This window comes from Microbacterium sp. Ru50 (assembly GCF_002920555.1).
Lineage (GTDB): Bacteria > Actinomycetota > Actinomycetes > Actinomycetales > Microbacteriaceae > Microbacterium > Microbacterium arborescens.
On the sequence record NZ_PQSV01000001.1, the window covers coordinates 1 to 57,671 of the forward strand.

Sequence of the window (57,671 nt, forward strand, 5' to 3'; positions counted from 1 at the left end):
GACGATCAATCGTTGTGCAGACTGAAACATCAATAGTGTTTCGGCGGCCATAGCGTGAGGGAAACGCCCGGTTACATTCCGAACCCGGAAGCTAAGCCTCACAGCGCCGATGGTACTGCAGGGGGGACCCTGTGGGAGAGTAGGACACCGCCGGACTTCTTTCGTAAGAGGGCCACCCAATGTTGGGTGGCCCTCTTTCGTGCCCGTGTGACCGCAGAGTTGACTCTCGCGGCTGTGTGGTGTGCAATATATTGCATGTCGCTGGCCCCCGTCTCCCGTCCGGTGTCGCTGCGCGACCACGCGTACACGGCGTTGCGCGACGCGATCGTGAGCGGACGGCTCGAGCCCGGGGCGCGTCTGCGGGACAGCGAGTTGGAGGAGTGGCTCGGCGTGAGCCGCACGCCCATCCGCGAGGCGATCGCCCGCCTTGAACTGGCGGGCCTGGTACGCACACGTCGCGCGAAGGCGACGGAAGTCGCGCCTCTCGACGAGCGCGAGGCTCTGGCCGCGCAACGCATCGCGGCGTCGCTGCACGAGCTGGCCATCCGAGAGGCCGTGCCTCAGCTGACGGCGTCGGGGATCGATGCGATGCGCGCCGCCAACGATCGCTTCGCGCTCGCGCTGCGGGACGCCGACGTCGACTCGGCGGTGGCGGCGGACGACGACTTCCACGGCGTCGCCGTGACGGCGAGTGCGAACCCTCTGCTCGGCACGTTGCTCGAGCAGGTGACCCCGCTTCTGCGACGCCTCGAGCGTGCGCGATTCTCGAGCCTCGCGGGGCGCGACTCCGTGTCTGCTCACGAGCGCATCATCGAGCTCGCTGCCGCCGGCGACGTCGACGGAGCGGCAGCCGCGACGCGCGAGAACTGGCTGACCCTCGAGCGCCTTCTGACCCATCCCGATCCCGCCTGAGCTCCACCCGACTCCAGGAGAACCCATGACCCTCGCCGACTTCCCGCGCCACCCGTTGACCTTCGGTCCGAGCCCCGTTCATCCTCTCGATCGTCTGTCGGCGCATCTCGGGGGGTGCGCGGATCTGGGCCAAGCGGGAGGACGTCTCGAGCGGTCTCGCCTACGGCGGCAACAAGACCCGCAAGCTCGAGTACATCGTTCCCGACGCGCTCGCGCAGGGTGCGGATACGCTCGTGTCGATCGGCGGCGTCCAGTCGAACCACACGCGTCAGGTCGCTGCGGTCGCCGCCCACCTCGGACTCCGTGCTGTCGTCGTTCAGGAGAACTGGGTCGACTGGCCGGATGCCGTCAACGACCGTGTCGGCAACATCCTCCTCTCCCGCCTGATGGGCGCCGACGTGCGTCTCTCGCCCGCAGGGTTCGACATCGGCTTCCGGGACTCGTGGAAGGAGGCCATTGCGGATGTCGAGGCCGCAGGCGGCAAGCCCTACGCGATTCCCGCGGGGGCGAGCGATCACCGCCTCGGTGGCCTCGGGTTCGCCAACTGGGCGCACGAGGTGCGGCAGCAGGAGGAGCAGCTCGGGGTGTTCTTCGACACCATCGTGGTCTGCACGGTGACGGGGTCGACCCACGCGGGAATGGTGGCCGGATTCGCCGACCTCGCGGCCAGCTTCGGCGACCGGCCGCGACGCGTCCTCGGGATCGATGCATCGGCGACAATCGAGAAGACCCGCGCCCAGGTCGAGCGCATCGCGCGCCGCACGGCCGAGTTGATCGGCGTCGGCCGCGAGCTTCGTGATGACGAGATTCAGGTGCTGGAGGGCTGGGCGGGAGACAAATACGGCATTCCTGTCGCTTCCACGGACGAGGCGATCCATCTCACGGGGCGGCTCGAGGGCGTCATCCTCGACCCTGTCTACGAGGGAAAGTCCATGGCGGGTCTGATCGACCTGGTCTCCACCCGCGACATCTCCGCCGATTCGAACGTGCTCTACGCGCACCTGGGCGGCCAGCCGGCGATCAACGCCTACAGCGGCCGCTACCGCTGAGCGGCGTCAGCGGCGCGTCGAGGCCGTCACGGTGAACTTGGGGTCACGAGCGATCTGACGCGTCGGTCCGATGATCCGCTCGAGCTCGGGGCGGTACCGCAGGGCGGAGTTCCACACGCACCAGAGCTCGCCGCCGGGGCGCAGCACCCGAGCGGCGTCTCGGAACAGGCGCGGTGCGACGCGGTCGCTCACGGCGGCCCCGGAGTGGAACGGCGGGTTCAGCGCGATCAGAGACGCGCTCGCGTCCGGTCGGCGAGACAGCAGGTCGTCGCGAGCGACCTCGACGCGGTCGGAGACTTCGTTGGCGCGCATGGTGGCGTTCGCAGAGGCGACAGCCACGGCCGACTGGTCGGAGGCGTAGACCCGAGCGCCAGGATGGCGGCGTGCCCACGTCGCCGCGACGACGCCCGTACCGCACGCGAAATCGATCCACGGGTCCTCTGCGGTGCCGCCCGCGGGGGAGGACGGAAGGTTGGCGAGCAGCAGCCGCGTGCCGATATCGATGCGAGCGCCGGCGAAGGCGCCTCCGAAGGCGCGGATCTCCAGTCCATCGATCCGGGCCGCGCGCGCCTCGGGAGGCGGGACCGCGCCAGGTGTCCGCGCGATGAGCACCCGGGACTTCGCTCGCGCGTGCGTCACATCGACCCGCTCGAAGGCGCCGCGGAGGACGTCGTTCATCGCGGTGGTCATGTGCTTGACACGGCCGCCGGCGTAGACGACGACATCGGGGGATGCCGCTGCCGCGACGGTCGCCGCGATGTCGGCGAGGGCCTCGAGCGAGCGGGGCAGGCGGAGGAGCACGACGCGGGCGCCGGAGACGAGCGCCGCATCGAGCGGAAGTGAGGCGAAGGTCGCCTGCGGCATGAGACGCCTCGCGTTGGCAGCGAGAGCGGCTTCGCCGCTCAGGGGATCCTGGTGGACCCGGATGCCTTCGGCTCCCGCGGCCGCGGCGCCCAGGGTGAGCGCTCCGTAGCCGTCTCCGATGACCGTCAGCTCGCCCGGCCCGAGCGCGGCACGGGCCCCGCCGGATTCGTCGAGGATCAGGCGGTCGGCGGCATCCGCGGCGACCAGGCCGGGTGCCTCGACATCGGGCCAACGGCGGAGATGCGAGAGATCGAGCGCGCCGGACACCCGGGTAAGCCTAGTGCGAGCGAATGCAAGGGTTAGCCGGGCGGCGGCGGAGCGCGCAGACTGAACGCATGAGAACCATGCTTCGCTGGCTGCTCGCCGGCGCCATGATCTTCGCCGGTCTGAGCCACCTGTTCTGGGCGCGCCGTGATTTCCAGGCGCAGGTGCCCGATGCGATCGTCGACAGACTTCCGATCGACCGTGACGGCGTGGTCGTCGCCTCGGGCGCCGTCGAGGCTCTGTTCGGGGTGGGACTTCTCGCCCTGCCGCGCGAGCGCTCACGCATCGGCGCTCTGCTCGCGGCGTTCTTCATCGCGGTCTTTCCCGGCAACGTCGACCAATGGCGGAAGGGACGCAGCGCGTTCGGGCTCGACACCGACCGGCGTCGCTTCGTCCGGCTCTTCTTCCAGCCGGTGCTCGTCGTGTGGGCGTGGTGGTCGACCCGTCAGCCGCGCGACACCGCATAACGGTGTTCCGGCCGGCCGGTCGACCCGTAACGCAGCCGCACCTCGACGACACCTCGACCGGCCATCGTGGCGAGATGACGCTGCGCCGTCGCGCGTGAGATGCCGCACTCGGCCGCGATCTCGCCCGCCGACGCCTCTCGGCTCCCGAGCGTCGTGAGGATCATCTGCTCGGTCGCCGAGCGCGTCGTCGTCGCGGGACCCCCGTGGACGATCGACAGTGCCCGGTCGACGTCGTCCTGCTCGAGCTCGACGGCATCGAGGACGTTGCGGTAGCGGGCGTACCGCTCGAGGCGCTCGCGCAGCGCACGCGCCTCGAAGGGTTTGATCAGGTAGCCGACGGCACCTGCGCGCAGGGCACGGCGCACCGTCTCGGCGTCGGCGGCGGCCGAGAGCACGATGGCATCGACGTCGATGGAGCGCACGAGCTCGACGCCCTCGCCGTCGGGCAGGTAGTTGTCGACGAGAACGAGGTCGGGTCGCTGCTCCGCGATCGCGGACCGGGCAGCGGCGACCGACCGCGCCGGCTCGAGCGCCCGGAAACCGGGCACCGCGTCGACCGCGTCGCGGTGGAGGCCTGCGACGCGGAAGTCGTCGTCGACGACGAGCACGCGCAGCGGGTCAGTCGTGGTCATGAGTCGTCCTCCTCGGATCGGGATGCGGTGGCATCGCGGGTTGCAGCGGTGCGGAGCACCCCGGGCAGGCGTGCGGCGAAGACGGCTCCGGATGCCGCGGGGCCGTGGCCGCCGGGATCGATCAGCCACACGTCTCCGCCCAGACGGCGTGCGAGCTCACGCGACAACGGCAGGCCGATCCCTCGCCCTCGGACACGGTCGTCGCTCGGTCCGCTCGACGGCGCGAACACATCGCGGCCGGCCGGGACGCCCGGCCCCGAATCGGCGACGGTGGTCACGAGAGCATCGCCGTCGCCGAGGAAGGTGACTTCGACCCAGCGGGGCTCGGTTCCGCGCCCGGCCGCCGTCACCGCGTTGTCGATGAGGTTGCCGACGACGGCCGCGGCATCCTCGACACGCGCCAGCTCGCCGAGCACGAGGGTGTCCTCGCCGACCACGATGCTCACGCCGCTCGCGGCCGCGTCGCCCGCCTTCGCTGCTAGCAGGGCCTGCAGGAACAGGTCGTCGACTCGCTCGATGCGTGCGACGGCCGTCGGCACGCTGCCCCGCTCCAGCAGCTCGTCGAGGAAGGCCCGGGCGTCGGCGACCCGCTCGGCGTCGATCAGGCCGGCCGCGACGTGCAGACGATTCGAGAACTCGTGCCGCTGCACCCGGAGAGCGCCGGTGACGGTCTGTACCGAAGAGAGCTGCTCGCCGAGCTCGGCGACATCCGTCCGGTCTCGGACGATGACGACGTCGCCGAGCTCTCGCCCGCCGCGCCGCACCGGATGGACGTCGACGGCGACCACCCGCGGGCCCACCACGACGTCGTGCAGGGGGAGCCCCCTCGCGATCGCCGACACGACGGCCTCCGGCAGGGGCAGCTCGCTGAGCGGCCTGCCCACCGAGCCCTCGATCCCGAGCAGCCGTTCCGCCGCCTCCGACGCGACGCGGACGATGCCGTTCTCATCGAGGGCGAGCACGCCGTCGCCGATGCCGTCGAGCACGGCGCTCTGCTGCTGCACGAGCGCCGTCAGCTCCTCCGGCTGCAGTCCCAGGGTCGTCTTCTCCCAGCGGCGACGCAGGACGGAGCCCGCCGCGACGCCGACGCCGAGCGCGAGCAGCGCGGCGACCCCGATCGCGAGCAGGACCGTCGGCAGGTCATCGAGCACGCTGCCCTCTTCGAAGCCCACGCTCACCTCGCCGACCGGCTCACCACCGCCGGGTGCCAGGACGGGCACCTTCGCTCGAGCCGACCGGCCGAGGGTTCCGACCTCCCAGTCGACGACCTCCTCGCCGGCCAGGACTCGGTCGAACGGGGTCGACACGGTCTCGCCGAGCCGCTGCGGGCTGGGATGCGCGAGCCGGATGCCGTGGTCGTCCGTGATCACGACGAAGAGCGCGTCCGTCCGCTCGGCGACGGCCGAGGCGGTGCGCTGCAGCGGCCCGTCGACGAGATCGGCGGCGGCCGGGGTGCCGGGGTCGGCCGACCACCCGGCGACGGCCGCTCGCACCTCGGGCGCCGCGGCGACCGAGCGAGCGATGTTGAGGGCGTTCTCCTCCGCGGCGGTGCGCACCTGCGTCACCGCGATCACCGCGAACGCGGCCGTGCACACGAGCAGCACGGTGGCGACGACGGCCAGCTGCACGAGGAAGAGCCGCGTGGTGAACCGCATCCGACCTCTCCTCGTCCGCGCGCAGAATGCGCAGAACACACGCTACGCGCTCAAGTCGCCGGAATGCGCCCAAGCGCGCGACTCGGGCGCGACGCGGCCTAGGTTCGACGGATCGCACCGCTGGCCCGTGCGCCCGCCGACGAAGGAGTCGACATGACCCACCCCGCCATCCTCACTGCTGCTGCTGCCGCAGACGAGGGCTACGACCTCGCCTTCATCCCGCCCGAGGGCGTTCTTGTCGCACTCGGGTTCACGATGGTGCTCACCTTCATGGCGCTCATCATGACCCGCCGGCTCACGCCGATGGTCGCCCTCATCCTCGTGCCGACGGCGTTCGGCCTGTTCGCCGGTGCCGGCCTGGGCCTCGGCGACATGATCATCGACGCCATCACGAGCATGGCGCCGACGGCGGCACTGCTCATGTTCGCCATCATGTACTTCGGCATCATGATCGACGTGGGCCTGTTCGACCCGCTCATCCGGGTGATCACGCGCGTGCTGAAGGACGACCCCGCGAAGGTCGTGCTCGGCACCGCCGTGCTCGCAGCGGTCGTCTCGCTCGACGGCGACGGCTCGACGACCTTCATCATCACGACCTCGGCGATGCTGCCGATCTATCTGCGCCTGGGCATGAGCCCGGTCGTGCTCACCTGCGTCGCGGGCCTGATGAACGGCACGATGAACATCGTTCCGTGGGGCGGTCCGACCGTGCGCGCCGCGTCGGCGCTCGGTCTGCAGCCGACCGACGTGTTCGTGCCGATGCTGCCATCGCTCGCGGCCGGCATCGTCGTCTCGCTGACCTTCGCCTGGTTCCTCGGGCTGTCCGAGCGTCGACGGCTCGCCGGCAGCATCGACACGTCCCGTCTCGGCGGGGGAGACGGCGTGCTCGGCGGCCCCAAGCTCTTCCGCGGCGCCGATCCCCGCCCGGGTGCTCTCGCGACGCTGCGCACCGGCAACGTCGTGACCGTGCGCGGGCGCAAGCCCGTGCCGGCGGCGCAGTGGGTCGAGGAGCGCGACACCGCGATGGCCGACACCATGCTCGACCCGAACCGCGCGACGCTGCGCCCGCGCCTGGTGTGGGTGAACCTCGCCCTCACGCTCGTGGTGATGGTGCTGCTCGTCCTCGACCTGTTCCCGCTCGCCTACGTGTTCATGGTCGGCGCGGCACTCGCGCTCGTCATCAACTTCCCGAAGCTCAAGCAGCAGGCCGATGAGATCGTCGCCCACGCGCCGTCGATCGTCGGGGTCGTCTCGATGGTGCTCGCCGCGGGCGTGCTCGTGGGTGTGTTGAACGGCACCGGGATGGTGGCGGCGATGGCCTCGTGGGTCACCGAGGTGATCCCGTCGCAGCTCGGACCGCACCTCGCGGTGATCACGGGCGTCCTGTCGATCCCGTTCACGTTCTTCATGTCGAACGACGCCTTCTACTTCGGCATCCTCCCGATCCTCGCCGAGAGCGCCGCGACCTACGGCATCGAGCCGGTCGAGATGGCGCGCGCATCCATCACGGGGCAGCCGGTCCATCTGCAGAGCCCGCTCGTTCCCGCGATCCTGCTGCTGGTGTCGCTCGCGAACGTCAACCTCGGCGACCACCACAAGATGGTGCTGTGGCGCGCGTCGATCGTCTCGCTCGTCATGCTCGCCGTCGCCGTGCTCGTCGGAGTGGTGCCCTTCGCGGCGTGAGGGCGCTCAGCTCTCCTGCGGGTAGCGCACGCCGATCTGAGCGCGGATGTCGTCGAGGACACCCATGATCGCGACGGTCTCGGCGATCGGCAGGATGTCGCCGTCGGTCCGCCCGGCGGCGATGAGCGCCTCGGCCTCGAGCGCCTGGAACTGCATGCCGCGGCCCTGGATCTCGGACCGGTACTCCTCGAGGACGGCGCCGTCATGCGAGAGGACCCGGAAGTCGGTGGCGGCGTACCAGACGCCCGAGATCTCGATGCGGGCCTCGGTTCCGACGATGTGGGCCGTGTTGGGCCCCGCGCCGCGCGAGGACGACACCGTGGTCGAAATCGCGCCCGAGGGATGCGTCATGACCGTGGCGACCTCGGCATCGGCGCCGGTCTCCATCAGCCGGGCCACCGCGCGGGTCTGCGTCGGCAGTCCCAGCAGGTCGCACACGAACGACACCGGGTAGATGCCGAGGTCGAGCAGCGCCCCGCCGCCGAGCGACAGGTCGTTGAGCCGGTGGGCGGGATCGTCCGAGATCCGCTGCGTGTGGTCGGCGAACACCGTGCGGATCTCTCCCAGGGTCCCGGCGGCCACGATCTCGCGCAGCCGCACCATGTGCGGGAGGTACCGGGTCCACATCGCCTCCATGACGAGGACGCCCGCGTCGGCCGCGAGGTCGCGCAGCGCGACGGCCTCGTCGCGGTTGAGCGTGAACGGCTTCTCGACCAGGACATGCTTGCCGTGCTGGATCGCCAGCGCGGCGGCATCGCGGTGCCCGGGGTGGGGCGTGGCGATGTAGATGATGTCGACCTCGGGATCGGTCGCGAGCTGCTCGTACGAGGCGTGGGCATGAGGGATGCCGTACTCGGCTGCGAAGCGGTCGGCGGAATCCTGCGTCCGCGAACCGACCGCCACGACCTCGCGGCCCGCCGTCTGCAGGTCGCGGGTGAATGCGTGGGCGATCCCGCCGGTCGCCAGGATGCCCCACCGCAGGCCGGCGTGCGAGGCGCCGGACGTCATCTGATTCGTCATACCGCGAGCCTAGCCAGGGGTGCGACCACGCGCGCGGCGTAGGCTCGCAGGGTGGACACCGCCGCCGTCGAACGCTTCCGCGAGCTGCTGCGGATTCCGACCGTCTCGCACACCGACCCGGCTGCGTCCGACGCGGCCCCGTTCGCCCGCTTCCGCGACACGCTCCGCCGGCTCTACCCGCTCCTTCATGCCGAGCTCGAGGGCGAGCTCGTGGGCGAGCACGCCATGCTCTACCGCTGGCGCGGCCACGCGCCCGATGCACCGCTCGTGCTCATGGCGCACTACGACGTCGTCCCCGTCGTGCCCGACGAATGGACGCATCCGCCCTTCGATGCCGTCCTGACCGGCGAGGGGGAGGAGGCGACGATCCACGCGCGTGGAGCGATCGACGACAAGGGGTCGCTCGTCGCGATCCTCGAAGCCGTCGAGGCCCTCGTCGGCGAAGGGTGGCGGCCGGCCCGCGACGTGTACCTCGCGTTCGGTCACGACGAGGAGGTCGCCGGGCTCGGCGCCCCCGCGATCGTCGACCTTCTGCGCGAGCGAGGCGTCCGGCCGGCCCTCGTGCTCGACGAGGGCGGGGCGGTCGTCTCGGGCGCTGTGCCGGGCGTTGACAGTGAGACCGCGATGATCGGCGTCGCCGAGCGCGGGGTGATGACCCTGGGCCTCACGGCCCGAGAAGCGGGAGGCCACGCATCCACGCCGCCGCCTCTTCCCGCCACTGCGAGACTCGCGCGCGCGATCGACCGGCTGCATCGGCATCCCGCTCCGGTGCGGCTCGTGCCGCCCGTTCGGGCGATGTTCCGCACCCTCGCACCGTTCGCCCGTGAGCCCTTCCGCTCCGTCTTCCTGAACCTCGCGGTCACCGGCGGGCTGCTCGCGCGGGTGCTGCCCCGCTTCGGCGCCGAGACGAACGCGCTCGTGCGGACGACCGCCGTCGTGACGGAGCTCAGCGGCGCGGACGGCGAGAACGTCCTCGCGACGACGGCTCGCGCGGCGGTCAACATCCGTCTGCTCACGGGCGATTCCGTCACCGAGGCGACCGAGCGAGCACGCCGAGCGATAGCCGACCCGCTGATCGAGATCGACGTCCGCCACGGCTCGGATCCCTCACCCGTGTCGCCCTGGCGCGGTGAGGGGTGGCGCCGGATCGCGACGGCAGTCGGCTCGGCTCTCGGTACCGATGTCGTCCCGACGCCGTACCTGCAGCTCGGTGCGAGCGACAGCAGATGGTTCATAGCGATCTGCGAGAACGTCTACCGCTTCGCGCCCTTCCGGCTCACCGCATCCGAGCGCGAAGCCCTCCACGCGCACGACGAGCGCATCAGGGTCGACGTGTGGCTGCGGGGGATCGGCTTCTACCGCGACCTGCTGCGTCTCAGCTGATCCGCGTCCGCCGCGGCGGGGTATCGGACACGCCCGTGAGGAACGCCACGATGTCGTCGGCGCTCGCCGAGATCTCGGGACCGCGTCCGAACGTCCAGCCCGCATCGGTCGCGCGGACGGTGTGCCCCGCGATCGCCGCGCGTCGCGCGAACGGCGCTCTCGCCCCGGCCGCGAGCGCGACCGCGCCGGCGATGTCGAAGGGGAGCGGCGGTCGGTCGCCCGGCAAGCCGAGGTAGGCGCGGGTGACCGCGGTCAGTTCGCGGATGCTGCGCCGTCGCCCCTGCGCGATCTCGTCGGCGACCTCACCGAGGGCCGCGCCGCCGCCGATGTCGCGCGACAGCCCCGCCTCGTCGAGGAAGGCGCGTCGGCGGTCGCTGGAGGCGGCGTCGAACACCGGAGCGGCGAGAGCGAGGAGCGCGGCGATCTGAGCGCGCCGGTCGGGCGTTGTCACGTCGTCCGGGGAACGGTGACTCAGGGGCAGGAAGCGCGCCACGTCGGACATGCGGTCAGCATACGGCGACGGCGAGGGTTCGGCCTCGCGAGTCGACGGTGTGACGACGGGGACCGCCGTCACACGCGCGCGGCTCCTCCCGTGTGACTGTCACATTCCCCCGGCGCGTGTTTTCGAAACTTGCCGGTGCATAATGGGCTCGAGCCGATGTGAACGTGCGCATCGGGCCGGAGGAAGCATGAGCGAAGACGCTGCGGGCCGTCGCCCGAGCATTCGCGATGTCGCGCGGCTGGCCGGCGTATCGCACCAGACGGTGTCGCGCGTCCTGAACAACCATCCGAGCATCCGCCCCGAGACCAAGGAGCGCGTGCTCGCCGTGATGGCCGAGCTCGACTACAGCCCCAATCGTGCCGCCCGCGCACTCGTGACGAGCAGGTCGCACACCATCGGCGTGCTGACCTCGTCCGCGACGCAGTACGGCCCCGCATCCTCCATCGCGGCCATCGAGTCGGCTGCGCGCGAGCGCGGTTACTGGGTCTCGACCGCCAACGTCGACGCCCGGGATCCGAGTTCGATCCAGGCGGGGCTCGCCCACCTGGTGGCGCAGGCGGTCGAGGGGCTCGTCGTGATCGCGCCGCAAGTGCGCGTGTTCCGTGCTCTCGCCGCCCAGCCGATCGGCATTCCGTACGTGACCCTGCAGTCGACCGAGGTGGACCCGGGCCACGCGCTGTCGGTCGACCAGATCGCCGGCGCCCGGCTGGCCACGCGCCATCTCATCGAGCTCGGCCACCGGTCGATCTACCACATCGCCGGCCCGCAGGACTGGATCGAGGCCGAGGCGCGGATGCGCGGATTCCTCGAGGAGATGAGCGACTCGGACATCCCGACGACGGCGCCCGTGCTGGGGGACTGGACTGCGGAGTTCGGGTACTACGCCGGTCGTGAGCTGCTGCGCGTCCGGGACTTCACCGCGATCTTCTCGTCGAACGACCAGATGGCGCTCGGGCTTCTGCACGCGATTCGCGATGAGGGGCTGGACTGCCCCCGCGACATCAGCATCATCGGATTCGACGACATTCCCGAGGCGGCGCACTTCTGGCCGCCGCTGTCGACCGTGCGCCAGGACTTCGCCGAGCTGGGGCGTCGCTGCGTGGATCTGCTGCTCGGCCAGGGATCGGGCGAGGTGGACCCGGCCGTGCTCGTGCCCGAGCTGGTCGTGCGGTCCTCGACCGGCGCGCGCCGCTGAGCCGTCGTTATCGATCCGAGACACGCCGGGAGTTGACACCCCCGTTCCGACCGTGGCTATAGTGTCGCAATGTGAACGGTCACATTGATCGTCACACGATCGAGGCCCGCCGACGGTGGCGGGCGAAGGAGCACTCGAGTGGCACGCAACGCAGCGATCAGCAGCGAGTATGTCGACGGCGTCAAGGTCGAAGTCGCGGTGGCGCGGGTTCGGGCCGAGGTGGCGTCGTTGCACGCCGAGCTGGTGCGTTACGGGCTGGTCGTGTGGACCGGCGGCAACGTGTCGGGGCGGGTTCCGGGGGCTGATCTGTTCGTGATCAAGCCGTCGGGGGTGTCGTATGACGAGTTGGCGCCGGAGAACATGATCGTGTGCGATCTGGACGGCAATGTGGTGCCGGGGACGCCGGGCAGTGATCGGTCGCCGTCGAGTGACACGGCCGCTCATGCGTATGTGTATCGGAACATGCCCGAGGTGGGTGGTGTGGTGCACACGCATTCGACGTATGCGGTGGCGTGGGCGGCGCGGGGTGAGGAGATCCCGTGTGTGATCACGGCGATGGCCGATGAGTTCGGGGGTCCGATTCCGGTGGGGCCGTTCGCGATCATCGGTGATGACTCGATCGGTCGGGGGATCGTGCAGACGCTTCGGGGGCATCGTTCTCGGGCGGTGCTGATGCAGAACCATGGGCCGTTCACGATCGGGTCGAGTGCGAAGGATGCGGTCAAGGCTGCGGTGATGGTGGAGGACGTGGCTCGCACGGTCCACATCGCCCGGCAGGCGGGGGAGCTGCTCCCGATCCCGCAGGACGCGATCGATGCGTTGTACGACCGGTATCAGAACGTTTACGGACAGACCACCGACGACCGCCGGTAGCCCCGCACCGGGGCGCGGTCACCATTTCCCGCAAGACAGTGAAGTCACTGGAAAGGACACACAGTGAACAAGAAGTTCCTGTTCGCAGCAGCGACGCTCGCCGTCGGCGCTCTGGCGCTCTCGGCCTGCTCCAACAGCGGCGGCGGCGCCGGCGGCGGTGAGGGCGGCGGCGACGGCGGCCTCATCGGCGTCGCGATGCCCACCAAGAGCTCGGAGCGCTGGATCCAGGACGGCGACGCCGTCAAGAAGGCACTGGAGGACCAGGGCTACCAGGTCGACCTCCAGTACGCCGAGGACGACATCCCCACCCAGGTCTCGCAGATCGAGAACATGATCACCAAGGGCGCCGAGGCGCTCATCGTGGCCTCGATCGACGGCACGACGCTGACCGAGGCGCTGCAGAACGCCGCGGACGCCGACATCCCCGTCATCGCCTACGACCGACTCATCAAGGGCACCGAGAACGTCGACTACTACGCCACGTTCGACAACGCGCTCGTCGGCCGTCAGCAGGCATGGACCGTCCTGAACGGACTCGGTCTGACCGACCTCGAGGGCAACCCGCTCGACGGCGCCCCCGCGGGCCCCTTCAACATCGAGTTGTTCGCCGGCTCGCTCGACGACAACAACGCGTTCTTCTTCTGGGACGGCGCGATGGAGGTCCTCGAGCCCCTCATCGACGACGGCACGCTCGTGGTGAAGTCGGGCCAGACCGACATCGAGCAGGCCGCGACGCTGCGCTGGGACGGCGAGACCGCTCAGAGCCGCATGGAGGACATCCTCACGGCCAACTACTCCGACGGCACGCAGGTCGACGCGGTCCTCTCGCCCTACGACGGCATCTCGCGCGGCATCATCTCCGCGCTCGAGGGCGCGGGATACTCGCTCGGCGCCGAGTGGCCCATCATCTCGGGCCAGGACGCCGAGGTCGACTCGGTCAAGGCGATCCTCGCCGGTGAGCAGTACGCCACCATCTTCAAGGACACCCGCGAGCTCGCCAAGGTCGCTGCCGACATGGCCGCCGCTGCCCTGAAGGGCGAGGAGCCCGAGGTCAACGACACCGAGACGTACGACAACGACGTCAAGGTGGTCCCCTCGTTCCTGCTGGCCCCGGTCCCCGTCGTGAAGGACAACGTCGAGTCCGCTCTCGTCGAGACCGGTTACTGGACCGCCGAAGAGCTCGGTCTCTGAGCCGCGGCATCCGCCCATCCTCGGAACGGCGGCGGGAGCTTCCCTGCTCCCGCCGCCGCACCCGAGAAACCATCCACCCCACAAGGAAGTCGGAGACGTGAGCGAAACCATCCTCGAGATGCGCGGGATCACCAAGACCTTCCCCGGCGTCAAGGCGCTCTCGAATGTCAATCTCGCCGTCCAGCGCGGCGAGATCCATGCGATCTGCGGTGAGAACGGCGCGGGGAAGTCGACCCTCATGAAGGTGCTGTCGGGGGTCTACCCGCACGGCACCTACGACGGCGAGATCGTCTACGCGGGCGACACCGTCGAGTTCAAGAATCTGCGCGACAGCGAGGCGCGCGGCATCGTCATCATCCACCAGGAGCTGGCGCTCAGCCCGTACCTCTCGATCGCCGAGAACATCTTCCTCAACAACGAACGGAAGGGCGTCGGCGGCCTCATCGACTGGAACAAGACCAACTTCGCCGCCGCCGAGCTGCTGCGTCGCGTCGGGCTCAAGGAGAACCCGACGACGAAGGTCAACCAGATCGGTGTCGGCAAGCAGCAGCTGGTCGAGATCGCGAAGGCCCTGTCGAAGGAGGTCAAGCTCCTCATCCTCGACGAGCCGACCGCCGCGCTCAACGACGAGGACTCCGACCACCTGCTCGACCTGATCCTGAGCCTGCGCGAGCAGGGCATCACGTCGATCATCATCAGCCACAAGCTGAACGAGATCAAGAAGGTCGCCGACACCGTCACCGTCATCCGCGACGGCAAGACCATCGAGACGATCTCGAAGAACGACGTCACCGAGGACCGCATCATCAAAGACATGGTGGGCCGCGACCTCGAGCACCGCTACCCCGACCACGAGCCTCAGATCGGCGACGAGCTGCTGCGGGTCGAGAACTGGACCGCGCACCACCCGCAGGACCCGACCCGCGTCGTCGTCGACGACGTGTCGGTGACCGTCCGTGCGGGCGAGATCGTCGGCATCGCCGGGCTCATGGGCGCCGGGCGCACCGAGTTCGCGATGAGCCTGTTCGGTCACAGCTACGGCACCCGCATCTCGGGCAAGGTGTTCATGCGCGGCAAGGAGATCCGCACGCGCACCGTCTCCGAGGCCATCGCCAACGGGCTCGCGTACGCCACCGAGGATCGCAAGACGTACGGCCTGAACCTCATCGAGGACATCAAGCGCAACATCTCGATGGCGTCGCTGAAGAAGCTCGAGAAGGCCGGTCTGGTCGACGACAACGAGGAGTTCTCGGTCGCCAACCAGTACCGCAAGAGCATGAACATCAAGGCGCCGACCGTCCTGGCCAAGACCGGCAAGCTCTCCGGCGGCAACCAGCAGAAGGTCGTGCTGTCGAAGTGGATCTACTCCGATCCCGAGGTGCTCATTCTCGACGAGCCCACCCGCGGCATCGACGTGGGGGCGAAGTACGAGATCTACACGATCATCAACAAGCTCGCCGCAGCGGGGAAGGGGATCATCGTGATCTCGTCCGAGCTGCCCGAGCTGCTCGGCATCTCCGACCGCGTGTACGCCCTCTCCGAGGGGCGCATCACCGGTGAGCTGCCCATCGCCGACGCGACCCCCGAGTCGGTCCTCAAACTCATGACCATGGAGAAGCCCCGCTGAGCGGGGCCGCAGGAGATCCTCGAATGTCTCAGAACCTGAACGCTCCCGAGACCGCCGCCGGCGGCGGGATCAACCCGAACGAGAACCGCTTCACGCGGTGGCTCGGACACATCCTCGCCGACCTCGGCAAGAACGGCATCTTCATCGCGCTGATCGCGGTGGTCGCCCTCTTCGCCATCCTCACCAACGGCATCCTGCTGCGCCCGCAGAACCTGTCGAACCTGGTGGTGCAGAACGGCTACATCCTGGTGCTGGCCATCGGCATGGTGATGATCATCATCGCCGGCCACATCGACCTCTCCGTCGGATCCGTCGCCGCGTTCATCGGTGCCGTCTCCGGTGTGTTCGCGGTCAAGATGGGCATGCCGTGGTGGCTCGCCATCGTCCTGTCGCTCCTGATCGGCGCGCTCGTGGGGGCCTGGCAGGGCTTCTGGGTCGCCTACGTCGGCATACCCGCGTTCATCGTGACATTGGCGGGCATGCTCATCTTCCGAGGTCTCGCACTCGTCGTGCTGGGCAACGCGAACATCGGTTCGTTCCCCACCGAGTACCGAGCGCTCGGCAACGGCTTCCTGGCGGGCATCTTCGGTGAATCCGATCCCGACCTGTTCACTCTGGTCATCGGCGCGCTCGGTATCGTCGCACTGATCGTGCAGCAGTGGCGCACCCGCGCCGGACGCCAGAAGTACTCGCAGGACGTCGAGCCGCTGGTCTGGTTCGTCGCGAAGCTCGCCCTCATCGCCGTCGTCATCGGATGGTTCACGTGGGCGCTCGCCTCATACAAGGGCATCCCCGTCACCCTGATCGTGCTCGCGGTGCTGGTGCTGGTGTACGGCATCGTCATGAACCGCACGGTGTTCGGCCGCCACATCTACGCGATCGGCGGCAACCGTCACGCGGCCGAGCTCTCGGGCATCAAGACGCGCCGCGCGGACTTCTGGCTGTTCGTCAACATGGGCGTGCTCGCCGCTCTCGCCGGACTCATCTTCACCGCGCGACTGAACCTCGCCGGCCCCAAGGCCGGTGACGGCTTCGAACTCGAGGCGATCTCGGCGGCCTTCATCGGCGGCGCGGCGGTGCAGGGTGGCGTCGGCACCATCGGCGGTGCGATCATCGGTGGCCTCATCATCGGTGTGCTCAACAACGGCATGTCGATCATGGGCATCGGCATCGAGTGGCAGCAGGCCGTAAAGGGTCTGGTGCTGCTGCTCGCGGTCGCCTTCGACGTCTACAACAAGCGGCGCTCGGGCAACTGATCCCGGCGCGCACACGAAGCGGCGCCCGCGCCGGCATCCTTCCGAGGATCGCCGGTGCGGGCGCCGCTTCGTGTGCTCCGGAGCCACCGCCGGGCCGTCAGGCGGTCAGGGCACGAGGGTGATCTTGCCCGGCGTGTGGGCCGCGACGAGACGGTGGGCCTCGGCGGCTTCGGCGAGGGGCAGCTCGGGCCCCAGCTCGACGCGGAAGGCGCCGGCGGCGAGCAGCGCCGCCACCACCGGGATCGCCTCGGCCCGCCAGGCCACCTGCTGCTCGGTGAGCGGCTCGGGGCTTCCGCCGGAGAACGCGCGGATGCCGAGCCCCGCGGCATCCGCTCCGCGCACGATCGTCGCGATGCGGGAGCGATCGGCGACGAGCTCGAGCGAGACCTCGAGCGCCTCGTCGGTGCCGGCGCAGTCGAGCGCCACGGTCACGCCCTGCGGCGCGGCCGCCCGGACGCGGTCGGCGAGTCCGTCGCCGTACCCGACGGGCGTCGCGCCGAGCTCGCGGACGCGGTCCGCGCGGGCATCGCTCGCCGTGGCGACGACGGACGCTCCGCGGAGCCGGGCGAACTGGATGGCGGCCTGACCGACCGACCCGCTGCCGCCGTGGATCAGCAGGGTGTCGGCCGGGCCGACGTCGAGGGACCGCAGCGCCTGGTACGCCGTCGCCACCGGGATGCCGAGCGCCGCGCCGACGGCGGGGGAGACGCCGGCGGGGAGAGGCGTGAGCTTGTCGGGCGTGACGACGATGTCGGTCGCGTAGACGCCGCTCGCCCCGAACACCACGACGTCGTCGCCGACGCGGAAACCGTCGACATCGGCGCCGACCTCGGTGACGACGCCGGCGCCGTCGTTGCCGACGCGCCGTGGCTTCGAGATCGCGGCGGAGGGCCGCAGACCCGCCCGGAGCTTGTGATCGATCGGGTTGACCCCGGCCGCGGTCACGCGCACCCGCACCTGACCGGGGCCCGGCGCGGGCGCCTCGATCTCGCTGAGGGTGAGGACCTCGGGTCCGCCGAACTCGGAATACGTCACTGCGTGGGCCATGGGGCCACGCTACCGACTGATCAGCCCGTGCCGGCGAGCGTCTTGGTGATCCGCTGGATCGATACCGGCTCGGCGGTGCCCAGGCGCTGGGCGAACAGGCTCACACGGTACTCCTCGAGCAGCCATCGGGCATGCCGGAGGTTCGCGGGAGCGTCGTCGGCCGGCGGGATCGTCCCGCCCGCCTCGGCGAAGAGCGCCGCGGCGCGCTCGAACTCCGTGAGGCGCTGCCGGTCGCGTCCGGGATTGTCGCTCAGGGTCGACACGCGATCGAGGGCGCCCTGGAGGTAGCGGGGCAGGTGCGCGAGACGGGCGGTTCCCGTCCGCGAGAGGAACCCGGGGAACACCAGCCCGGCGAGCTGCTGCTTCACATCGCCGAGAGCGGCGAGCAGGACCATCGAGTTCTCCTTGCGGATCGCCCGCTCGACGTCGCGCTGAAGGGTGAGGATGCGTGCGCTGAGCGAGACGGTCTGGAACAGCTCGTCGACGACAGCCGCCGAGAAGGCGTCGCGCACCGCCTGGAACTGCGCCGGCGTGCGGACGGATGCCGCGGTGCGGTCGATGACGGCTTCCGCCACGGCGACGCGCGCGTCTTCGATGAGCGCCTTGGCCGACGGGTACGGGGATGCCGCGAGCGCGAGCTTCTCGGGCGCCGTGAGGTGATCGAGGACATAGGTCGCCGGAGACGGGACGGACAGCAGGACGAGCCGCCGGACGCCCGCGCGGGTCAGGCGGCGGGCCCGCTCCGGGGTCGCCTCGATGCGCAGGGCGACGGAGGCTCCCTCGTCGACGAGGGCGGGGTACCCGCGCACGACGCCGCCGGCGACCCTCGTGTCGACGAGCTCGGGAAGGTCGCCGAAAGTCCAGTCGGTCAGGCCGGTCTGCTCGGCGATGCCCGACCGCTGGTCGCCCGCCGGCCCCACGGCCGTCGCCCCGGCGGGAGATCCTGCGGCGGGTGACGCTGCGGCGGGCTGGGCTCCGGGACGCGGGGCGGCCTTCGCGAGCGAACGCGCGACAGAGGCGCGGCTGCGGTTGGCGAGCCGTTGCTGCAGCTCGGCGAGGTCGCGCGACGAGCCGAGCGGGCGCCCGCGCTCGTCGACAGCGCGGAACGACATCGACAGGTGGGCGGGCACGCGCTCGAGGTCGAAGTCGGCCGCCGTCACGGGCTGGTTCGCGACGCGCTGGATGCGAGCGGCGAGCGCGTCGCGCAGGGTGCGTGCGGGAAGGCCGTCGTGTGACTCGGGACCATCGCCGGCCAGCTCCTCGGCGAACCGCGATGCCCAGTCGGCGGCGGGGACGACATGCCGACGGATCGCCTTGGGGAGTGCGCGCAGGAGCCCCGCGATCAGCTCGTCGCGCAGCCCCGGCACCTGCCAGTCGAAGCCGTCGGGGCGGAGGGAGGCGAGCAGCGCGAGCGGCACAACGACGCTGACGCCGTCATCGGGGGCGCCCGGTTCGAAGCGGTAGGCGAGCGACAGCACCTGATCGCCTTGTCGCCAGCGCGCGGGGAAGGCGCGTTCGTCGCTGCCCGCGGCATCCCCGGCCAGGTCGCCCTCGGTCATGTCGAGCAGGCGCGGCGTGCGTGCTGCGGCATCGCGCCACCACGCCTCGAACGACCGCACGTCGAACACGTCGCGCGGGATGCGGGCGTCGTAGAAGGCGAAGACCGCCTCGTCGCCGACGAGGATGTCGCGGCGCCGCTCGCGCTCCTCGATCTTCTCGAGGCGTCGCCGCAGTTCGAGGTTGCGTCGCTCGAACGCGGTCAGGCGCTTGTCGAGGTGCGCGGAGTTCCAGTCGCCCTCGACGAGCGCGTGGCGCAGGAACAGTTCGCGTGCGAGCTCGCGGTCGCGTCCGGCGAGCTGCACGCGGCGGCGTGGGACGATCTCGACACCGAAGAGGGTGACCTTCTCGGCGGCGACGGCGGCCCCGGCATCCTTCGACCAGTGCGGGTCGCTCATCGACCGGTGGGCGAGATCTCCGGCGAGCTCCTCGGCCCAGGCGGGATCGATCGCGGCCACCGTGCGCGCATACAGTCGCGACGTCTCGACGAGCTCGGCGGCCATCACCGCGTCGGGCGAGGCCTTGCGCAAGCCCGACCCGGGGAAGATCGCGAACTTCGCGCCGCGCGCGCCGCGGTACTCGGCGCGCGGACGCGTCGGCTTGCCCCCGCCGCTTCGGCCGGTCGCGGCGCGGGCGGTCGCGGTGCTCCGGGTGTCGAGCACACCGATCTGCGAGAGGAGACCGGCGAGGATCGCCCGGTGGACGCGGTCGGGATGCGCCGCGCCCGTTCCGTCCGAGGAGGGCTCGTCGCGTCCGCGCTTTCCGCGGTCGCGATCGCCGCGGGCGAGCGTGCTGAGCTGGCGGTGGACGTCGAACCACTCCCGGACGCGTACGTAGTTCAGGTGCTCCGCCCGGCAGGTGCGGCGGAACGCGCTGGAGCCGAGCTCGCGCTGCTGATCCTGGAGGTGGTTCCACAGGTTCAGCAGCGTCAGGAAGTCGCTCGTCGGGTCGGTGAACCGCGCGTGCAGCCGGTCGGCTTCCTCGCGTCGCTCCTCCGGGCGCTCGCGGACATCCTGGATCGACATGCCCGCCACGATCGCGAGGACGTCGCGGGTCACGCCGAGGGCGCGCGCCTCGACCAGCATGCGCGCGAATCGCGGATCGATCGGCAGACGCGAGATCTCGCGGCCGGTGTCCGTCAGCCGCCAGGCGCCCTTCTCATCGCGGCGCACCGCCCGCAGTTCCACGAGCAGATCGAAGGCGGCCTTCACGCCGCGGGAGTCCGGCGGGGTCAGGAACGGGAAGTCCGCGATGTCGCCGAATCCGAGCGCGAGCATCTGAAGGACCACCGACGCGAGGGAGGTGCGGAGGATCTCCGGCTCGGTGAACTCCGGACGCGAGGTGAAGTCATCCTCGGCGTAGAGCCGGATGGCGATACCCGCCGACGTTCGGCCGGCTCGACCGGCGCGCTGCTGCGCCGATGCCTGCGACACGGCCTCGATCGGCAACCGCTGGATCTTCGACCGGTTGCTGTAGCGCGAGATGCGTGCCGTGCCCGCGTCGACGACATAGCGGATGCCGGGAACGGTCAGGCTCGTCTCGGCGACGTTGGTGGCGAGGATGACCCGGCGCCGCACCCCCGCCACCCGCGAGGGCTCGAAGACGCGGTGCTGCTCCGCGGCGGAGAGCCGCCCGTAGAGCGGCAGCACCTCGGTCGGGCGGGCATCCTTCGCATATGCCGAGCGCACGGCGTCCATCGCGTCGCGGATCTCGGCTTCGCCGGGGAGGAAGACGAGCACGTCGCCGTCGGCTTCGCGGTCGAGCTCGCGCAGAGCCGCGACGAGCCCGTCGACGTCGTCCGTGGCCGTCTCGTCATCGCCGGAGTCGTCGTGCGGCCGGTACCGCACCTCGACAGGGTACGTGCGACCCGAGACCTCGACGATCGGCGCGGGGGCGCCCTGGGCGTCGGCGAAGTGCGCGGCGAAGCTCTCGGGGTCGATCGTCGCCGAGGTGACGATGACCTTCAGGTCGGGGCGGCGGGGGAGGATGCGGCGCAGGTAGCCGAGGAGGAAGTCGATGTTGAGCGAGCGCTCGTGCGCCTCGTCGATGATGATCGTGTCGTACCGGCGCAGCATCCGGTCGCGGTGGATCTCGTTCAGCAGGATGCCGTCGGTGACCAGCGCGACCTGAGTCTCGGCCGAGACCTGGTCGGTGAAGCGGACCTTGTAGCCGACGGCCCCGCCGAGCGGGACCTCCATCTCGGCGGCGATGCGCTCGGCGACCGTGCGCGCGGCGATCCGGCGCGGCTGCGTGTGCGCGATGCTCGTGCGCCCGAGCTCGAGGCAGATCTTCGGCAGCTGCGTCGTCTTGCCCGAGCCGGTGGCACCCGCGACGATCACGACCTGATGATCGCGGATGGCGCGCGCGATCTCGTCCCGTGCCGCGCTGACGGGCAGCTCGGGCGGGAAGGAGATCACAGGGGCGGGCGTGGACACAGCCCTCCATCGTACGGCGCTGCGGCGCGTTTCAGGCTTGTTCGTCGCGGATCTCGTCGAGGAGCGGCAGGTCGGCGGCGGTCACGAGGCGTGAGAGAACGGCGTGCTCGACCAGACGCGCGCGGCGATTGGTGGCGAGCTTGCCCACGCCGCCGCGGAGGCCGCGCACGCCCTCGCGGTCGAGCTTGTCGCAGACGTTGTCGAGCTTGCGGTTGAACGTCGTCAGCGGCCAGCCCAGTCGCTCCGCCGCGGCTGCCGACGTGGGCACCTGGCTCGAGCCCACCATGCCGCCGCGCAGGATCGGCTCGCACATGGCCAGGAGCAGCAGTCGCTGGCTGGAGGTCAGCGCGACCGCACCGACGGTCGTCGTGCCGACATGCTCGTCCGCGGTGCGGGGGAAGCTGTCTCGGACGGTGAAGCGCGACCCGTCGGTGTGCACCGTCAGCTCGTACGTGTAGGCGCCCGCCGTGAACATCACCACGAGAGCGGGGAACACCAGCGGAACGCGAGCGCCGGGGCCCAGCACCGCCTGGTAGGCACCGTCGGGCGTGGCGAGACTCACCGAGATCGACTGGCCGATGTTCGACAGCCACCACAGACCGTGCTCGGCGTCGATCGCGAGCAGCCGTCGGTGCAGGTACGGGTTCGTGTCGATGACGAGGTCGGCGTCTCGCCCGATCGCGTAGGTGGTTCCCGCGACGGGGCGGAACCACTCGCCGCAGAACTCGATTGCAACGCTCTCGGCAATCTCGCCCGCGGCGGCGCCCACCTCCTCGCGGTCGTGCTCGTCGGTGTCGTTGTCGATGGCTGTCATGCTCCTCCTCCGATCATCATCACGACGGCTGTCGCGGCGGCGCCGAGGACGATCGCCCCGATCCCGATGACCGCGATGACCGTTGCCGTGCCACGACGTCGCGACGCGGTCGTCGGCGCGGTCTGTCGAACCGGCGCCTCCACGCGGACCCGGGACACCTCGGCGAGCCGGGGCGTCGCCCGGACCCGGTAGCGCTCGCCGTCGTCGTCCGGTCCCATCGCCAGACGTTCGGTGTCGACGCGGCCGCGGACGAGGTCGTCGCGCCGCTCACGGCGCACGAACGCCGTCGGCTCGCTGTCGGGATCTGCCGCGGGCGCCTCGTCGCGTGCAGGGACATCGGTCGCGGCGGGGATCGACCGGGACACCAGACGCGTCCGGTCGTCGTCCGGTCCGGTGTTCCGGACGGACAGCACGGTTCGATCGTCGTCGGAGACGGACGTGCGAGCCGAGAGGACGGTGCGCTCGTCGGAATCCTGGTCGACCGGACCGTCGTCCCCGGGGCTGCGGCGGCGATGGGCGATGACGGTGCGGTCGACACCATCGGGCTCGGGGGCGACATCGTCGCCGGCCCGGCGCCGGCCGGCCAGCACGGTGTGGTCGTCCGTTGGGGCATGCCGGGTCGACAACACGGTGTGGTCGTCACCGTCGGAGGCGTCAGCGCTCGGCTCCCGAGCGTCGAGGTGCGTGATCGGGAGGTGCCGGTCCGCCTCGATGCGCTGCAGCGCCAGACCGAACTCGGCGGCGGTCGGACCGCCGCCCGCCTCTCCCGCCCCGAGAGTCGTGAGCACGAGCGTCTCCAACTCGGCAGGCACCGAATCGGCGCCCTCGAGGGGTGAGGCCGTCTCGGCGATGGGCCGTCCCGTCAGCAGCTCGGTCGCCGCGACGGCCAGGCCGTGCACATCCGCGGCCCGCGCCGCCGGGGTCGCGTTGCGCTCGCCGCGGCGGAGCAGGGCATCGGTGTCGAAGCCGATCAGCGCCGGCCACCCGTAGTCCGTCGTCAGGACGTTCTCGATGCGGATCCGCCCGTGGGCGAGCCCGTGCCGGTGCGCGGTCTCGACGGCGCCGCACAGGCGGACCAGCAGTCGGAGCGCCTCGGGCACGCTCATCGGGCGGCGCGACGCCGTCTCGGCCAGGTCGGCGCGCGAGCAGTACTCCATCACGAGGTACGGGCGACCGTCGTCGGTGGTGCCGGCGGAGTGGATCGTCGCGACGCTGGGATGAGCGGACAGGGCGACGAGTCGAGCGGAGGCCGCCGTGAAGACCGAGCGCTCATCATCGTCGAGCGGGTCACGGAGGACCTTCACCGCCGCGGGGTTCCGGCCCGCAGCATCCCGGTACAGGTGCACGTCGGCGCGATCGCTCGACGCCAGGATCCGCTCGGGCCGACGGCCGTCGATGTCGCCCGGAGCCGGCAGGGGCTGTCGCGACCGCCGGCGCAGCTCAGCCATGGTCCGCTCGGCGGCGTCGAGAGCGCGCCGTGGCGACCTCGACCGTCGCGGTGACCGATTCGCTGTTCATGATGCCTCCGGTCGTGTCCTCGAGGCGGGGACTGATGCCGCCCGCGACGACGTCCAGCACGATCGTGCTGATGTTGTCGCGGCCGCCGTGGGCCAGGGCCTGGGCGACGAGGGACTCCGCCGTCTGGGCGGGGGAGCCGCCCATCATCAGGCCGGCACGGAGCGCCTCGTCGGAGAGTTCCCCGGTCAGCCCGTCGGAGCACACGACGATGCGCTCACCGGTGACGATCGGGATGAGCCAGAAGTCGGCGCGGCTGCGCTCGCCGCCGATGGCGCGGGTGATGACGTTCCGGCCTTCGTACGTCGCCATCTGCTCGCGCGTGAGCTGACCGGCGTCGACCAGCTCCTGTGCCACCGAATGGTCGATCGTCAGCTGCTCCAGCCGCTCGGCGAGCAGTCGGTAGACCCGCGAGTCGCCGACGTTGACGATGAGCCAGCGCCGCACACCGCCCTGCTGAACGGCGACGACTCCCGACAGGGTGGAGCCGGCTCCGCGGGAGGTTCCGGCAGCGACGACGGCGACCGCCGAATGAGCGCGCTCGACGGCGTCCGCGACCTCCTCTGGCCGCAGGTCGTCGCGACCGACCAGCGGCCGGAAGACCTCGATGACCGCGGCCGAGGCACGGTCGCCCGCGTCGTGTCCGCCCATGCCGTCGGCCACGACGAACACGGGATACTCGGCCAGCAGCGCATCCTCGTTCACGGATCGACGGCGCCCGGTGTCGGTCCGGCTGCCGCTGGTCACGTGGACATCGATCGGAGGCGTCGCGGTGGTCATCAGGCCTCGGTGAGCTCGAGCTCGGCGTCTCCGAGGTGGAAGACCCCCGAAACGGGCGTCGGTCCCGAGGCCTCGACGTCGTCGGGGCCGACGAACACGCCGTTGGTGGAGGCCAGGTCGGTGATCGTCCAGCCCGAGCCGGTGTGCTGGAGCAGGGCGTGCGTCTTCGAGACCGTGCGGGTGACGTCGTCGATCGCGATCGCCTGCGCATCCGGCGCCTGATCGGGCGCGAGCGGGTTGCGTCCGAGCACGACGGCGGTGGCCGACAGCGCAACCGACGACCCGTTCGGCAGCCGGAGACTGGTCTGCGGACCGCGTCGTGCGGCGAGGACGGTGCGTTCGTCGACGTCCCCCTCGTCGGCCGCGAGAGCCGGAGCGGGAGCCGGCGAGGGTACCGCAGCGGCCGCCGGGGCGGGGGCGGACCACGACTGCGGAGTCGGATCGGCCGGTGCAGACTCGGCGGGCGGGGGCGGCGGGGCCCACGGGCTCGCGCTGATGGGCTCGGATGCCGCGGGCGCGGCCGGCGCGGCGGGCGGAGCGGGTACGCCGGGTGCAGGGCTCGGCGGCGCGAAGAGCGGCGGCGCGGGCACCGCGGCGGGTGCCGGTGTCGCGAGCGACGCGGCGACGGGCGATGTCGGCACCGCCGCACCCGCGGCCGGGGCCGCGGACGTACGGAACGGCCCGGGCTCGGCCGGTGCTTCACGGCCGAGCCACCGCGCCGAGCCCCAGCCGACGACGCTCGCCCACACCGGGAACAGCAGGGCGCCCAGCACGACGAACCCGGTGCCCAGTCCGAACCCGCGGCACAGGGCGCGCAGCATCCGAACGTGGATGACCAGGGCGAACGCGATGAAGGCGAGCCAGATGAGCGATGGCACGATCCCTGCGGCGGCGAGCGCGCCGGCCGCGCTGCCGGCGTCACCGCCGAAGCCCGCGTTGAGCGCGATCCCGGCGAAGATGCCGGCGACGACGCCGGAGATGATGGTCACGAGGACGGCGCCACCGGCGAGCACGGCTGCCCACCACCCGCGCATGCCGGCCAGGACGAAGAGCTCCCAGATGTTCAGCACCGGCACCCAGGCGCGCCACGGATCGATGCCCGTCTTGCGGAACACCGCGGTGAGTGCGAACGCCGTCCAGACGTAGATCCCGATGCCGACCACGACCTGGACGATCCCGAGGGCCGCGAAGGCGCCCGTGGGGCCGCCGTTCGAGCCGCCGAGCGCGATGACCGCCGTTGCGTGGTCGATCGTGAAGCCCTGTGCCTTCACCTGTTCTCCTGCCCTCGAGCGCGGAACCTTCCGCGCGTGCCGCGTGCCACCTTATCGATCCCGCCGTCCGCGCGGCAGCCGTTGCGCTCGGCCGACGCGACGCTCCCGTCGCACCAGCGAGCGGAGCGACACCCGCGCGCGGAGCCGGGCCCAGAAGCCCAGGCCCTCATCGAGCCGCGAACGTTCGGACTCGACGATCCGCCAGAAACGCTCCGCCTCGTCCTCGTCGGGCGGTGCGGCGTCGAACACCGACCGGTCGGCGAGCGTCGCCAGTTCGGTCGCCCCGACCGAACCGCCGTACGCGACCACGAGCTCCTGCCGTGTCAGCGAGCCGGGCCCGGGGAGCCCGTGGTCCACCGCGGAATCGACGAATTCCTGCCAGCCGCCGGTGAACCGCTCCACGGGGTCGGTGCTGGCGCGGCGGCCGCGGCGTCGCACGAGCTTGGCCAGCACGATGAGAGCGAAGGGCCCGACGAGCAGAAGCAGCACGAGGAGCGAGATCCCGCCGATGCGGAGAGCCGTCCACAGCGCGGTGAGGTCGCGCGACGTCGCCGTGTCGTCGCTGGGGCTGCGGCCGCCGTCGCTGGGATTCGCCTCGGCGGGCTGAACCGTCTCGGCCTGTTCCTGCCGCACATCGGTCGGGATCTTCGGATCCTGCCGCTGCTGCGTGTCGGGGGAGGGGAACACCGCGTGCTGCGGCGTGACGTCGACGGCGACCCAGTCGGGACCGAGACCGCGCACCTCGAGCCACGCGGAGATGTCTCCGGCCGTGCACAGCCCGTCGTCGCAGGTCGCGAGCGTATCGTCGGTCGACTGCAGCCGCATGCCCACGACGATCCGGGCGTCGAAGCCGAGCCGGTCGGCGATCATCATCGCGGCCACGGCGAACTGCTCGTCGTCGCCGATGGCCGCGACCAGTGCCGCGTCGTCCTCACCGCCGACCTCGTCCTCGCGAGCCAGAAGATCCCCGAAGAGCTGGTCGATGCGGTCGGTGGAGTGCCCGGCCCGGCTCGGCTGGAACGCGTAGTCGCCGAGATCGGTGATCCACGCCGGTGGTGCTGCCGTGTCGATCGTGAGGGCGTGGCTGAGGAATCCGCGTGCGCGGAGCAGGTCGATGAGGTGCTCCAGTCCCGCCCCGCCGGAGCCGTTCGCGTGCTCGTCCATCCATCGCACGAGACTCTCGGGCACGACGTCGTCGCCGAGCGTGGGCGTGCCCCGTGCGGGCTCCAGCGAACCGAGGGCGGGAACGGCCTCGGGACGAGCGGTGCCCTGCCGGTACTCGGCGCCGGGCTGGAGGCCCGGGTCCGCCAGCTGCACACCCGCGGACGTCTCGGCGTTGTAGTAGAAACCGTCGGCCAGGGTCGCGGCATCCGCGCCGTCGAAGTCGACGGAGGTGACGGCGTCGACCGTCGGCATCCAGACGCCGTCCCAGCCCTCGATCGCGATGCGCGCGGATCCCGTGACCGATCCGGCGCCGGCGGGGAGCGCCGAGGGGACCCGGGTGAAGGACGAGCGCGGGTCACCGGCCGGCGCGGCGGGGTCGACGACCCGCGCGACCCGGCCGTCGTAGAACGGCAGCGTCGCGAGCCTCACCCGGTCGACGCCCTCGGGCGCCGTGACGCGGAACATGGGCTGGTCGAAGCGGTCGTCGGAGAACCAGGTGCGGTACTGCCCGAGCGGGCTCAGTTCGGCGGCGAGCTCGAGCCGCGGGTCGACGTCGGCCCGGAGCACGTCGCGGGGCGCCCCCGCGAGCGCCCACGGCGCGATGATCGTCGCGCCGACCAGGCCGACCGCGACCATCCCCGCGGCCGTGGCGATCCGCCCGGCGAGCCCGCGGATGGGCCTGCTGCCGCTGCGGACGCCTGTCGCGGCCGTCGCCGTCGCGATCGCGCGCCGCCGGTCTGCCGTGGTGCGCCACACGATCGCGATGAGCGCCGCCACCAGGGCGGCCATCCCCACGAGTGCTTCGCGGCTGAGCGCCACCGGCCCGACCGCCGGGCCGGGCATGGGGGCCGTGGATCCGAACGCGACGCCGAACACCGTGGGGACGAGCGCCGTGACGACGGCGAGCGGCCACCACCGTCCGCCGCGCCACGCGACCGACAGCGCGAGCACCGTGGCACCGAGGAAGACCAGCAGCGCGGGAGCGAGCGTGGCCTGATAGCTGCCGAGCGGCAGCTCGAGGGTCAGGAGGTCCTTCCACCCGGTGACCGGGGCCGTCACGACGCCCCGCAGGCCCTGGAGCGCCTGCGGGAGCGAGCCGAGCGAGCCGGGGGCCGCGAGCGGGAGACCCAGGACGACGTACGTCGCGATCGCGGCGAGCGCGATACACCAGCCGTTCAGACGCCAGCGCAGTCCGGCCGCCGCGATGGCCGTCCCCGCCACCAGCGCCGCGGCGACGACGATGACGAACGCCGCACTGCGGTAGATGGGCCACGCGGCGAACGCGCCCACGGCGAGCACGAGCAACAGCACGACCGCCTGCAGGACGAAGAAGCGCCAGGGGGTCCGGGAGGTGCGTCGGGCGCGCAGGTCGCGCCGTGCGGGCGCGCTCACGACTGCGCCGCCCGCGACAGCAGCTGGCGGAGGTCGTCGAGGAGTCCGATGGAGAGCACCGACATGCTCCCGAGCGCGCGGAAGCCCGGCTCGGCCTCGAGCGAGCAGGTCACCGCGATGACGCCGACGTCGGCGGGGAAGGCGAGGGCAGCGGACTGCAGCTGGGCAGCGGTGAGCGCTGAGCCGCAGACGAGGAACCCGATCGAGACGTCGGGGTGACTCTCCGCGGCGAGCGACGCCGCATCGCGCAGCGGGCTGACGTGCTCGAGGCGGTCGAGCCCGGCGAGGTCGTCGAGCAGAGTGCGGGTCGTGATGGTCGTGAGCTCGCGGATGGTGCGGATGCGACGGCGGGCGAACTCCGGCACCTCTCCGCCGACCACGACGTCGACGTCGCGTCCGTCGCGGATGCCGCGGATGCCGAGCGAGGCTGCGGCGCTGACGGCGAGCTCGAACTCGTCGTCAGAGGCGTACTCGTCGGCACCGACCGCGAGGGCGATGACCATGCGGCTGCGCCGCGTCTCCTCGTACTGCCGGACCATGAGGGTGCCGGTCTTCGCGGTCGACTTCCAGTGGATCTGGCGCTGCGAGTCGCCGGCGACGTAGGGGCGGATCGCGTGGAACGAGAAGTCCGCGTCGACGACCGTGCGCGACGCGCTGCCCTCGAGATCGCGGATGTAACCGGTCGTCGTGCTGCGGAGCGCCGTGGTGACGGGATGGATGTAGAGCGTGTGCACGTCGTCCCACGTGCCCTCGCGCTTGAGGATGCCGAGGGGGTCGCCGCGCACGGTGCGAGCGGGACCGACCGTGATGATGCCGCGCCGGTGGGTGGGCACCACGACCTGTTCGGTGTGGGTGTGCCCGTGGCGCAGCAGAGGAACGTGCACGTCGACGATGCCGTCTCCCACGGGGACGTCGATGCGACCGGGGAGGGCGGGCGCCGCGCCGACGTTGGTCACGACGAGCGTTCCTTCCACCTGGGTGCCGGCGACGACCCGGTCATGCTCGAGACGCAGATCGACCTGGTAGGCGCGGGCGCTGAAGAGGAAGGGCACCGACAGCACGAGGAGCACGAGGGCGACGACGCCGGCGGCGGTGAACTCCATGAGACCGAGGGACAGGCCGATGCCCAGCCCGAGGACAGCGGCGACCACCATCAGCCACCCGGCGACCGTGACCGTCTCGGCGATCCATCGCGCCGTCGCCGTGGCGGCCCGCCGCAGACGTCGCCACGACTGCACGCCACGCACCGCGAGCACGGTCGTGCGGCCGGTGGTGCCGAACCGCGTGCGCGCGAAACCCGTGCCCTCCGAGACGGAGGTCCGGGTCAGGCGGGACTCGGTGTCGAAGCTCACACGGTCTCTCTCTGGCTGGGCGGCACGGTGTCGAGCAGAACCTGCCCGATGACCGCCCCGGCCGTCACGCCGTCGAACTCCGCCTCGGGGTCGAGGATCAGACGGTGCGCGAGCACGGGCTCGGCGAGGGCCTTCACATCGTCGGGCGTGACGTAGCTGCGGCCGTGCGCGATGGCCCAGGTCTTCGCGGCCTTCGTCAGCGCGATCGCCCCGCGGACGCTCACCCCGAGGCGCACCTCGGTCGCGAGCCGCGTCGCCTCGACGAGGCGGGCGATGTAGTCGAGGACGAGGGCGTCGAGGTAGACCCCGCGTGCGATGTCGGCCATGCTCACCACGCCCTGGGGCGTGATGACGGGGGACACCTCGCGGCGCGTCTCGGCGGCCCCCTCGAGGATGCGCACGGTCGCGGCGTGATCGGGGTAGCCGAGCGTCGTCTTCATCAGGAAGCGGTCGAGCTGCGCTTCGGGCAGGCGGTAGGTGCCCGCCTGCTCGACGGGGTTCTGCGTCGCGACGACGAGGAAGGGCACGCCCACCCGGCGGCTCACACCATCGACCGTGACCTGGCCCTCCTCCATGACCTCCAGCAGAGCCGACTGCGTCTTCGGCGAGGCGCGGTTGATCTCGTCGGCGAGGACGACGTTGGCGAAGATCGGGCCCTGATGGAACTCGAACTCGCCGCGACTCTGGTCGTAGACCGTGATACCGGTGACGTCACCGGGAAGCAGGTCGGGCGTGAACTGGATGCGGCTGCTCGTGCCCTGCACGGTCTGCCCCATGGCGCGGGCGAGTGAGGTCTTGCCGGTTCCCGGGTAGTCCTCGAGCAGGAGGTGACCCTCGGAGACCATCGCGGTGAAGGCGAGCTCGATGACGTGGCGCTTGCCGAGCACGACCTTCTCGACGTTGTCGACGAGCGTCGCGAACGTCTCCTGGAACCAGGCGGTCTGCTCCGGTGTGATGCTCATGGGGTCCTCTCGGTTCGCCATGCGGCGGCTGTCAGGGGGCGGTGTTGCCGGTGCCATCGGCGGATGGCTCGGTGGGTGTCGGCTGCGGGGCGGCTATCTGCTCGCAGGACCGCTCCAGGGTGAGCTTCTGCAAGCCGGACAACGGCCCCGTCCACGTCACCGTGTAACGGTTGCTCCGTACCGTGCCCGTGCCGCCGACGGCCTCGGAAGCGACTGAATACGTGCCCGACGGGAGGCCCGGAGGACTCCACGCGGGGACGGATGTCTGGTCCGATCGGCACGACGGCAACGAGTTCGCGGAGACCTGAACCGGGAAGGATGCGTTTGCGGAAGCCGGTTCGATCGGAGAGGCGTCCGAGCAGTTGGCGTCGAAGCCGAGGAACGTGTCGCACCAGCGTCCGGACCAGCCGGTCACGGGAGCGTTGTAGCCCGGGGTGAAGTCGGCGACCGTCGTGCGGCCGTTCAGGAGCCTGAACTGGGCGTCCTCGAACGGAGGATCGGTCGGACGGTTGAGCTGTGCGCCGTAGGTGTAGGTCGTGCCATCGCTGCTCGGCTGCGTGCTCACCGAGAAGGTGATCCCCTCGGGCGCCTCGACGCTGCCGACCGGACGGGCCGAGATCTCGGCGCCCGTGACGCCGAAGCCGCGCTTTCCGTTGAAGGTGTGCTCGGCGCACGCCCAGACCGTCTTGCGCTTGAACGCCTGCGCCTCGAACTGCTGGCTCGTCGCCGACCCGGTGGGAACGCAGGCCTCGGCCGACACGTCGCTGAAACCGATGAGGGTCTGCGTGCCATCGCCGTTGGGGGTGACCGACGCGGTCACGCGGATGGAGTTCGAGGTGTTGGTCTCCGACAGAGTCAGGCCCGGGGCGCCGACGCCGTGCGCCGTGACGGCACGCGACTGCCCTTCGCTCGAGCCGGCCGCGATGGGCGGCAGGTCGAAGGTCGTCAGCGGCGTCGCCGTGAGAGTGATCGCGGAGTTCGATCCGACGTCGTAGTTGGGGAACGTCGCGGTGCCGCCGACCACGGGGCGCGTGTCCGATCCCGCGCGCCCGCCGCTCAGTCGCACGCTGCCGGTCGTGGCATCCAGTCCGGTCACGGTGATGGTAGCGCGTCCCCCGTCGCGTCCGTTGGGCGTCGGCTCGAACGACGATCCCGCGGGCTGTGCCGGCGGGCGGTAAGCCCACGCCTGGGTGCGCACGGTCGAGCGCGACTCGCCGACGGAACTGTAGGCCCGCGCCTCGTACGTGATCTTCTCGCCGACGGGCGCGGAGATCGGGGAGCACGACCCGGATGCCGGGCAGGTGGCGACCTCGCGGCCACCCGCGGTGATCCGGTAGCCCTGGACAGCGGGGTAGGAACCGCTGTCGGAGCTCACGCGCAGGGTCACCGAGTCACCGGTGTACGCCGTCCACTCCACGCGCGCGGGATTGGCCGGAAGGCCCTGCAGGTCGAGGATCACCTGCCCGTTGCGGGCCCCGCTGGACTGACGCCCCTGCGCGTCCTCGACGGTGAAGCTGCCGGTGCAATCGGCGGCGCCCGGCGCATCCGCGCTCCACGTCGCTCGTACGGCGGTGTCGCTCGCGCGCGAGAACGACACGCCCGTGCAGTTGCCGGGGCCGCTGGCGCCCACGAGCCGCAGCGGCGTGCCGGGCAGCGGGTTCACTTCGCCGGCCCCGCCGATCACCTCGATCGTGCACGAGGTCGCGCCGCCCGACTGCGAGCACGTCTGCACCGCCGACCCGCCCTTGGGCAGCGTCGAGGGTGCAGGACCGACCGTCAGGAGGAGATTGGCGGGCGCGGCGTCGGAGTGGCTCGGGAGCGAGATCGCGACCGGTTCCTGACGCCCGGGACGCGCGGCATCCGCTGCCGTCACCGTCGCGGTGCTGCCCTCGACGGTCACGGTGAACTGGTCGCCGCCGTACGCGCCCGCATAGCGGACGGAGTCCCAATCGGCGCGACCGGCCCACTGGACCATCTGCCCCAGGTCGTAGGTCTGCGTCGAGCCGGGGCTGACGGTGAGCGACGCGCTGCGCAGGGTCGGCTGGGGAATCTCGGCTTCGATCGTCACCCGGAGCGTCAGGAAGGTGGCGACGTCCTGCGTGCTCAGTCGCGCGGGGACGATGCAGCTGTCGGTCCACGGGGCGCCGGCACCGGCGGAGTATCGGATCGTGGTGCCCGACACGACGCTGCACACGGCCTCGCCGCGAGCGCCGCCCGCGCGGATGCCGTCGTCGATCACCAGCGTCGCGCCGCGGGGGACGCGCACGGCGTCAGCGAGGTCGACATCGACGCTCTCCTTCTCGCGCACCTGCAGGGGCGGGAAGCCCTCGCGCAGCGCGAGGCGGACGTCGGCCTCGCCGGGCACGCGGAGGAATCCGTACGAAGTGACTTCGGTGCCGTCGAACGCGGTGCCGGTGACCTCGAAGGGGATGAGGCGCGAGCGCTCGGGCAGCTCGCCCGAGATCTTCCAGCCGTCGACGGCGAGATCGGTCGGCTCGCCCCACAGCGAGAGACGGAGGCCCGAGACGTCACCGGTGTTCCACGACACCTGCCCGTCGAGCACATCGATGCCTCGGGGGAAGTCCTCGCGGTTCTCCAGCGTCAGCACGGTGTCGCGCACGACCGGGTAGTCGGGCACCGGCTCGCGGACGGTCTTGACGACGATGAGTCCGATGGCGGTGTCGCCCCGCTCGTTGCGGACGGTGTAGGTGTACGAGAAGGTGCCGAGCACGTCGCCCGCGCGAAGAGTCACGGCGCCGTTCTCGATCGGTCCGATCAGGCCCCGCAGGGTGTCGTACTCGCTCGAGCCCTCCTGCGCGTTCGGTGCGACGTCGATCAGCTCGAGATCGGTCCCCGCGGGGTCGATGTCGTTGTCGGTGGGGCGCACGACCACCGTGCTCTCCGCGCCGACCTGCACCTGCAGGTAATCGCTGTAGGTCACCGGACTCGGGTCGGTCTGCGTGTCGATAACTCCGACGCGCACGTCCGCCGTCCCGGTCGCTCCGCTGGGGTCGCGCACGGCGTACCGGAACCTGACCTGCCCGCTGAAGCCGTCGGGGCTCGTGTAGACGATCGCCGAGCCGTCGGCCGAGATCGTCGCCGAGCCCTGGTCGGGCTGTGCGACGATGCGGTCGAGCACGACGGGGTCGCCGTCGGGATCGACGGCGTAGGCGTCGAGCGGGATGCTGACCGATTGGCCGCTGAGGACCCGCCCGACCAGCGTCCGCGGGAGGGGTGCCTGGTTCGACTCGTCACCCACGACGGTCACGGTCACGCGTGCTGTGTCTCTGACCTCGGGGAATCCGAGCCGGAAGATCGTGTACGTCAGGGCGTACGTCCCGGGCTCCTCGGGCGCGAGGTAGCGCACCAGCCGGCTCGTCGCGAAAGCGAGCCCGCCGCCGGTCTCGTTCACGATCGACGAGGGATCGATGGCGATCGGGGCGCCCGACGGAGCGGTGTCGTTCTCGAGCACCGGGATGTCGATCTGCGTGCCCGCGCGCACGGTCACGGCGTCATCGACCGCGATCGGCGGTTCCGCGGTCGCGGCCGGGAGCAGGACGACGGTCAGCTCGCCCTGCGCCGTCGCGGCTGCGCTGCCGGTACCGTCCGACACGGTGTATCGCACGACGCCGAGGCGGCCGGGTTCACCCGAGTCGGTCATGCCGCTCACCCGGAGCAGGCTCTGGCCGACCAGGTCGACGCCGAGCGAGGCGAAGGGGTCGCTCTCGGGCCGGATGTCGCTGAGCAGCAGCACCGAGCCGGCCGGATTCGACACGGCGGCGGCGACGTCGATCGTCGCGTCCTCGTTCGGCCGGACGAATGCGGTGAGGGGCGGAGTGGTGATGCCGGCCGTCTCGGGCGCGAGCATCGTGACCCGTACGGTCGCCGTGGCCTCGGCCAGAGAGTCGCGCACGGTGTACTGCACGAGATAGGAGCCCGGGGCCGAGGCGGTGACGACCATGCTCAGCGCGGCAGGGTTCGCCGCCGCCGTCGACTGGGCCTCGTCGAGCGGCACGACGCCGGTGAGGGACACCGGCCCGGCGGCGCCGGTGACGTACGGCGCGACGGACACGTCGAGCGGCTCGCCGACGACGCCGGTGACCGCGAACGACTCGGCGGTCAGCTCCGGCGTGGGGGTGACGGTGATCGTGAGCGGCTGGGTCGCGGCCGCGCCGCGCGCATCGGAGACCGTGACCGTGATCGTCACGGTCAGGCCCTCCGTGGCGTTCGGATCGGGATGCTGGTAGGTCAGCGTTCCCGTGGGGGTGGTGGTGACCGTTCCGACGCCGGTGTCGTTCGTCGCGCCGGCGAGGAAGACCGGGTCGCCCTCGGGGTCGACCCACCCCTCGAGCAGCTCGGCCGAGACCGTTCCGCCGGGAGCCACGGTGAGCGACGGCCAGGTGGCGAGGCATCCCTCGACACCACACCATACGGGCGCGGTGTTCTGCTCGTCGTCCACGACCGTGAGCGTCACCGTCGCGAACTCGGAGAGCAGGCCGTCGGCGGTCGTGCCGTCGGTCACCCGGTAGCGGAGGGTCGCGGTGCCCGCGGCATCCGGAGACACGGCGACCGTCAGCTGCTGCTGCGCGCCGGTGATCGACGCGGTTCCGAACGACGGGTCGAGGTTCTCCAGCGAGCCCGGGTCGATGCTGAGCACGTCCTCGTTCGGGTCGTGGTCGTTCAGCAGCACCGGGAGGAGGGCCACCGAACCGGCTCGGACCCCGAAGGCGTCGTCGACGGCGACGGGCGGCTTCGGATCGACGACACGTTCGGAGGTGGCATCATCCTGCTGCTCGATCTCGACCTGACGGTCGAGATCCCACTGCTGCGACGACGCGACGAGCTCCCCGTCGGGGACGTTCCAGACCCAGCCCGAGCGGCGATCGTTCAGCGCGAGCCTCGTGCCGTTGCCGATGAAGGCGGGATCGACATTGTCGCCGATGTCGGCGCCGCGGTAGTCCAGCGGCGTGACGGTGCCGGGGTCATCGCTCGACCACAGTGAACCGGCCGACTCGCCATCGCCGAGCCACGCGGCGTAGACCGTCGAGCCGAGCACCGCGGGCCTGGCGGCGGTGCCGGCGCCGGGGCGGTCGAGCGCGCGGCTCGCGCCGGCACCGGTGAGGTCCACGGCGACGACGCCCTCCGCGTCGGCGATGTAGGCGCGATCGCCGTCGCCTGCGGCGTCCTGCAGTCTGGCGCCTCCGGCGAGACCGGTCGTGATCGCCTCGTCGCGCCCCCGCACCCACACGTCGCCGCTCGCGTCGTCGAGCAGGACCCAGCGCGAGCCGACGACGCTCAGCTGCGCCGCGTCGAGATCGCTCGGTGCCGCGTCCTCTCCGAGGATGCGGCCGGTGCGCGAGTCGGCGCGGACGACCCGACTCTCCGCGGCCGAGAAGGCGTAGACGACGCCGTCCGTGCCGACGGCGACGGAGGTGGCCACGAAGCGCGGCCGCTCCTCGCCCTCGGGCACCTCGGCATCCGCATAGGGGTCGATCGGGATCCCTTCGCCACCGCCCGACAGGCTCGAGCCGAACACGGCCCCCGCCTCGGTGCGGTAGGCGATGGTGTCGCCCGTCACGGCGATGTCTGCGGTCCCGGGAGGCGTCGGGGTGAAGACATCCTGGGCGTCCTCGGTGAGGTCGGCCGGCCGGCCCATGTCGACGTCGGAGAACTGCGATGAGCCGTTGCTGTAGACGAACAGGCGGTCCGTGGTCTGCGCCAGCGCGCTGCCGTTGTCGACGCGCTTGACGGTGTCGATCTCGCCGAGCTCGAGGTTCACGCGGGCGTATCCGCTGCCGGCGCCGTTCTGCAGCGCCCAGACCGTCGGATCGTCCGGAGGCGTCGACTGCGCGTCGTACCCCGGCCAGACGACGGCGAGCGTCGCGGTGACCGCGAGCACCGCCGTCACCGCACCCGCGGCGATCCAGGTCGTCCGGCGAACGCGGGGACGCGCGCTCTCGCGCCGCGCCATCTCAGAAGCTCCCGCCGACGATGAGCAACGTCGTGACGGCACCGGCCCCGGCGACCAGCAGCGCGCCGCCGGCGATCAGGGCGACCCGGGCTGCGGTTCCGAGGCGGCGGACCGGCTCGGCGCCCGCGAGGATCGTGCCTTCGTCGGGACGGCGATCCACCACACGCGCAGCGCGCGCCGGACGGCGGGACTCGTACGCCACCGAGGGGCGGACGGGTCCGCGTGCGCGGTCGTCGGCGAAGTCGACGGTGGCCCCCGCTGCGGCCCACTCGTCGACCGCCACCTCCATCGGCGTGTGCGGGAGCCCGAGCTCGTGCTGCACGAGCTGGAGGTCGTGCGCGAGATCGGCCGCCGTGGCGTGCCGTGCACCCGGGTCGCGACTCATCGCGCGCGCGAGGACCTGCTCGAGGCGCTCGGGCACGTCGGCCCGGCCGATCGGCGTATACGCGGCCTTCCGGATGCGCGACTTGAGCTGCTCGCGGCTGTTCTGACCGCTGCCTGCGCGCTCGAACGGGCTGCGCCCGGCGAGAAGGGAGTACAGCGTCGCACCGAGCCCCCAGACCTCGGCCGCGACCGACCCGGAGACGCGCTCGTCGATGATCTCCGGCGCACTCCAGGGCACCGACATCGCGAATACCTCGTCGCCGTCGGAGCGTCCGGAGATGGCGGCGGCGATGCCGAAATCCGACAGCACCGGGGTGCCGAAGGTGGTGATGAGGATGTTGGAGGGCTTGATATCGCGGTGGAGGAGGCCCGAACGGTGCGCGGTCTCGAGGGCCGAGCCGATCTTCACTCCGAGCTGCAGCACCTCGCCGACCGGGATGACCTCGCGCCGGTAACGGTTGGTGAGCGAGGTGGGGCAGTACTCCATGACGATGTAGGGCCGGCCGTCGGAGGAGATCGACGCTTCGTAGATCGTCAGGATGGAGGGATGCGAGCTGAGGCGCGCCATGACGTCGGCTTCGGCGTTGAACATGCGCAGCAAGCTGTCGTCGATGATGTCCTCGAGAAGGACCTTCACCGCGACGGGGCGGCGGGGCAGGTTCTGCTCGAAGAGGAAGACGTCGGCGAACCCGCCCGTACCGAGGGGACGGACGTAGGTGAATCCCGCAAGACCGGGCGGCGCGGAGGGCAGTCTCGACGCCACGAGTCATGCACCCCCTGTCAACGGGGGCGCGATGACGTCCCCCGGAATCCGAATCCGGTGAGATTTTTCTAACACACCGACCACAGGCCGGGAAATCGCTTGACCGGACGTCACGAGAGCGGCTCGAAAGATGCGAGCACGCCGTCGCCGAGATCGAGCACAGCACCCGGCGCGACCCGAGCGGTCGCCCCGCTCCGCAGCAGCTCGGCGTCGCCCGACGCGTCGCGCACGATCGTGCCGTTGGTCGACCCCAGGTCGCGCACGACGAGCATGTCGGCGTCGAGGCTGACCTCGACGTGCGTGCCCGAGACCTCCTTGCGGGCCGAGGGCACCGAGACGATGCGGGCGCCCGGATGCTGTGCTGCGCGCGGCGCCCGCCCGAGCACGATGGGGTGGTCGAGAGGGTAGGTACCGCCCGGCTCGAGGCGCAGGACGTACCGGCGCGGTTGCGCACCGACGGGTGCGGCGGGTGTGCGGCGCGAGCCGAGAACGGTGCTGTCATCGATCTCGGGCCGCGGCTCGGGCTCGGGCGCCCGCTCGGGGTCGGATGCCAGCTCGGGCTCGGGGCCGGGTTGGGTGCGGCGCCGGGGGCCGAAGGACTCGGTCAGCGTCCGACGATCGACCGCGACGGTCTCGAGCGGGTCGAGGTCTTCGAGCGCCGCGACGGGAGGTGCAGCCGCGACGACGGTTGCAGCGACAGCGGGCGAGGCGACAGGCGCGGTCGAACCCCATTCCAGGGCGTCGGTGCGCACGACGCCCCGACCGATGGGGAGGAGCGAGGGTCCGGTCGCGGCGCCGATCCCGAGGGAGATGCCCGCGACGTGCTGGGCCGAGCCCTCGACCCACGTGCCGACGCCCGTACCGGCGTAGCTGCTGCGCTGAGGACCGTGCAGATCGATCGTCGCCGCGCCGCGGACGGCGACGGAGACGGCGCTGGAGCCCGCATCGACGAGCTCGACCAGGGCGAAATCGGGCAGCGCACCGATGCCGACGGTCGCGATGACCGAGAGGACATCCTCGAACGCGGCATCCCGCGCCGTCATCGCCTCCCACACGGCCCCGGCCAGCGCTTCGCCGGCGCTCGGGCCGAGAAGCAGCGCGAACCGATCGGTGACCATCGCGAACCCCGAGCCGCGGGCGTCGTCGGGCGTCGGGTAGCGGAACACGCGCCTAGCCTACGGGGCCGCCACCCGCGGGCGTCAGACCCAGCCGGGAAGCCAGTTGTGCAGACGATAGAACTCGTAGGGGACCGAGATCGCCGACCACAGCGGGAACCAGAACGCGGCGAGGATCAGCACGACACCCAGGAAGACCAGCACGACCCGTTCGACGCCCCGTGTGCTGCCGCGGTCGCGACGCGCGGACCTGACCGCGGAGCGGATGACGAACACCAGCGCGAGCAGCAGGAACGGCTGGATCAGGACGGTATAGAACTGGAAGATCGTGCGCTCGGGGAAGAGCAGCCACGGCGCGTAGGTCGCGAGGACGCCGGTCAGGACGATGCCGTAGGCGCCGTCGCGGGTGCGGAAAAACAGGTAGACGAGGTACAGCACGCTCGCGACGCCGGCCCACCAGACGATCGGGTTCGGCATGCTGTAGAGGATCTCCCAGCATCCGTTCGGATCGGTGCACGATCCGGTGCCGCCGGGCGTGCTGCCCGCGTACATCGAGGTCGGGCGCAGCAGGAGCGGCCACTGCGCGGCCGGACTCGCATAGGCGTGCGGTGTCGACATCCCGGCCGTCGAGCCGTACATCGACTCGTGATAGCGCCACAGGCTCTGCAGCGGCAGGGGCACCCATGACCACAAGCCCGTCGCCGGGTTCGCATCCGCCGCGTGCCGGTCGTAACCGCCGTCGGTGACGAACCATCCGGTCCACGACGCCAGATACACCACGAACGCCACCGGAACCAGGAGCACGAACGAGACCGCCCCCTGGCGAACCGTCGCGTCGGCGGGCCAGTACAGGATGCCGGCGCTGCGGCGCGCCAGCGCGTCGCTGACGACGAGATAGATGCCGATCGCCGCCAGCACCCAGACGCCCGACCATTTCACGGCGGTCGCCGCGCCCGCCGCGGCCCCCGCGGCGATCACCCAGGGCCGGTTCCACAGCACCGGGCCCCAGGCCGGAGCGCCGATGTCGTCCCACCGCGCCGCGATGCGCTCGGCGAGCATGACGCGCGTGCGGTTGCGATCGAGGACGACGAACCAGAACGCCAGCAGCGTGAACATCGTCAGGAAGATGTCGAGCAGCGCGACCCGGCTCATCACGATCCCGAGGCCGTCGATCGCGAGCAGACCGGATGCCAGCGACGCGAAGACGACCGAGCCGGTGAGACTGCGCGCCAGAAGGTACAGCACGAGCACGCACGCCGTGCCGGCGAGGGCAGTGCCCAGGCGCCAGGCGAAGGTCGAGTCGGCTCCGAACACGGCCATCGGCAGCCCGATGAGGTACTTGCCGAGCGGGGGATGCACGACGAAGCTGCCCGTCGTGGTGAAGATGTCGGTCTCGCCCGCGAGAAAACGCTCGTCGGCGCCGTCGGGCCAGGTCGCGGCGTACCCGAGCACCCACTGGCTCCAGGCGTCCTTGACGTAATAGGTCTCGTCGAAGACCACGGCGTGGGGGTGGGCGAGGTTCCACATCCGCAGAACGGCCGCGATCAGAGTGATCACGAGCGGGGCGATCCACGCCACCCGCCGGGCGAAGGCCGGGTCGCCGCCGAATCGGGCGTGCCACCGGTCGAGAAGGCTCGTTCGACGTGTCTCGGGGAGCAGCGGCTCAGCGGTCGTCGTCACGCCGCCAGCCTATGCTGGGGCGGTGATCATCCTCGCCGCGACGCCCATCGGCAACCTCGGCGACGCCACGACGCGGCTCGTGACCGCACTCGAGGAGGCGACGACGATCGCGGCCGAGGACACGCGCACGACCCAGCGCCTGCTCCAGGCCCTCGGGGTGACGAATCGTCCTCGTCTGATCGCTCTTCACGATCACAACGAGAAGCAGCGGGCAGAGGAACTCGTCGAGCGCGCGCGGACCGAGGACGTCCTCGTCCTCAGCGACGCCGGGATGCCCACCGTCAGCGACCCGGGGTTCGGGCTCGTCGCCGCGGCCGCCGCGGCGGGGGTCCGCGTGACCGTCCTGCCCGGGCCGAGCGCGGTGCTCGCGGCGCTCGCCGTGTCGGGGCTTCCCACCGACCGGTTCGCGTTCGAGGGCTTCCCGCCGCGCAAACCGGGAGAGCGACGCCGACTGTTCGACCAGCTGGCGGGCGAGCAGCGCACGCTCGTGTTCTTCGAGGCGCCCTCCCGGATCGCGGAAGTGCTCCGGGCCATGGCCGACGCCTTCGGAGGCGATCGGCGTGCGGCCGTCTGCCGCGAGCTGACGAAGCTGCACGAGGAGGTGGCCCGGGGGACGCTCGACGAACTCGCCGCGTGGGCCGCCGAGGGCATCCGCGGCGAGATCGTCATCGTGGTCGACGGCGCCGGTGCGCGCGAGACCGACCCCGCCGATGCGCTCGCGCAGGTGCAGCGGCTCGTGGCCGACGGCATCCGTCTGAAGGACGCCGCCGCCGAGGTCGCCGCCGCCACCGGCCTGTCGTCACGCGATCTGTATCAGGCCGCCCTGGCTGCCCGCGCCCGCCCCTGACGCGGCCCGCCCCTGACGCGAGAACGCACCATCCCCGCGAGAACGCACCATCTTGGGCACGTTTTCGCGGGGACGGTGCGTTCTCGCGGGTCAGCCGCGTCGCGCGACGAGGGGGAGCCCGGCGAGGACCAGCAGCGCGGCGACGGCCAGCGCGGCGAGGGGGAGGGTGCTGCCGGAAGCGGCCAGCGAGCCGGTCGCTGTGGTCGTGGTGGCACCGGGGTCCGTGCCGGGCTGCCCGGGTGCGGGTGCGGGTGCGGGTTCGGATGCGGCGGGGGCGGGCGCTCGGGCGACGAGCGCATCGACGGCGGTGGTGAGGGCCGAGGTCGCGGCATCCACCTCCGCCTGAGGCGTCGCCGGAGCGGACAGGACCGAGCGGGCTGAGGCGAGCGCATCATCGAGCGAGGCCAGGGATGCCGCGGTGTAGGACGTCCGGTCGATCGCTTCAGCTCGGACCACAGCGGCCGTCAGCGCCGAGAAGTCCGCGGCAGGCGCGGCGCGGACCAGGGCGACGTCGTCGATCGTTCCCCAGGCGCCGGCGGGCAGCTCGCCCGCGATCCGCACGGTGAGCGTGTCGCCGGCGGACGCGAACACACCGTCCGTGACTGGGGTCGACCACACGCGCCAGCCGTCGAGGGCGAAGCCGGTCTCCGCGGGCAGCGCGCGGGCAGCAGCCGCTTCGTTGGACAGGCTCAGCCGAAGGCGTCCGTCGGTGCCGGCAGCCCCGCCCTGGGCTGCGGCGGACGCGGTGTACCAGCCCGCCTGCGCCACGACGACGTCCTGCTCGAGTGAGAACTGGTATGCGGCGTCGGACCAGAAGTGCGCCGAGCGCGTTCCCGAGCGGGGATCGTCGGTCGCCCGCAGGGTGAGGCCGCGCCCCTCCGCGCGCCACATCGAGACATCGGGGTCTTCGAAGCCGCCGTTTCGGAGCAGATTGCGCCCGATCACCGTGACGGTCGCCGACGTGGCGAGGCCGGCTGAGGTGGTGCCCGAGAACGTGTACACGCCGACACCGTCGACGGTGTCCGACCCCGGTGTCCAGGTGACGCTCTGCGCTTCGCTCGTGCCATCGGTGTACGACACGGTGACGGTCTCGGGCAGATCGATCGGGTCGCCGTCCTCCACCGTCAGCGCGACGCGCTGCACGTCGGTGACGCTGCGCGGCGCGACCGCGCCCGTGCGCACGTACGAGAAGACGTTCAGCGAGGCCAGCGGATTGCCGTCGTGGTCGAAGAGCGCCTGGTTGTCCCACGCCGATCCGCCGAACCACAGTCCCGCGTCATGGGGCTCGTAGCCGCCGGCGTAGCTCGACGCCCAGCCGGATCCGTCGCGCTCCCAGAGCACGCGATTGGACTCGAGCTGCTCCGGCGGTCCGACCGGCAGCCACGCGGGCTCCCAGTAGAAGACGCCGAGGCCCGCCTCGCCCACATCCGCCACGGCTTGCACGACGTCGCGGACGGCGGTGGCCTGGCCCTGCACACTCACGGGGTAGCGGGTCGCGTCCTCGGGCGTCTTCACGACGTTCGGGTGCCCGTCGCCGTCGTCGAGCGTGTACGCCCACGAGGTCTCGGCCACCAGGACCTTCTTGTCGTACGTCGTGGCGATCTGCGACAGCACCGCCGTGAGATTCTCCGGCGTGCCGTGCCAGAACGGATAGTACGACGACGCGAACACGTCGTAGTCGACATCCCGCGCGTCCAGCTCGTGCGCGACGTTCGCGTAGAAGCCCTCGCGCTCCGGGTTGGTGAAGTGCAGCACGACGCCGGCCGCGGGCAGGACATCGCGGATGGCTGCCGACCCGGCGCTGAAGATCCTCGCCATGTCGTCCCACCCGGTCACCCCGGCGATGCCCCCGTTGGTCTCGTTTCCGACCTGCACCATCGTCACGTCGACGCCGGCGTCGCGGAACCGCGTGAGCGCGTCGCGGGTGAAGGTTCCCGCTGCGGCGGCCTTCTCATCGACGGTCATCCCCGCCCAGGCCTTCGGTGCCTGCTGCTTGGCGGGATCGGCCCAGAAATCGGAGTAGTGGAAGTCGACCAGGACTCCGAGACCCGCCGCCGTCGCCCGACGGCCGATCTCGACGGCCCGGGTGACATCGACGTCGCCACCCCCGTATCCGTTGCCGTCGGCATCGAACGGGTCGTTCCAGACGCGCACGCGGATGTCGCTCACCCCGGCATCCCGGAGGATCGCGAACAGATCGCCGGGATCGCCGTCCGCGTCGCGGAACACGACGTCCGACTCTTCGAGCGACAGCACCGATGACACGTCGACGCCGCCGATGAAGTCCGCCGGGAGATTCTCGACCCGTGGCACGGTGATCGTGCTCGGGACCGGTGCCGGATCGTCAGCGGCCGCCGCCGGGAGCGCGAGCGCCCCGACCGCCAGGGCCGCCGCCGTGATGGCCGCAGCCAGCCGCGGGATGGTTCGTTGCATGGGCCTCTCCTTCGAGGTCGGTGCGCGCGGGCGCGCGACAGGGTACGCTCCCGGCGAACGTGTACCGGGGACGGTGTGGTCTCGGCGCGAGGGTGCGTTCTCGCGTCAGCCCTTGACGGAGCCCGCCGTCAGCCCGCCGATGATGTACCGCTGGAGGCCGAGGAACAGAGCCAGCACGGGGATCGACGCGAGCACAGCACCCGCCGCGAAGAGGCCCCAGTTGCTCGCGAGCTGATTCGAGACCCACTGGAACATCCCGACGGCGAGGGTCCAGTTGTCCTGCGACACCAGCACGATCTTCGAGATGATGTAGTCGCCGAACGAGGCGATGAACGCCAGCAGCGCCACGACCGCGAGGATCGGCGTCACGAGCGGCATGATGATGCGCCAGAACACCTGAGCGTGTGTCGCGCCGTCGATCTTCGCCGACTCGTCGAGCTCCATCGGGATCGTGTTGAAGAACCCGTACATGAGGAACGTGTTCACACCCAGCGCGCCGCCGAGGTAGACGCAGATGAGCGCGAGCTTCGAGTTCAGACCGAGGGCGGGGAACACCTCGCCGAGGGCGAGGAGCATCAGGAAGATCGCGACGAACGCCAGCGCCTGCGGGAACATCTGGATGATGAGCAGCGACGTCAGGCCCGCGCGGCGACCGCGGAAGCGGAACCGCGAGAAGGCGTACGCCGCCGCGGCTCCCATCAGCACGGCCCCGACGGCCGATGCGCCGCTCACGATCAGCGTGTTGCCGTACCAGGTCCAGTACGACGTGCTGCCGAGCGAAGCGAAGTTCGCGAGGTCGAAGACGCCGAACAGCTGATTGCTCGCGGCCAGACTGCCCCGCGGGTTCAGGGCCGCCGAAACGACGTACAGGAGCGGGAACATCGCGTAGAAGAGGATGACGAGCGCGACGAGGTACTTCCAGCCCACCTCGAGCACCCACCGGCGACGGCGAGCGCCGGCGCGGCTGGGCGGGGTGGCGACGGTGGTTGTTGCAGACATCACTGGTACTCCTCCAGCTTGCGGGTCTGGCGGAACGCCAGGGCGGAGATCACGCCGATCACGATGAACACGAGGATCGACAGGGCGCTGGCCAGGCCGTAGTCGGCAGCACCGCCCGAGACTCCCGAGATACGCCAGATCGCGGAGATCAGGATGTCGGTGGAGCCGAGCGCGTAGGGGGCGCCGGGGATCGCCGGCCCGCCGCTATTGAACATGTAGATGACGGTGAAGTTGTTGAAGCTGAAGGCGAACGACGAGATCAGCAGAGGAGCCGTCGACACCAGCACGAGCGGCAGGACGATCGCCCGGAACTGCCGGAACCTGCCGGCGCCGTCGATCGATGCGGCCTCGAGACTGTCGGACGGCAACGCCTGCAGGGCACCCGTGCACACCAGGAAGTAGTACGGATACGTCAACCAGACGTTCACGAACAGCACGGCGATGCGGGCGAGCCACGGGTCACCGAGCCAGTCGATGTTCGCGCCGCCGAAGAAGAACTCGTTGATGACCCCGAACTCGGCGTTGAACATGCCGCGGAACAGCAGGGCCGACATGAACGCCGGGAAGGCGTACGGGAGGATGAACAGCGTCCGTAGGATCTTCCGGCCCTTCACCCGCGGGTCGTTGAAGATGAGCGCCACGACGAGCCCCATCGCGAACGGGATGATGACCGAGAGCGCGGCCCACACGAACGTCCAGAGCGTCACCAGCGCGAGCGGCTCGAGGAGGCCCGGGTCGGTGACCAGCCGCAGGAAGTTGTCGAATCCGACGTTCACGACCCACCCGGTCGGGAGGGCCGCGCCGTCGGCGGAGACGAACTGGCCGTCGTCGGTCGCGTTGTAGACGACGCCGGATGCCGTATCGGTGATGGTCTGCGCGTCGGCATCCCACGTCAGCGTCGAGAGGTAGACGGCTCCCGTCGAGCCGTCGCGCGTGCGGATCGAGCCGTCGTTCGGGTCGTCCGAGACCGGGACGCGCAGCTCGACGATCTGCTCCTGGAGGGCGGGGTCGCCGAGGAACGTGCCGCGGGGGACCACGTTCCAGCCGGGAACGTCGGTGGGTGCGCCCGAGCCGGATGCGTCACCGACGACTTCGAGCGGACGGTCGGTGGCGCCGGCCTTGATCTCGCCGTCGTCGACGATCGCGAAGCCGTACTCGCCGCCCTGCTCGACGACCGCCAGCGGGTACGACGGCGAGGTGTCGATGCGCCGCTCGCCCTGGGCGAGGGCCGCGGCCACCGCCTGGTCCTGCGAGCCGACGTGCCCGGCACCGTAGTTCGTGAAGGCGATGTACGCCGTGTAGCCGAAGATGAAGACCTGGAAGACCAGCAGGAACGCCAGTCCCGGCAGCAGGTACTTCAGCGGCAGAGCGCGCTTGGTGAAGTAGACGATGTCGGCGGCGATGAGCAGGACGGCCGCAGCGGTCGCGATGATCCACGACTCGGCTTGGACGGCGGCGAACACGCCCATGAGGCCGAAGGCGTTGACGATCGCCAGCAGCACGAGCTTCACGACGAAGCCCCAGCCGATGCCGGACCAGCGCCGCCCGTGCGGCTCGGACTGCTGCGACCGTTCGGGGGAGCGGCGCGGCGGTGCGCTCTCGCTCACGGTTCCCTGGGGGACCGACATGTGCATCTCCTTCACGAGAGGGGTCCGGGGGCGGAGCTGTGCGCTCCGCCCCCGGAGGGGATCAGCCGATCGCGGCCTGGACGTCGGTCACCATGGTGTTCCAGGTGCTGACGGGGTCGCCGCCCTTGATGATCTGCACCTGTGCGGCGTTCCACAGGTCCCAGACCGAACCCATCTCGGGGATCGAGGGCTGGGGCACGCCGTTCGCGGCGGAGGCGAGGAATCCGGCGACGATGGGGTCGGACGAGACCTCGGCGGCGAGGGTCTTCCACGCAGGCAGGCGCGGGTCGGCCTCGTAGAGGGCGCGCTGCGCGTCGTCGGTCGCGAGGTAGGTGGTCAGGAACTCCTGGGCGAGCAGTTTGTTCGCGCTCTCCGAGCTGATGTAGAAGCCCTGGACGCCCACGAACGGCGCTGCGGTCTCGCCGCCGGCCGAGGGGATCGGGTTGACCTTGACGTTCACGCCGTTGGCCGTGAGCGTCTCGATGGCCCACGGGCCCTGCACCGTGTACGCGGCGGTGCCGGCGGCGAACAGCTCGTTGTTGGTGTCGTAGTCGATCGTGGTCGAGATCTCGCCCGAACCGGCCTCGCCGTGAGCGCCGAGCCACGTGGCGAATGCCTCGCCGCCCGCGCCGCCCATGCCGACCTCGTTCGTGTACGAGCCCGAGGCGTCCTGCACGAAGACGGGCGCGCCGAACGACGTCTGGAAGCCGTACATCGTGTAGGCGTCGCCCTTCTGGCCCGCCGTGTTGATGACGAACGGACGCTCGGCGCCCGCAGCCTGGGCGCGGGCGATCATGTCGTCGAACGATGACGGTGCCTCTTCGCCCACGAGATCGGTGTTCTGCACGAGCGCGATCGTCTCGAGTGCGTACGGGAAGCCGTACAGCTGGCCGTCGTAGGTGAATGCGTCGACCGCGACCTTCTCGATCTGGTCGGCCTTGTCGCCGAGATCGATGGTGTCGACGACACCGGCCGAGACGAAGGAGCCGAGGAAGTCGTGGGCGCCCACGGTGATGTCGGGGCCCTCGCCCGTGGGCACCTGGTTGATGAAGTCGTTGCGGATGTCCTCGAAGTTCTTCTGGACCAGCTCGATCTTGGTGCCGGTCTCCTCTTCGAACGCCTTCGCCGCGGCCTCGATGGCCGGCGCGCGGTTGGCGTCGGTCCAGACGACGAGCGAGCCGCCGGAGCCTTCGGCGGCGTTGCCGCTCTCGCTGGGGGTGCTGCCGCCGGAGCAACCGGCGAGCAGGACGGTGGTCGCCGCGATGGCGACGATTCCGGTCCCGATCTTGCGCATGGATCTTCCTTCCGAAGTGGTCGATCGGAAGGGCCTCTCGCGAGGTCGCTCCGTCACGACCGGTGTGGATGCCGCCGCCGGGTGGCGTCGGCTTTCTCTCTCAGTGCCTGCCGCGAGACGTCGACTGTCTCTCGGTCGTGGGCGCGGTCATCGGCCGCTCCCGTGTGCTGTGCGCGGAGTGCGGATGACGGCGACGTCGCCCGCACTCACCTCCAGCGTGCCCCGGGCGGCGCGACCTGTCACCAGGTCGACGCCCTCCAGGGCGAGCTCAGCGTCCGTCGCCGCGTGGTTGATCGCGATGACGTAGTCGTCGGCGTCGCCGGTACGGCGGACGATCTCGAGGCCGGCCGGCGCGTCGAGCGGGGCGACGCCCGCGTCGGCGTACACCTCGGCCATGATGGCCGCGAGGCCCGCGGCATCCGGTCGCGTGCTCACGTACCAGCCGGTGCCGGCGCCGTGCCGCTTGCGCGTCACCGCGGGCATCCCCGCGCCCGGTCCGTCGACGTAGGTCGCGCGGACCTCCGCCTCGGAGACGACGAGGTGCTCGTGCCAGATGTCGGCGGTGTGCGACGCTCCGCCGACATCGATCGTCGTGGTCACTCCGGCGCGCAGCGGCAGGTGCTCTTCGACGCGGACGCCGAGCGCCGGCTCGAGCGGAGCGGCGAAGCCCCCCGGGTGCACGGCGTCGTTCTCGTCGACGACGCCCGAGAAGAACGAGACGACCAGCGTGCCGCCGGCTTCGACATACCGGTTGAGGTTGTCGGCGTCGGCCTGGCGCAGAAGGTACTGCGCGGGCGCGATGACGAGCTTGTAGCCCGACAGGTCGTGACCCGGCAGGGCGAAGTCGACCGTGATGTTGTCGCGCCACAGGCGCTCGTAGAACGCGCGGATGCGCTCGTCGTGCGACACGTCCTCCGACGGGCGCCATTCCAGATCCTGCGCCCAGAACGACTCGAAGTCCCACAGGATCGCGACGTCGGCGTGCACGCGCGAGCCGCGCACCTCGGCGAGCCGGTTGAGCTTCGCGCCGAGATCGACCACCTCGCGGAACACCCGCGACTCGGTGCCGGCGTGCGGGAGCATCGCCGAGTGGAACTTCTCGGCGCCCGACCGTCCGGCCCGCCACTGGAAGAAGAGGATGCCGTCTGCGCCGCGTCCGAGGTGCGACAGCGAGTTGCGCGCCATCTCGCCCGGGCGCTTGGCGATGTTCCGCGGCTGCCAGTTGACCGCCGAGGTCGAGTGCTCCATGAGGATCCAGGGCTTGCCGCCCCCGACCGAGCGGGAGAGGTCCGCGGCGATGGCCAGACCGATCTCGCCCTCGACGTCGGCGGCCCACAGGTAGTGGTCGTCCGAGACGATGTCGACCTCGCGCGCCCAGGCCCAGAGGTCGCAGCCGTGGTGCTGGTTGGCCATGAAGTTCGTCGTGACCGGGAGAGACGAGAAGCGCCGGATGGCGTCGCGCTCGGCGACGAAGCACGCGCGCAGCTGAGCGTCGGTGAACCGGGCGAAGTCGAGCCGCTGCGCCGGGTTCACGACCGACGGCGCTGCGGCCGGGACACCCACGTGCTCCCACACGCCGTAGTGCTGGCCCCAGAACGCGGTGCCCCACGCCGCGTTGAGCGCGTCGAGCGAGCCGTACTTCTCCTGCAGCCAGGTGCGCCAGGCGCGCTGCGCGTGGGGGGAGTAGTCCTCGCCGACGGGAACGCCGTACTCGTTGTGCACGTGCCACATGACGACTGCCGGGTGGTCGGCGTACCGCTCGGCGAGCGTCGAGGCGATGCGGATGGCGGCCTCACGGTAAGCGGGTGCGGAGTGCGACGCCATGCCGCGCGAGCCGAAGCCCATCACCACGCCGTCGCGGTTGACCGCACGCGCATCGGGGTGCTCGGCGAAGAACCAGGCGGGCGGGGATGCCGTGGGGGTGCCGAGGTCGACGGCGATGCCGTTCTCGTGGAGCAGGCCGATGATCTCGTCGAGCCAGTCGAAGTCGAACACGCCTGCGCTGGTCTCGATGAGCGCCCACGAGAAGATGCCGACGCTGACCAGGTTCACCCCGGCCTCGCGCATGAGGCGGACGTCCTCGCGCCAGACCTCGCGGGGCCACTGCTCCGGGTTGTAGTCGCCGCCGTAGGCGATCCCGTCGATGGCCGGCCAAACGCTCGCAGGCATGAAACGCGTCCTCGTGTCTCTCGAATGCGCCGGTCGTACTGTGACCGGTCACAGGGTGTGCGACAACTGTAAGCGAGCCCGTCATCCAGAACACGCGTCGTTACCGAACTGTGACCGGTCCCAGGTCGCCTGCCACGCTCGGCTCCTCCTGGCGGCGCGTGCCGACCGGGCAGTGCTGTGCGGAGTAGGCTCACCGACGTGAACGGCTCCACCGGCGCGTCGCGCAAACCGACCATCCGCGACGTCGCGGCAGCGGCCGGCGTTTCGCACGGCACCGTGTCGCGCGTGATCAACGGCGGGCACTGGGTCTCGCCCGAGGCCCGCGACGCCGTCGACCGGGCGATCCGCGAGACCGGCTACACCGCCAACCATGCCGCCCGCAGTCTGGCCACCGGGCGATCGAACTCGCTGGCCTTCCTGCTCACCGAGCCTCAGCACCTGCTCTTCGCCGACCCGACCTTCGCGCTGCTCCTGCGCGGAGCCACCGAGGCGCTTGCGCAGCGCTCGATGACCCTCGTGCTCATGATCGCCGACACCGCCGCGGAGCGGGCGAACGTCGAGCGCTACGTGCGCGCGGGTCACGTCGACGGCGTGCTCCTCATCTCGTCGCACGAGTCGAACCCGCTGCTCGCCTCCCTCATCGCCGCGGGGGTCCCCACCGTCTGCACCGGCGTGCCGCTCGGCGACCGCGCCCACGTCCCCACCGTGTCGGTGGACGAGCAGGAGTCGGCGCGGACCATGACGCGCCACCTGCTCTCGCGCGGCCACCGCCGGATCGCCGTGATCACCGGCCCCGACGACACCCCGGGCGGCCGGTACCGCCTGCAGGGCTTCCGCGAGGAGATGGGCGACCTGTTCGACCCCGAGCTCGTCGAGCAGGACGTCTACTCGAGCGACGCCGGTTCGGCGGCGATGACGCGACTACTCGAGCGCGCGCCCGACATCGACGCCGTCTTCGCGGCATCCGATGTCATGGCGGTCGGCGCGATCGCCGCCATCCGCCGCAGCGGACGACGGGTCCCCGACGACATCGCCGTCGCCGGCTTCGACGACTCGGGCCTCGCGGCGACGCACGATCCGCCGCTGACCACGATGCGGCAGCCGTGGAACGAGATCAGCTCGGCCATGGTCGACATGGTGCTGCAGGTGATCGCAGGCGGCGACCCGGAGCCGCTCGTGCTCCCGACATCCCTCATCGTGCGCGAGACCGCGTGACGCTCCGTCGCCGCGACACACGGCACCGGCGGTCCGCGCACTCGAACTAGAATCTCGGGGTGAGCAACGGCCGCAGTTTCTACATCACCACGCCGATCTACTACCCGAGCGACCTGCCCCACATCGGGCACGGCTACACGACGGTGGCGGTGGACACGCTCGCGCGCTGGCACCGTCAGGCGGGCGACGACACGTGGATGCTGACGGGGACCGACGAGCACGGTCAGAAGATGCTCCGCGCCGCGGCGGCGAACAACGTCACCGCTCAGGAGTGGGTCGACAAGCTCGTCGAGGAGTCCTGGTTCCCGCTGCTGCGCACCCTCGACGTCGCGAACGACGACTTCATCCGCACGACGCAGGAGCGTCACGAGGAGCGTGTGAAGGTCTTCGTGCAGACGCTCTTCGACCGCGGGTACATCTACGCGGGCGAGTACGCGGCGCTGTACTGCGTCGGCTGCGAGGAGTTCAAGCCCGAGGCCGAGATCGTGAACGGCACCGGCGCCTTCGAGGGACTCAAGGTCTGCGCGATCCACTCGAAGCCGCTCGAGCTGCTGCAGGAGAAGAACTACTTCTTCAAGCTCAGCGAGTTCCAGGACCGCCTGCTCGAGCTGTACAAGACCGTCCCCGACTTCGTGCGTCCCGAGTCGGCGCGCAACGAGGTCGTCTCGTTCGTGAAGTCGGGGCTGAAGGACCTCTCGATCTCGCGGTCGGCGTTCGACTGGGGGATCACGGTTCCCTGGGACCCGTCGCACGTCATCTACGTGTGGGTCGACGCGCTGCTCAACTACGCCACCGCGATCGGGTACGGCACCGACCCCGACGAGTTCGCGCGCCGCTGGCCCGCGTATCACGTCGTCGGCAAGGACATCCTGCGGTTCCACGCGGTGATCTGGCCCGCCATGCTGATGGCGGCCGGTCTCGACGTGCCCCGCGGCGTCTTCGCGCACGGCTGGCTGCTCGTCGGCGGCGAGAAAATGTCGAAGTCCAAGCTCACCGGCATCGCCCCGACCGAGATCACCGACGTGTTCGGCTCGGACGCCTACCGCTTCTACTTCCTCTCCGCGATCGCGTTCGGCCAGGACGGGTCCTTCTCGTGGGAGGACCTCTCCGCGCGCTACCAGGCCGAGCTCGCCAACGGGTTCGGCAACCTCGCGTCGCGGACGATCGCGATGATCGAGCGGTACTTCGAGGGCATCGTTCCGCCGCCGGCCGAGTACTCCGAGGGCGACCTCGCGATCCAGCGCGTCGTGGCCGAGGCCGCCGATGCCGCGGATGCCGCCATGGAGCGATTCCGGCCCGATGAGGCGATCGGAGCCATCTGGACGATCGTCGATGCGCTCAACGGCTACATCACCGAGAACGAGCCGTGGGCCCTCGCGAAGGACGACGCCCAGCGTGCGCGACTCGGCACCGTGCTGTACACGGCCGCGGAGGGGCTGCGCGCCCTCGCGGTGCTGCTGTCTCCCGTGATGCCCGAGTCGACCGGCAAGCTCTGGGTGGCGCTCGGCATCGACGCACGGCTCGAGGACCAGCCGCTGCGGGAGGCGGGCAGCTGGGGTGTGCTCCCCGCTGGGACGACGGTCAACGGCCTCGCCCCGCTGTTCCCCCGAGTCGAGCAGCCCGCCTGAGCATGGTCGACTCGCCGAAGAACGCGGATCCGGCCGACTCGACACCGTCGCTTCGTGGCGAGTCGACGGATGACGTGTCGCAGTATGTGCGGCAACGATCCCAGGCGGCGAGGGATGTGCGCTGGCCGGAGGCGCCGGAACCGCTGACGGTGCCGGTGTACGACAACCACACGCACCTCGAGATCGAGGATGGCGACGAGCCCCGCTCGCTGGACGAGCAGCTCGAGCTCGCTGCATCCGTCGGGGTGATCGGCGTCGTCCAAGCCGGCGGCGACATCGAGTCGTCGCGGTGGTCGGCGTGGGCGGCGGCATCCCACCCGCGCGTGCTCGCCGCCGTCGCCATCCATCCGAACGAGGCGCCCTTGTACGCCGAGGCCGGCCGCCTCGACGAGGCCGTCGCCGTCATCGACGAGCTGGCGGCGCAGCCCCGCGTGCGGGCGATCGGCGAGACGGGCCTCGACTTCTTCCGCACCGGGAAGGACGGGCTGCCCGCCCAGTTCGAGAGCTTCGAGGCGCACATCGAGCTCGCGAAGAAGCACGGCATCGCGATGCAGATCCACGACCGCGACGCGCACGATGCGGTCCTCGAGACCCTCGAGCGCGTCGGTGCTCCCGCGCGCACCGTCTTCCATTGCTTCTCGGGCGACGCCGACATGGCGCGGATCGCCGCCGACCGCGGCTACTGGCTGAGCTTCGCCGGGAACGTGACCTTCAAGAACGCGCAGAACCTGCGCGACGCCCTCGCGGTCACGCCGCGCGAGCGGATCCTGGTCGAGACCGACGCACCTTTCCTGACGCCGACCCCGCACCGGGGGCGGCCCAACGCGCCGTACCTGATCCCCGTGACGCTTCGCTTCATCGCGGCCGAGCTGGGAATCGACGTCGACGAGCTGTCGGCTCAGATCGCCGCGAACACGCTCGAGGTCTACGGCGAGTTCTGAAGCCTCAGCGCGTCGACGAGCCGCGCACGATCTCCCAGGGCAGATCGATGACATCGGGTGCCCCGGCGTCGCGGATGCTGCTGAGGGCCTGGAACATCGCGGCGGGAGCGAGCTCCGGGTGCACGCAGACGTGCGTGACACCGAGCCGCGTGTTGACGGCGCAGTCGCTCGTGCAGAGGGCGACGAACTGCATGTCGCGCGGGATGACGAAGTCCATCTCCTCGAGCTGCAGGTAGATGGCCGGGCCTTCCTCGGCGAACGAGAAGATCGCGTCGGCGCCCGCGTCGCGCAGCTCGCCGACCCGGCGGGGGAGCGCGCCGTGCTCGGCATCGAGGTAGGCCACGAGCGGGTCGCGACCGCGCACGGTGCTCCACGCGCGGTACGCGGTCTCGCCGATCTCGTCGCGGGGCGAGCCCGCATCGTCGACGAGGAACCCGATACGCCGCGCCCCGCCGGCCTCGAGCAGGGCGAGGGCGGCGCGCACCGCTTCGTCGTAGCCGGTGCGGACGGTGATCGACAGCTCGGTGTCGACGTAGAGGTCGTTCGTGGCGACGGGGATGCCGCGGGCGATGGCCTCGCGCAGCAGCAGATCGTCGGCGGCCACCTCGGCGAAGTAGACGACGTCGATCTGCGCGCCGCGCAGCAGGTCGGGCCGCGCGGCGGGCAGCATCGTGACCGTGAAGCCCTGATCGGCTGCAGCGCTGACGAGCGCGCCGATGTGCCGGCTGCGATGCAGTGCACCGCGCTTGGACAGGTCGAGCTCGGCATCCTGGGGAACGACGAAGCCCACCGACATCGTGCGGCCGCTCCGCAGCGCCGCGGCGTACTTGTTGGGCTGGTATCCGAGCTCGGCCGCGATCGCCTTGATGCGCTCGCGCGTCTCGGGACGCAGGCTCCCGCGATCGTTGAGGGCCTGACTGATGGCGGCCGTGGAGACACCCGCGCGCAGCGCGATGTCTTTCAGGGTCACCTGCCGAGTCATGACCGGCCGACTCCGGCTTGCGCGCCACCCGGGGCGCGCTCGGTCGGAACGGCGCCGGTGGTCGTGGACGCCTCGGCCGCAGCCGGGAACACGGTCGCCACCGCATCGGCCCAGGCCGCACCCGAGCCGGAGGACGCGAGGGTGTGACCCTGCGCGATGAGACGGTGCAGCAGCACACCCGAGAAGTGGCGCAGTGCGGCCTCGACCTGGGGGGACTCGCCGCGCAGCCGTGCACGCTCGAGCTCGTCGTCGAGGATGCCCGTGATGTATCCGCGCATCGCCACGACCGACGGCGCGACCTCGTGCACGCGCCGCGCCGCCGCGTGGCGGGCCGCAGCGCCGGCGACGATCTCGCGTGCCTCGTCGAGCGTGGCGAACTCGTCGATCGGGGCGTGGATGCGGATGGTCTCGAGATCGAGCAGCTCGATGTCGGCGACGTCGCGGAGGGCGGGGTCGACATTGCGGGGCAGCCCGAGGTCGATGATCAGCTGCGTGCGATCGGCGCCGGCCCGGCGGGCGGCGTGCTCGGCGGCGGTGAGCGCATAGGTGTCGGTGGTCGTCGTGCAGGTCACGATGACGTCGGCAGCGGCCGCCTCTTCGGCGTAGTGCTCGGCGTCGACGGCGACGAGGTGCTCGCGCTGGGCGAAGCGGCTGCGGCCCGAGCGAGAGTGCACGCGGACGTCGACGGCGCCCTTGTCGCGCAGTGCGGCGAGGGATGCCGCGGCGTAGCGGCCGGTGCCCACCAGCAGCACCCGCGCCGCGGACCAGTCCGCCACGCGCGAGGACGCGAGCTCGAGGGCGAGTCGCACGAGCGAACGGCCCGACTCCCCGATGCGCGTGCTGTTCTTCACGGCGCGTGAGGTCTCGGTGGCCCGCTGGAAGAGGTGCTCGAGGGGAGCGGTGGTCAGCCCGCCCCGTCGCGCGTCGTCGAGCGCGCGACGCACTTGGCCGGCGATCTCGTCCTCGCCGACGGCGACCGAGTCGAGGCCGGACGCCACGGAGAAGAGGTGATGAGCGACCTTGTTGCCGTGGGCGAAGTCGACCGTCTCGCGGACGGTTCGGTACGGCAGATCGCTCAGCTTCGCGATCTCTTCCATCGCGGCGTCCATCGCCGGGATCGTCGAGGGGAAGTCGGCGTCGTCGCGCAGGTCGAAGTACGCCTCGAAGCGGTTGCAGGTCGCCAGGACGACAGCACCCTGGATGGCGTCATGGGCCTCTGTCAACCGGGTGCCGACTTCGTCTCCGATGACGGAGAGTCGCTCGAGTGAAGCGAGCGGCGTGGAGCGCTGATGCGCGGTGAGAGCGACGAGCACGTGCGGAAGAACCCCCTGGAATCGTGACTAGTATATCGATTAACTCATTCGAGGAGATCATCATTCCGGCATCCGCCCACCCTCTCGTCACGCACGCCACCGGCTCGAGCCGGCTCGTGCGCACCCTGCTCGGCGAACGCGTCGAGAAAACCCCCGTCTGGTTCATGCGCCAGGCCGGCCGGTCGCTGCCCGAATACCGTGCGCTGCGCTCGCAGGGCACGATGCTCGACGCCTGCCTGACGCCCGAGCTCGCCAGCGAGATCACGCTCCAGCCCGTGCGCCGCCACGGCGTCGACGCGGCGATCTTCTTCAGCGACATCATCGTGCCGCTGGCGATCCTCGGCATCGAGGTCGAGATCGCGGCCGGGCGCGGCCCCGTCTTCGCCCAGCCGCTGCGCACGGCGGCCGACATCGCCCGCGCGGTCGAGATCGATCCCGCTCTCGTGCGAGAGCGCGGCGAGGCGATCGCCCGCGCCGTGGAGCTGACGACCGGGATGCTGGCCGAGGAGTCCGAGTCGCGCGGCGAGCCGCTGCCGCTCATCGGCTTCGCCGGTGCCCCGTTCACCCTCGCCGCCTACCTCGTCGAGGGCGGGCCGTCGAAGGATCATCTGGCCGCCCGCCGCCTGATCCACGAAGACCCGGCTGCCTGGCGAGCGCTGACGGAGTGGCTCGCCCGCGTGACGGGGGAGTTCCTCGCGCTGCAGGTCGAGTCCGGCGCCAGTGCCGCGCAGCTGTTCGACTCGTGGGCGGGAGGCCTGCCGCCGGAGGACTATCGCGCGGCGGCGTTGCCGGCCTCGGCGGCATCGTTCGAGGCCGTGCGCGCGCTTCCGGTTCCGGCGGGTGCGGGCATCGACCACATCCCGCTCGTCCACTTCGGTGTCGGGACGGGCGAGATCCTGCGTGACATGGCCTCGATCGGCATCGACGCCCTCGGAGTCGACTACCGCGTGCCCCTCGACGAGGCCGCTCGTCGGGTCGGCGGCGACCTGACGCTGCAGGGCAACCTCGACCCCGCCTTGCTCTTCGCTCCGGCCGAGGTCCGCGACGCGGCGATCGCGCGCATCCTCGAGGCCGGGCGCGCGGCACGCGCACACGTGTTCAACCTGGGTCACGGAGTGCCCATGGAGGCGGATCCCGACGCGATCAGCTCCGTCGTGCGCACCGTCCACGCGTGGCGGTCGGCATGACCGTCGAGACCGACGTCGTCATCGTCGGGGCCGGCATCGCCGGGCTCGTCGTCGCGCTCGAGGCCGTGACCGCGGGAGCGCGCGCGACTGTCGTCGAATCCGACGATCAGATCGGCGGGATGCTGCGCCGCGGGCGCATCGCGGGGGTCGACATCGACCTGGGGGCGGAGTCCTTCGCGAAGCGCACCGACGCGGTGCCGCGACTCATCGCCGACTTCGCCCTGCCGCTCGAGGTCGTCGCGCCACGGTCGGGGCCCGCT

General features: G+C 71.0%; 40 protein-coding genes, 1 rRNA gene and 1 pseudogene (1 of these 42 running past the window's edge). 17 read left to right on the plus strand and 25 right to left on the minus strand.

Annotated features, from left to right (window positions below; genetic code table 11):
* Positions 1-39: 39 nt before the first annotated feature.
* The 3 genes and pseudogenes from rrf (at position 40) to C3481_RS00015 (ending at position 1,961) form a co-directional block, all read left to right on the plus strand.
* Positions 40-156, plus strand: a 5S ribosomal RNA gene (gene rrf, locus C3481_RS00005).
* Between the two features lie 99 nt (positions 157-255).
* Positions 256-912 (plus strand): GntR family transcriptional regulator, encoded by a 657-nt coding sequence (locus C3481_RS00010; protein ID WP_088381059.1) that lies wholly within the window; start codon positions 256-258, stop codon positions 910-912.
* Between the two features lie 25 nt (positions 913-937).
* A pseudogene (locus tag C3481_RS00015) lies at positions 938-1,961 on the plus strand (1-aminocyclopropane-1-carboxylate deaminase).
* Positions 1,962-1,967: 6 nt separating this feature from the next.
* On the opposite strand, the gene C3481_RS00020 reads toward C3481_RS00015, so the two are convergent.
* Positions 1,968-3,092, minus strand: a complete 1,125-nt coding sequence (locus C3481_RS00020) for a class I SAM-dependent methyltransferase (protein ID WP_103840332.1) — start codon at positions 3,090-3,092, stop codon at positions 1,968-1,970.
* Positions 3,093-3,160: 68 nt separating this feature from the next.
* Here C3481_RS00020 and C3481_RS00025 point away from each other — a divergent pair, with 68 nt between their 5' ends.
* Complete coding sequence (locus C3481_RS00025) at positions 3,161-3,556, plus strand: hypothetical protein (protein ID WP_103840334.1); 396 nt, start codon at positions 3,161-3,163, stop codon at positions 3,554-3,556.
* On the opposite strand, the gene C3481_RS00030 is transcribed toward C3481_RS00025, so the two are convergent.
* Together C3481_RS00030 and C3481_RS00035 are read right to left on the minus strand one after the other, a co-directional pair.
* Positions 3,535-4,188: a response regulator gene (locus tag C3481_RS00030; protein WP_064955587.1), complete on the minus strand. Its 654-nt coding sequence runs from the start codon at positions 4,186-4,188 to the stop codon at positions 3,535-3,537. The genes C3481_RS00025 and C3481_RS00030 overlap by 22 nt on opposite strands.
* The gene (locus C3481_RS00035) at positions 4,185-5,843 is read right to left on the minus strand and encodes a sensor histidine kinase (RefSeq protein ID WP_103840336.1); all 1,659 of its coding nucleotides are present in this window, start codon (positions 5,841-5,843) and stop codon (positions 4,185-4,187) included. The genes C3481_RS00030 and C3481_RS00035 overlap by 4 nt, the downstream gene beginning before the upstream one ends.
* Before the next feature lie 153 nt (positions 5,844-5,996).
* Between C3481_RS00035 and C3481_RS00040 the strand changes: the two genes are divergently transcribed.
* Positions 5,997-7,526, plus strand: coding sequence for a CitMHS family transporter (locus C3481_RS00040; RefSeq protein ID WP_103840338.1), 1,530 nt, complete (start codon positions 5,997-5,999; stop codon positions 7,524-7,526).
* A 6-nt stretch (positions 7,527-7,532) separates the two neighbouring features.
* On the opposite strand, the gene C3481_RS00045 is transcribed toward C3481_RS00040, so the two are convergent.
* Complete coding sequence (locus C3481_RS00045; protein WP_219817633.1) at positions 7,533-8,546, minus strand: Gfo/Idh/MocA family protein; 1,014 nt, start codon at positions 8,544-8,546, stop codon at positions 7,533-7,535.
* 51 nt (positions 8,547-8,597) lie between these two features.
* Here C3481_RS00045 and C3481_RS00050 point away from each other — a divergent pair, with 51 nt between their 5' ends.
* Positions 8,598-9,929, plus strand: coding sequence for a M20/M25/M40 family metallo-hydrolase (locus tag C3481_RS00050; protein ID WP_103840340.1), 1,332 nt, complete (start codon positions 8,598-8,600; stop codon positions 9,927-9,929).
* On the opposite strand, the gene C3481_RS00055 is transcribed toward C3481_RS00050, so the two are convergent.
* Positions 9,922-10,431 (minus strand): hypothetical protein, encoded by a 510-nt coding sequence (locus C3481_RS00055; protein WP_064955591.1) that lies wholly within the window; start codon positions 10,429-10,431, stop codon positions 9,922-9,924. The two genes, C3481_RS00050 and C3481_RS00055, sit on opposite strands and share 8 nt — an antisense overlap.
* A gap of 187 nt (positions 10,432-10,618) precedes the next feature.
* Between C3481_RS00055 and C3481_RS00060 the strand changes: the two genes are divergently transcribed.
* The 5 genes from C3481_RS00060 to mmsB all read left to right on the plus strand — a co-directional run bounded on the left by C3481_RS00060 (position 10,619) and on the right by mmsB (position 16,573).
* On the plus strand, positions 10,619-11,626 hold the full coding sequence (locus C3481_RS00060) for a LacI family DNA-binding transcriptional regulator (protein WP_023950239.1): 1,008 nt from the start codon (positions 10,619-10,621) through the stop codon (positions 11,624-11,626).
* A 156-nt stretch (positions 11,627-11,782) separates the two neighbouring features.
* Positions 11,783-12,499: an L-ribulose-5-phosphate 4-epimerase gene (locus C3481_RS00065; protein WP_071919348.1), complete on the plus strand. Its 717-nt coding sequence runs from the start codon at positions 11,783-11,785 to the stop codon at positions 12,497-12,499.
* A gap of 63 nt (positions 12,500-12,562) precedes the next feature.
* Entirely contained in the window at positions 12,563-13,690 is a 1,128-nt protein-coding gene (gene chvE / locus C3481_RS00070; protein WP_181021862.1) for a multiple monosaccharide ABC transporter substrate-binding protein, read from the plus strand.
* Positions 13,691-13,787: 97 nt separating this feature from the next.
* The gene (mmsA, locus tag C3481_RS00075; RefSeq protein WP_023950245.1) at positions 13,788-15,317 is read left to right on the plus strand and encodes a multiple monosaccharide ABC transporter ATP-binding protein; all 1,530 of its coding nucleotides are present in this window, start codon (positions 13,788-13,790) and stop codon (positions 15,315-15,317) included.
* 23 nt (positions 15,318-15,340) lie between these two features.
* Positions 15,341-16,573 (plus strand): multiple monosaccharide ABC transporter permease, encoded by a 1,233-nt coding sequence (gene mmsB / locus C3481_RS00080; RefSeq protein ID WP_023950246.1) that lies wholly within the window; start codon positions 15,341-15,343, stop codon positions 16,571-16,573.
* A 105-nt stretch (positions 16,574-16,678) separates the two neighbouring features.
* On the opposite strand, the gene C3481_RS00085 is transcribed toward mmsB, so the two are convergent.
* From C3481_RS00085 to C3481_RS00145, 13 genes are all read right to left on the minus strand, one after another.
* Positions 16,679-17,620, minus strand: a complete 942-nt coding sequence (locus C3481_RS00085; protein WP_103840342.1) for an NADP-dependent oxidoreductase — start codon at positions 17,618-17,620, stop codon at positions 16,679-16,681.
* 20 nt (positions 17,621-17,640) lie between these two features.
* Positions 17,641-21,612 carry an ATP-dependent RNA helicase HrpA gene (gene hrpA / locus C3481_RS00090; protein WP_103840344.1) on the minus strand — a complete coding sequence of 1,324 codons (3,972 nt, stop codon included), beginning with the start codon at positions 21,610-21,612 and terminating at the stop codon, positions 17,641-17,643.
* A 31-nt stretch (positions 21,613-21,643) separates the two neighbouring features.
* Positions 21,644-22,360 carry a hypothetical protein gene (locus C3481_RS00095; RefSeq protein ID WP_036304804.1) on the minus strand — a complete coding sequence of 239 codons (717 nt, stop codon included), beginning with the start codon at positions 22,358-22,360 and terminating at the stop codon, positions 21,644-21,646.
* Positions 22,361-22,422: 62 nt separating this feature from the next.
* A complete protein-coding gene (locus C3481_RS00100) occupies positions 22,423-23,874 on the minus strand; it encodes a protein kinase (protein ID WP_103840345.1) in 1,452 nt (483 codons plus the stop codon).
* Complete coding sequence (locus C3481_RS00105) at positions 23,867-24,721, minus strand: PP2C family serine/threonine-protein phosphatase (RefSeq protein WP_023950256.1); 855 nt, start codon at positions 24,719-24,721, stop codon at positions 23,867-23,869. Before C3481_RS00105 ends, C3481_RS00100 begins: the two co-directional genes overlap by 8 nt.
* Positions 24,721-25,992, minus strand: a complete 1,272-nt coding sequence (locus tag C3481_RS00110) for a DUF5684 domain-containing protein (RefSeq protein WP_103840347.1) — start codon at positions 25,990-25,992, stop codon at positions 24,721-24,723. The genes C3481_RS00105 and C3481_RS00110 overlap by 1 nt, the downstream gene beginning before the upstream one ends.
* A 51-nt stretch (positions 25,993-26,043) precedes the next feature.
* Positions 26,044-28,548 carry a transglutaminase domain-containing protein gene (locus C3481_RS00115; protein ID WP_103840349.1) on the minus strand — a complete coding sequence of 835 codons (2,505 nt, stop codon included), beginning with the start codon at positions 28,546-28,548 and terminating at the stop codon, positions 26,044-26,046.
* Positions 28,545-29,900: a DUF58 domain-containing protein gene (locus C3481_RS00120; RefSeq protein WP_103840351.1), complete on the minus strand. Its 1,356-nt coding sequence runs from the start codon at positions 29,898-29,900 to the stop codon at positions 28,545-28,547. The genes C3481_RS00115 and C3481_RS00120 overlap by 4 nt, the downstream gene beginning before the upstream one ends.
* The gene (locus tag C3481_RS00125; protein ID WP_023950264.1) at positions 29,897-30,862 is read right to left on the minus strand and encodes a MoxR family ATPase; all 966 of its coding nucleotides are present in this window, start codon (positions 30,860-30,862) and stop codon (positions 29,897-29,899) included. The genes C3481_RS00120 and C3481_RS00125 overlap by 4 nt, the downstream gene beginning before the upstream one ends.
* A 31-nt stretch (positions 30,863-30,893) precedes the next feature.
* Entirely contained in the window at positions 30,894-36,833 is a 5,940-nt protein-coding gene (locus C3481_RS00130; protein ID WP_103840353.1) for an Ig-like domain-containing protein, read from the minus strand.
* A gap of 1 nt (position 36,834) precedes the next feature.
* Complete coding sequence (locus tag C3481_RS00135) at positions 36,835-37,980, minus strand: serine/threonine-protein kinase (protein ID WP_103840355.1); 1,146 nt, start codon at positions 37,978-37,980, stop codon at positions 36,835-36,837.
* Positions 37,981-38,090: 110 nt separating this feature from the next.
* Positions 38,091-39,146: an FHA domain-containing protein gene (locus C3481_RS00140; RefSeq protein ID WP_103840357.1), complete on the minus strand. Its 1,056-nt coding sequence runs from the start codon at positions 39,144-39,146 to the stop codon at positions 38,091-38,093.
* A gap of 33 nt (positions 39,147-39,179) precedes the next feature.
* On the minus strand, positions 39,180-40,775 hold the full coding sequence (locus C3481_RS00145) for a dolichyl-phosphate-mannose--protein mannosyltransferase (RefSeq protein ID WP_071917992.1): 1,596 nt from the start codon (positions 40,773-40,775) through the stop codon (positions 39,180-39,182).
* 22 nt (positions 40,776-40,797) lie between these two features.
* Here C3481_RS00145 and rsmI point away from each other — a divergent pair, with 22 nt between their 5' ends.
* The gene (gene rsmI / locus C3481_RS00150; RefSeq protein WP_023950271.1) at positions 40,798-41,622 is read left to right on the plus strand and encodes a 16S rRNA (cytidine(1402)-2'-O)-methyltransferase; all 825 of its coding nucleotides are present in this window, start codon (positions 40,798-40,800) and stop codon (positions 41,620-41,622) included.
* A 90-nt stretch (positions 41,623-41,712) separates the two neighbouring features.
* Here rsmI and C3481_RS00155 read toward each other — a convergent pair whose 3' ends face one another.
* The 5 genes from C3481_RS00155 to C3481_RS00175 form a co-directional block, all read right to left on the minus strand.
* A complete protein-coding gene (locus C3481_RS00155) occupies positions 41,713-44,055 on the minus strand; it encodes a glycosyl hydrolase 53 family protein (RefSeq protein ID WP_103840359.1) in 2,343 nt (780 codons plus the stop codon).
* Between the two features lie 105 nt (positions 44,056-44,160).
* Positions 44,161-45,054, minus strand: a complete 894-nt coding sequence (locus C3481_RS00160) for a sugar ABC transporter permease (protein WP_023950273.1) — start codon at positions 45,052-45,054, stop codon at positions 44,161-44,163.
* The gene (locus C3481_RS00165; protein WP_023950274.1) at positions 45,054-46,682 is read right to left on the minus strand and encodes an ABC transporter permease subunit; all 1,629 of its coding nucleotides are present in this window, start codon (positions 46,680-46,682) and stop codon (positions 45,054-45,056) included. Before C3481_RS00165 ends, C3481_RS00160 begins: the two co-directional genes overlap by 1 nt.
* Before the next feature lie 61 nt (positions 46,683-46,743).
* Complete coding sequence (locus C3481_RS00170; RefSeq protein WP_023950275.1) at positions 46,744-47,976, minus strand: extracellular solute-binding protein; 1,233 nt, start codon at positions 47,974-47,976, stop codon at positions 46,744-46,746.
* A 147-nt stretch (positions 47,977-48,123) separates the two neighbouring features.
* On the minus strand, positions 48,124-50,145 hold the full coding sequence (locus tag C3481_RS00175) for a beta-galactosidase (RefSeq protein ID WP_103840361.1): 2,022 nt from the start codon (positions 50,143-50,145) through the stop codon (positions 48,124-48,126).
* A gap of 198 nt (positions 50,146-50,343) precedes the next feature.
* On the opposite strand from C3481_RS00175, the gene C3481_RS00180 reads away from it, so the two are divergent.
* Genes C3481_RS00180 through C3481_RS00190 form a run of 3 tightly spaced genes read left to right on the plus strand, consistent with a single transcriptional unit; the run spans position 50,344 to position 53,929 of the window.
* The gene (locus C3481_RS00180) at positions 50,344-51,360 is read left to right on the plus strand and encodes a LacI family DNA-binding transcriptional regulator (protein ID WP_036304553.1); all 1,017 of its coding nucleotides are present in this window, start codon (positions 50,344-50,346) and stop codon (positions 51,358-51,360) included.
* Positions 51,361-51,419: 59 nt separating this feature from the next.
* A complete protein-coding gene (metG, locus tag C3481_RS00185; protein WP_071917996.1) occupies positions 51,420-52,988 on the plus strand; it encodes a methionine--tRNA ligase in 1,569 nt (522 codons plus the stop codon).
* Between the two features lie 2 nt (positions 52,989-52,990).
* On the plus strand, positions 52,991-53,929 hold the full coding sequence (locus C3481_RS00190; RefSeq protein WP_103840363.1) for a TatD family hydrolase: 939 nt from the start codon (positions 52,991-52,993) through the stop codon (positions 53,927-53,929).
* Positions 53,930-53,933: 4 nt separating this feature from the next.
* Here C3481_RS00190 and C3481_RS00195 read toward each other — a convergent pair whose 3' ends face one another.
* Both C3481_RS00195 and C3481_RS00200 read right to left on the minus strand, forming a co-directional pair.
* Positions 53,934-54,899 carry a LacI family DNA-binding transcriptional regulator gene (locus tag C3481_RS00195; RefSeq protein WP_242435587.1) on the minus strand — a complete coding sequence of 322 codons (966 nt, stop codon included), beginning with the start codon at positions 54,897-54,899 and terminating at the stop codon, positions 53,934-53,936.
* Positions 54,900-54,907: 8 nt separating this feature from the next.
* A complete protein-coding gene (locus C3481_RS00200) occupies positions 54,908-56,224 on the minus strand; it encodes a glutamyl-tRNA reductase (RefSeq protein WP_023950285.1) in 1,317 nt (438 codons plus the stop codon).
* Between the two features lie 116 nt (positions 56,225-56,340).
* On the opposite strand from C3481_RS00200, the gene hemE reads away from it, so the two are divergent.
* Both hemE and C3481_RS00210 read left to right on the plus strand, forming a co-directional pair.
* Entirely contained in the window at positions 56,341-57,411 is a 1,071-nt protein-coding gene (gene hemE, locus C3481_RS00205) for a uroporphyrinogen decarboxylase (protein WP_258039079.1), read from the plus strand.
* Positions 57,408-57,671, plus strand: the 5' end (the start) of a protein-coding gene (locus C3481_RS00210; protein WP_103841917.1) for an NAD(P)/FAD-dependent oxidoreductase. 1,140 nt of this gene lie beyond the right edge of the window; 264 of the gene's 1,404 nt are visible here — the first part of the coding sequence; it begins with the start codon at positions 57,408-57,410; the stop codon falls past the right edge of the window. The genes hemE and C3481_RS00210 overlap by 4 nt, the downstream gene beginning before the upstream one ends.

Coding starts and splice junctions, on each gene's coding strand:
- C3481_RS00010 (WP_088381059.1), top strand. CDS start 256: ATGTCGCTGGCCCCCGTCTCCCGTCCGGTGTCGCTGCGCGACCACGCG.
- C3481_RS00025 (WP_103840334.1), top strand. CDS start 3,161: ATGAGAACCATGCTTCGCTGGCTGCTCGCCGGCGCCATGATCTTCGCC.
- C3481_RS00030 (WP_064955587.1), bottom strand. CDS start 4,188: ATGACCACGACTGACCCGCTGCGCGTGCTCGTCGTCGACGACGACTTC.
- C3481_RS00035 (WP_103840336.1), bottom strand. CDS start 5,843: ATGCGGTTCACCACGCGGCTCTTCCTCGTGCAGCTGGCCGTCGTCGCC.
- C3481_RS00040 (WP_103840338.1), top strand. CDS start 5,997: ATGACCCACCCCGCCATCCTCACTGCTGCTGCTGCCGCAGACGAGGGC.
- C3481_RS00045 (WP_219817633.1), bottom strand. CDS start 8,546: ATGACGAATCAGATGACGTCCGGCGCCTCGCACGCCGGCCTGCGGTGG.
- C3481_RS00055 (WP_064955591.1), bottom strand. CDS start 10,431: ATGTCCGACGTGGCGCGCTTCCTGCCCCTGAGTCACCGTTCCCCGGAC.
- C3481_RS00060 (WP_023950239.1), top strand. CDS start 10,619: ATGAGCGAAGACGCTGCGGGCCGTCGCCCGAGCATTCGCGATGTCGCG.
- mmsB (WP_023950246.1), top strand. CDS start 15,341: ATGTCTCAGAACCTGAACGCTCCCGAGACCGCCGCCGGCGGCGGGATC.
- C3481_RS00085 (WP_103840342.1), bottom strand. CDS start 17,620: ATGGCCCACGCAGTGACGTATTCCGAGTTCGGCGGACCCGAGGTCCTC.
- C3481_RS00100 (WP_103840345.1), bottom strand. CDS start 23,874: ATGGCTGAGCTGCGCCGGCGGTCGCGACAGCCCCTGCCGGCTCCGGGC.
- C3481_RS00105 (WP_023950256.1), bottom strand. CDS start 24,721: ATGACCACCGCGACGCCTCCGATCGATGTCCACGTGACCAGCGGCAGC.
- C3481_RS00125 (WP_023950264.1), bottom strand. CDS start 30,862: ATGAGCATCACACCGGAGCAGACCGCCTGGTTCCAGGAGACGTTCGCG.
- C3481_RS00130 (WP_103840353.1), bottom strand. CDS start 36,833: ATGGCGCGGCGCGAGAGCGCGCGTCCCCGCGTTCGCCGGACGACCTGG.
- C3481_RS00155 (WP_103840359.1), bottom strand. CDS start 44,055: ATGCAACGAACCATCCCGCGGCTGGCTGCGGCCATCACGGCGGCGGCC.
- C3481_RS00160 (WP_023950273.1), bottom strand. CDS start 45,054: ATGTCTGCAACAACCACCGTCGCCACCCCGCCCAGCCGCGCCGGCGCT.
- C3481_RS00165 (WP_023950274.1), bottom strand. CDS start 46,682: ATGTCGGTCCCCCAGGGAACCGTGAGCGAGAGCGCACCGCCGCGCCGC.
- C3481_RS00170 (WP_023950275.1), bottom strand. CDS start 47,976: ATGCGCAAGATCGGGACCGGAATCGTCGCCATCGCGGCGACCACCGTC.
- C3481_RS00175 (WP_103840361.1), bottom strand. CDS start 50,145: ATGCCTGCGAGCGTTTGGCCGGCCATCGACGGGATCGCCTACGGCGGC.
- C3481_RS00190 (WP_103840363.1), top strand. CDS start 52,991: ATGGTCGACTCGCCGAAGAACGCGGATCCGGCCGACTCGACACCGTCG.